The following is a 56,218-nucleotide window of genomic DNA, read 5'->3' on the forward strand; positions in this document are numbered from 1 at the left end:
ATGTACCGTCTGGGCGCCAATGCCCTGCAACTGCCGATCAATGCTCCACGGGTCACCGTCAACAACGGCAACCAGGATGGTGCGATGAACTTTGGCAAGACCAGCACGGGCGTGAACTACCAGCCAAGCCGCCTGATGCCGCGGGAAGAGCCGCAAAGTGCGCGTTACAGCCAGATGCCCCTGGCCGGCAGCACCCAGCAGGCGAAAATCCAGCGCGAGCAGAACTTCAAGCAGGCGGGCGACTTGTATCGGTCCTACAGCAAGAAAGAGCGCCAGGACTTGATCGAAAACTTCGGTGGCTCCCTGGCAACCACGGATGACGTCAGCAAGCACATCATCCTGTCGTTCCTCTACAAGGCCGACCCGGAGTACGGCACGGGCGTGGCCAAAGTGGCCAAGGGCGATCTGGCGCGGGTCAAGGCACTGGCTGAAAAGCTGACCGACTAATCCACCCACCTGTAGGAGCGAGCTTGTCGCCGCCAGTTCAAGCTCGCTCCTACGGGACCTGCAGAGGATGTTGATGATGCGTAGCTTTATAGGGGCGCTACTGGCCTGCTGGTCCTTGAGTGTGTTCGCCGACCCGCTGGCCCTCAAGGCGCAGTTACAGGATTACTACTTCGACGCTGCCCGACGTGGCGACGTGGAAATGCTCAAGACTTTTATCGAATCCGGCTATTCCCTGAATACCGTCGATGACAAGGGCTACACCGCGCTGATCCTCAGCGCCTATCACGGGCACGAACCGGCCGTGGAGCAACTGCTGGCAGCCGGTGCCGATGCCTGTGTGCAGGATAAACGCGGCAATACGGCGCTGATGGGCGCGATCTTCAAGGGCGAGTTGAGCATTGCCCGGCGTTTGCTGGGCACCGCCTGCAACCCCGACCAACGCAACGGCGCCGGACAGACGGCGGCCATGTACGCCGGGCTGTTCAAGCGTATCGAACTGCTCGATGCACTCAAGGCCCAGGGCGCCGACCTGAATGCCGAAGACCCGCTGGGCAACAGCGCTACACGATTGGCCAACGGTGAAATCCGTACCGCAGCGCCACGCTGAGCTATCATCGCGGTTTTTCGGTTGGAGGTTCTCAGATGGCAAAGGCCAAGCGCATGTACGGCTGCACAGAGTGCGGCGCGACCTTTCCCAAATGGGCGGGCCAGTGTGGCGAGTGTGGGGCGTGGAATACCCTCACGGAAACCATGATTGAAAGCGGTGGCGCCGCAGCTCCCAGCGGGCGCTCCGGCTGGACCGGGCAACAAGCCCAGATCAAGACCCTGGCGGAAGTCAGCGTCGAGGAAATCCCGCGCTTTTCCACAGCGTCCGGCGAGCTCGACCGGGTACTCGGTGGCGGCCTGGTGGACGGCTCGGTGGTGCTGATCGGTGGCGATCCGGGCATCGGCAAGTCGACCATCCTCTTGCAGACCCTGTGCAGCATCGCCAGCCGCATGCCAGCCCTGTACGTCACCGGCGAAGAATCCCAGCAACAGGTGGCCATGCGCGCCCGCCGCCTGGGCTTGCCCCAGGACCAATTGCGGGTCATGACCGAGACCTGTATCGAAAGCATTATCGCCACCGCCCGCGTGGAAAAACCCAAGGTGATGGTGATCGACTCGATCCAGACGATCTTCACCGAGCAACTGCAATCGGCGCCGGGAGGGGTGTCCCAGGTGCGGGAAAGTGCGGCGTTGCTGGTGCGCTACGCGAAACAGAGCGGCACGGCGATTTTCCTGGTGGGCCATGTCACCAAGGAGGGCGCACTGGCCGGCCCGCGCGTGCTGGAGCATATGGTGGATACGGTGCTGTATTTCGAGGGCGAGTCCGATGGGCGCCTGCGCCTGTTGCGGGCAGTGAAGAACCGTTTCGGCGCGGTCAACGAGCTGGGTGTGTTTGCCATGACGGACCGGGGGCTGAAAGAAGTCTCCAACCCTTCGGCGATCTTTCTGACCCGCGCCCAGGAAGAAGTACCGGGCAGCGTGGTAATGGCTACGTGGGAGGGCACCCGGCCAATGCTGGTGGAAGTCCAGGCCCTGGTGGACGACAGCCACCTGGCCAACCCGCGCCGCGTGACCCTGGGCCTGGATCAGAACCGCCTGGCGATGTTGCTGGCGGTATTGCATCGCCATGGCGGGATTCCGACCCATGACCAGGACGTGTTCCTCAACGTGGTCGGCGGCGTCAAGGTGCTGGAAACCGCGTCGGACCTGGCCTTGATGGCGGCGGTCATGTCGAGCCTGCGCAATCGGCCGCTGCCCCATGACCTGTTGGTATTTGGTGAAGTGGGCCTGTCGGGCGAGGTACGCCCGGTGCCCAGCGGCCAGGAGCGCCTCAAGGAAGCCGCCAAGCATGGTTTCAAGCGTGCCATCGTGCCCAAGGGCAACGCGCCGAAGGAGGCGCCGCCTGGGTTGCAGGTGATTGCGGTGACGCGGCTGGAACAGGCACTGGATGCCTTGTTCGAATAACCCGCACCACCACCGACCCCTGTGGGAGCAGGCAAGCTACACACATTGATGTGTGCACATCGTCAGATGTTCAGCAGCTCGCCCAGCTCCCGATGCAGCTCCTCCTCATCCCCCAGGTTCAGCTCGATCAGCCTGCGCAAATGGCTGATCGAGTCCAGGTCGATATATTCGCAGACGAACCCCAGTTGCCCCTTGTCGTCATGGCTCAGCCGCACTTGCATGCTCACGTCGGTGTCGGCGTCCAGGTGAATGTCCACATCAAAGGGCTCGCCACCCTTGCCCAGCCATGGCGCAGGCTTTTGCACCAGCAACCCTTTGAGCGATAAATCCACCAGTTGCACCGGCCATTGCTGGCCGTTTTGCTTAAGTTCGGTCTTGGCATTGAAGGCAATCCGCCGAAAACGGCGTCGATCTGACGGCTGGTCGCTCATGGTGAAACCCTCTGTTGGTCCAGGGATTGTAGCCTTGCGCCATTATCGGGCGTTTATTTCTGTTTTTTTCGCCCCGGCAAGGCTCTAGACCAACGTAGGGGGCTGGTCTTTAGGGCACAGCGCGCTAAACTCGGACTGGCTGTCTTTCTGTCCACCCTGGCTGGAATATAAAAATGAAAAATAATAATAGCCTGCTCCGCCATCTACCCTGGCTGTTGCTGGCAATCGTAGGAGCGTGCGCCCTGGGCGTAGTGGCTTTGCGGCGCGGCGAGGCAATCAACGCCTTGTGGATTGTAGTCGCGGCAGTCGCCATTTATCTGGTGGCTTATCGTTACTACAGCCTGTTCATCGCAAATAACGTGATGCAACTCGATCCACGGCGGGCCACCCCCGCAGTGATCAACAACGACGGTCTGGACTATGTGCCGACCAACAAACATATTCTCTTCGGTCACCACTTTGCCGCCATTGCCGGCGCGGGGCCTCTGGTCGGCCCGGTACTGGCTGCACAGATGGGCTACCTGCCCGGTACCCTGTGGCTGATTGCCGGCGTGGTGCTGGCGGGTGCGGTGCAGGACTTCATGATCCTGTTCCTGTCCACCCGTCGCAACGGCCGCTCCCTGGGGGACATGGTTCGCGAAGAAATGGGCCGCATTCCCGGGACTATCGCGCTGTTTGGCTGCTTCCTGATCATGATCATCATCCTCGCGGTGCTGTCGCTGATCGTGGTCAAGGCCCTGGCCGAAAGCCCGTGGGGCATCTTCACGGTGATGGCGACCATCCCGATCGCGATGTTCATGGGCGTGTACATGCGCTACATCCGTCCGGGCCGCATCGGCGAAATTTCGATCATTGGCGTGCTGTTGCTGCTGGGTTCGATCTGGCTCGGCGGGCAGATTGCCGCTGATCCGGTATGGGCCAAGGCCTTCACCTTCACCGGGATCCAGATCACCTGGATGCTGGTTGGCTACGGATTCGTGGCCGCGGTACTGCCGGTGTGGCTGATCCTGGCCCCGCGCGACTACCTGTCTACCTTCCTGAAAATCGGCACCATCATCGCCCTGGCGATTGGCATCCTGGTCACCATGCCTGACCTGAAAATGCCGGCGCTGACCCAGTTTATCGACGGCACTGGCCCGGTGTGGAAGGGCGGCCTGTTCCCGTTCCTGTTCATCACCATCGCCTGTGGCGCGGTATCGGGTTTCCACGCGCTGATTTCCTCGGGCACCACGCCCAAGCTGTTGGCCAATGAAGCCCACTCGCGCTACATCGGTTATGGCGGCATGTTGATGGAGTCGTTCGTCGCCATCATGGCCATGGTTGCCGCTTCGGTGATCGAGCCAGGCGTGTACTTCGCCATGAACAGCCCTGCGGCGATTGTCGGCACTGATGTGGTGACAGTTGCGCAAACCGTCAGCAGTTGGGGCTTTGCGATTACCCCGGAAGCGCTGCAAGCGGTGGCCAATGACATCGGTGAAACCACCATCCTGGCCCGTGCCGGCGGTGCGCCGACCCTGGCGGTCGGCATCGCGCAAATCCTGCACAGTGTGTTGCCGGGTGAAAACACCATGGCGTTCTGGTACCACTTTGCAATCCTGTTCGAAGCGCTGTTCATCCTGACCGCTGTGGACGCCGGTACCCGTGCCGGGCGCTTCATGCTCCAGGATCTGCTCGGTTCCTTCGTGCCGGCGCTCAAGCGTACCGAGTCCTGGACGGCCAACCTGATCGCCACTGCAGGCTGTGTGGCGATGTGGGGCTACTTGCTGTACCAGGGCGTGATTGACCCGCTGGGTGGTATCAACACGTTGTGGCCGCTGTTCGGCATCTCCAACCAGATGCTGGCCGGTATCGCGCTGATGCTCGCCACCGTTGTGCTGATCAAAATGAAGCGCCAGCGCTACATCTGGGTGACCCTGCTGCCGGCTGTCTGGCTGCTGATCTGCACCACCACCGCAGGCTTCATCAAGCTGTTCGACGCCAACCCGGCGATCGGCTTCCTGTCGCTGGCCAAGAAGTACAGCGATGCGCTGGCCAATGGGCAGATCCTGGCCCCGGCCAAGAGTATCGACCAGATGCAGCACGTGATCTGGAACGCCTACACCAACGCGACGTTGACGGTGTTGTTCCTGTTCGTGGTCTTCAGCATCCTGTTCTATGCCATCAAGGTCGGCGTGGCCGCCTGGGGCACCAAGGAACGTACGGATAAAGAAGCACCATTCCAAGCCATGCCGGACGCGTGATAGAGGGTTGCAGACATGTTCAATGACATCGGTCGCCTCGGTAAATACCTCGGTCAGGCTGCACGCCTGATGGTCGGCATGCCCGACTACGACACCTACGTCGAGCATATGCAAACCAAGCACCCGGACAAGCCGTTGATGGACTACAAGGCGTTCTTCCGGGAGCGCCAGGAAGCCCGTTACGGCGGCAAGGGCGGGCCCAAGTGCTGTTGATCCAATAGGGTTGGGCCTATGTGATCCCCTGTGGGGGCGGGCTTGTGTGGGAGCGGGCTTGCTCGCGATAGCATCACCTCGGTATACCAGATAGACCGAGTTGCCTGCATCGCGAGCAAGCCCGTTCCCACACAAGCCCGCTCCCACATTTGTTTTGTGTTTCCTCAAGGAGAATATTTTGTCCTCTCCCATCCCCGTCACCGTCCTCAGCGGCTTCCTCGGCGCTGGCAAGACCACCTTGTTGCGCCATCTGCTCAAGGCCGAGCACGGCTTGAAAATCGCCGTGATCGAAAACGAATTCAGTGACGCCGGCATCGACACCCAGCTATTGGGCGATGAGCCGGTCCAGGTCATGACCCTGTCCAACGGTTGCGTGTGCTGCACCATCCACACCGACCTGACCAAAGCCCTGTACCTGCTGCTCGAACGCCTGGACAGCGGCGAGATCGCCTTCGACCGCCTGGTGATCGAGTGCACCGGTCTGGCTGACCCGGCGCCGGTGGCCCAGACCTTTTTTATCGACGAGGAATTGCGCGAGCGCTATCTCCTCGACGGCATCATCACCCTGGTGGACGCGGCCCACGCCGAGCACCACCTGACCCAGACCATCGCCCAGGCCCAGATCGGCTTTGCCGACCGCCTGCTGATAAGCAAGCGCGACCTGGTGGACGACGCCAGCTTCGAGGCGCTCAGTCAACGCCTGACCCGCATCAACCGTCGTGCGCCGATTCGTGTGGTGGAACATGGCAAGATCGACCTGGCTGAGCTGCTGGACGTGCGCGGCTTTAACCTCAACGCCGGCATGACCCTGCGCCCGGTCAGCCAGGCGCCGTCCATCGACCGTATCTCCAGCCTGGTGCTGCGCACCGACCAGCCGCTGGATATCGACCGGCTCAGTGAGTTCATGAACGAACTGTTGGAAGAACACGGCAAACAACTGCTGCGTTACAAGGGCGTGCTGAACATCGCCGGGGAAGATCGGCGCATGGTGTTCCAGGGCGTGCTCAAGCTCTACGGGTTCGATTGGGACACCGAATGGGCCGAGGGTGAGGCGCGGGAGAGTGTGATTGTGTTTATTGCCGATGAGTTGCCGGAAGACAAGATCCGCGAAGGCTTCCAGCGGGTCTACCAACCCTGACTTGAAACGCGGTCAACAGGCATAAAAAAGCCCGGCTCAAGAGCCGGGCTTCTTATTCAAGCAACTGCAATCAAGCGCCGTATACCGGCAGCTTCTTGCAGATGGCCTTGACCTTCTCACGTACCGCGTCAATCACGGCTTCGTTGGAAAGGTCAGCCAGGATGTCGCAGATCCAGCCAGCCAGTTCCTTGCACTCTGCTTCCTTGAAGCCACGAGTGGTCACGGCCGGGGTGCCGAAGCGCAGGCCCGAGGTGACGAACGGCGAACGTGGGTCGTTCGGTACCGAGTTCTTGTTCACGGTGATGAAGGCTTTGCCCAGGGCAGCGTCAGCATCTTTACCGGAGATATCCTGCTTGATCAGCGACAGCAGGAACAGGTGGTTTTCAGTACCGCCGGACACCACGTCAAAACCGCGCTCGATGAACACAGTGGCCATGGCCTGGGCGTTTTTCACCACTTGTTGCTGGTAAGTCTTGAACTCAGGCTGCAAGGCTTCCTTGAAGCAGATCGCTTTAGCGGCGATCACGTGCTCCAGCGGGCCACCTTGGGCGCCTGGGAATACGGCGGAGTTCAGCTTTTTCTCGATATCGGCGTTGGCGCGCGCCAGGATCAGGCCGCCACGTGGACCGCGCAGGGTCTTGTGGGTCGTGGTGGTCACGACGTCAGCGTAAGGCACTGGGTTCGGGTAGACGCCAGCGGCGACCAGACCGGCCACGTGGGCCATGTCGACGAACAGGTAGGCGCCCACTTTGTCAGCGATTTCACGGAAGCGTGGGAAGTCGAGGATCTGCGAGTAGGCAGAGAAACCGGCCACGATCATTTTTGGCTTGTGCTCGACGGCCAGGCGCTCGACTTCGTCGTAGTCGATCAGACCGTTGCCGTCGATGCCGTACTGGACAGCGTTGTACAGCTTGCCGGAGGAGGAAACGCTGGCGCCGTGGGTCAGGTGACCGCCGTGGGCCAGGCTCATGCCCAGGATGGTGTCGCCGCCTTGCAGCAGGGCCAGGTACACGGCCGCGTTGGCTTGGGAGCCGGCGTGTGGCTGGACGTTGGCGTAATCGGCGCCGAACAGTTCCTTGGCGCGGTCGATAGCCAGTTGCTCGACGATATCGACGAATTCGCAACCGCCGTAGTAACGCTTGCCCGGATAACCTTCGGCGTACTTGTTGGTCAGAACCGAACCTTGAGCCTCCATCACGGCAGGGCTGGTGTAGTTTTCCGAAGCGATCAGCTCAATGTGCTCTTCCTGGCGCTGAGCTTCTTGCTCCATGGCGGCAAAGAGATCGGCGTCGTACTTGGCAATAGTCAAATCACGGCTGAACATGGCGGTCCTCAAGGATCGGGGGCAGAAAAGAGGGGCATTCTAACCCAATGGGTTTTAGATGGCATATGAAAGGACATCATGTCGCGGACAAGTGGCGTTCATCCAGAGATGGATGGCGTATTTGATGGCCCCTTCGCGAGCAAGCCCGCTCCCACATTCAACTGTGGGAGCGGGATTGCCCGCGATGAGGCCATCAGCCCCACCGCAAAACCTCAGTCAAACATGAAAAGGGCGTCGTTACTGAACTGCGCCTCAAACCGATTGGCCGGCATCGGCCGCCCGAACAGGTAGCCCTGCACCTCGTCGCAGCCATGCTCGCGCAGGAAGTCCAGTTGCTCATGGGTTTCCACGCCTTCGGCGATCACCGCCAGGTTCAGGCTGTGGGCCATGGCGATGATTGCCCGGGCGATCTGCGCATCCTGTTCGCCGGACGGCAGGCCGTCGACGAAAGTGCGGTCGATCTTCAGCACGTCGATGGGGAATTGCTTGAGGTAATTGAGCGATGAGTAGCCGGTGCCGAAGTCGTCCACAGCGATGCTCAGGCCGAGGTTTTTCAGGCTGGCAAGGATCTGCAGGGCCTCGTTGACCTCGCGCATCAGGATGCTTTCGGTCAATTCCAGCTCCAGGCACGCCGGCGGCAGGCCGGTTTCCTTGAGGATGGTGGCGATCCGCGTGCCCAACTGCCCGTCGGAGAACTGCCGCGCCGAAATATTCACCGAGACCTTGGGCACTCGCACCTTGTTCTGGTGCCAGGTCTTGAGTTGGCGGCACGCCTCGTCGATCACCCAGTCGCCCACGTCCACCACCAGGCCCAGCTCTTCCAGGACCGGGATGAAATCCCCCGGTGGCACCAGGCCACGGCGTGGGTGACGCCAGCGCAGCAGGGCTTCGGCGCCAGTCAAACGTTTGCCATCGCCACTGAACTGCGGCTGGTAATAGAGCACGAATTCGTTCTGGTCCAGGGCATGGCGCAGGTCGCTTTCCAGTTCCAGGCGCTCCAGGGCGCTGGCGTTCATGTCGGCCTGGTAGAACTGGAAGTTGTTCTTGCCGCGTTCCTTGGCGTGGTACATCGCCGTGTCGGCGTTTTTCATCAACTGGCTCAGTTCGTTGCCGTCCTGAGGGCTCAGGGCGATACCGATACTGGCGGTGACAAAAAACTCGCGGCCTTCCAGCACAAACGGCTTCACCAGGCTGGCGAGAATCTGTTCGGCCACATGAATCGCCCGGTTCAGTGCCATTTCGCGGCTGACCCGGGGTTGCAGGAGCAAAGTGAACTCGTCACCGCCCATGCGCGCCACCGTGTCGTCCTCGGCCACACAACCGAGCAGGCGGGTCGCCATTTCCTTGAGCATGCGATCGCCGGCGGCGTGGCCCAGGGAGTCGTTGATCGGTTTGAAGCGGTCGAGGTCGAGGAACATCAGCACCACCCACGACTTTTGTCGTTCGGCCGACTGCAACGCGGTGTGCAGGCGGTCCTGGAACAGCGTGCGGTTGGGCAGGTGGGTCAGGGCGTCGTAGTAGGCCAGGCGGTGGATGCGTTGTTCGCTGGCCTTGCGCTCGCTGATGTCGCTGAAGAAGCACACATAGCTGGCCAGGTCGCCCTCGTCATCGAGCACAGCGGTAATGCCGACCCAGGCCGGGTAGTGCTCGCCGCTGCGGCGCTTGAGCCACACTTCGCCTTCCCAGGTGCTGTGCTGGTGCAGTTGCTTGAGCACATAGCGCAGGTGGGCTTCCTGCTGTTCGTCGACGGTGAGCATGTTCGGCAGTTGGTCGAGCACATCGGCCACGGCATAACCGCTGACCCGGCTGAAGGCTTCGTTGGCCTGCACGATATAGCCGGCCGGGTCGGTGATCAGGATCGCCGAGGTGGAGTGCTCGAATACCGTGGCCGCCATGCGCAGGTCTTTCTCGGCGCGGCGTTGCTGGCTGATATCGCGGCCCACGCCGAGAATGCCTTCGAACGCACCGTGCTCGTCCCACACCAGTACCAGGCGCAGTTCGATCGGCACCTTGCGCCCGTCGGCCCGCAGGCAATCGAACAGGAACAACTGGGTCTGCACATCGTCGCGCAACAGGGCCAGGGCTTCGGGCTGGTCGAGGGCGCGGCTGACCCGCTCCACCAGGGTGTAGATGCCGGTCAGTTGCTGCGGGTTGGCGATGGTCGATTGCCAGCCGTTCTTGAAGATCCAGTCGACTTCATAGCCCAGCACCGCATTTACCGACGGGCTGACGTAGTTGAGGGCCAGCTTGCTGTCGGTGGAAAAAATCACGTCGCTGATGCTTTCGGCCAGCATGCGGTAGCGCTGCTCGCTGTCGCGCAGGGATTCGCTGGCCTCGATCTGGTCGGTAATGTCCTTGGCCACCCCGATAATCCGCGTGACCTGGTCGGTCTTGTCCCGTGCCAGGGCCTGTTCGCGGATCTCGAAGCGCCGCCATTGGTTGTTGCGGTGGCGAAAGCGCAACTGGCATTGCAACTGCGCCAGGTACCCGGCGGCGCGTTGTTGCTGGCGCAGGTCGTGATAGCTCTCGGCGTCTTCGGGGTGCAGCAGGATCTCCCAGAAGTACTCGCCCATTTGCTGCAGTTCGTGTTTGTTATAGCCCAGGGTGTGGCCCAGGTGGTGGTTGCTGAAAATCATGCGCTGGCTGATTACATCCTGCACATACAGGTGGTCCGGCACGGTGCGCACCACGTCCGACCAGAACGCTTCGCGCTCCACCAGCGACAGTTCCACCAGTTTGCGGCTGGTGATATCACTGATACTGAGGATCACCGCCTTATAGTCGTGCTGTTCTTCCGGCAGGCGCATGACCAGCCACAGGTACTGGTCGTTGCCCTCGATGTCGCTGAGTTGAATCTCCAGCTCCAGCTGTTTGTGCTGGGTCAGCACCGCTTCAAGCACTGCGTAGCCGATGGCGCTGGTGTTCAGCGGGCAACCGTCGATCAAGCGTTCCCAGGCCTGTTCGCAGGACGCCACGTTCAGCAGGCGCACGGCGACCTGGTTGACCTCGGTGATGCGCAGTTCCTTGAGCAGTTGCTGGCGTTGCTCGGGGCTGTTGTGCAGCCACTCCTGCAATTGCTCGCGGGTGTGCAACTGGGCCTTGTCGAAGAAACCGCGCAGGCCCGACAGGTCGAGCACGCACAAGGCCACACCGGTGCCGTCGAAAATATCCTGATAGCGGCGCCGGCCTTCATTGACCTGGCGCTGGCGCCGCCGCATGTTCAGCAGCACCAGCACCGGGATCAGCGAAAAGGCCAGGCCCAGCAGGCACTTGCCGATAAACGCCGGCAACAGTTGCTCCAGCACCGCGGCGCGATCAAACAGTCCGCGCAGTTGCCAGTCGCTTTTGCTCAAAGGGGTGACCAGTACGGTTTTATTCAGCTCTTCCGGGGTCAGCCCGCCCGCCCACTGGCTGGGCATGCCGCTGTCACGGCTGACAACCCGGTGGTTCACCTGGTTTTCAATGGCCCACATCGGGCGTGAGCCCTGGCCGTCCTGGCGCGTCAGGTTGGCCAGGTAATTGGGGGCCAGGCGCAACGCCCAGTACATCTTGGCGCCGCCGCTGGGCTGGTGCAGCAGCAGGTAGATGATGGAGCCGTCGCCGTTATTGCTCAAATAATAGGACTGCGCATGGCTGCGCTTGACCAGTTCTTCGAGCCAGGCACTGTCCTGGCTGTTATCGGCGGTGTCACTGAGGATCGCGCCGCTGGGGGCGAGCAGGGCAACGCTGCGCAGTTCCGGCAACGAGCGTTGCAAGCTGCGCATCAGGGCCTGGTGTTGTTCTTCATTGCGTGGCGGTTCGACGATCGGCAGCAGGTTGAGGGCGATTTGCGCGCTCAGGGCCATGTTCAGGCTGATCTGTTCGGCCAGGTCGGCGCTGTAGTTGATGGTGTATTGCTGTTGGTCTTTCTGGTTCTGCTGCAATTGATCCAGCAGTTGCCAGAACAATAGTGCGAGCAGCAACAGGACCAGCGTCGCCAATGCGCCCTTGAGGGGGCCGTGCAGGGGGGCGCCCGGCGCAATATGGGCTGCGCGCAACGGGCTCGGCTTTGTTACGTTGGTCAAGCTGTGATCCTGCGGTTTGGCTGGATTGGCGCGCGACGTGCACTATAAGCCGGACGCCCGAAGGGCGGCTAGCATGCCTTGAGTTGTGGCAAAGTGCCAGCCCCGCCTGGCAGGACTACAGCGCCGGGCCAGTACTGATCAAGCCATCCGCCAGTTTGAATAGAATGGCCAGTGCAAAGCAACTAATAACCACAGAAGCGGTGCGGTTTATGTTCTGCGGCGTCAGCCAGGCATGCCCGCTGCGTTTGATGCGTGCGCCGAACAGCACCCAGGCGCAGCCCACTGGGATCACCACTGCGGTGAATTGCATGACGAACTGCCCATATAAGGCCAGATCGGCAAAGGTCTGCACCGGCACGATGAACGAAACCACCAGCAAACCCTTAGGGTTGATCAGCGTCAGTAAAAAGAAGTGCCACCTCGACACCCGCGCTCCGGGCAGCAGGGACAGGTCGACGGCGGGCTCGCGCCACAGGCCGTACGAGGTCTTGACCAGGTAACAAATAGAGACGAACTGCATCACCTTCAGGCACCAGGGCGCATTGACGCCAATATGGCTGAGGGCGTAGCCCCAAAAAGAGATCTGCAGCAGGTAGGCCAGGCACTCCAGCAGGCTCAGGGTCCAGGCCCGCCTGAAACCCGAGAGCACGCCCGAGCGCAATAGCAGGGTATTGGTCGGCCCCGGCATCAAGAGCAATAGCCCAAGTGCAGACATGACGTTAAGCATCGAAGCTGTCTCCCGGGCCAGTCAGGGGGTAAGGCGTGGTCCAGAATGCAGGTGGCATGTGTCTTCTTCATCAGGGGGATGTTGCCGGGTATTGTGTTCCATCTGGCCCACAGCAGGAAAAAGCGCGGCTCAAAAGCGCCTGTCAATCTGCCCGCCGTCGCTGACTTAGGTTAACCTTGATCATTCGATGTGCTACGTACAGCGCCATGACGCTACGCAGGCCCTGTTCTCATCTTTTTACGAGGTCCACATTTTGGCTCAATACGTTTTCACCATGCATCGGTTGGGCAAAGTTGTTCCACCGAAGCGGGAAATCCTGAAAAACATTTCGCTGTCCTTCTTCCCGGGCGCCAAGATCGGCGTACTCGGCCTCAACGGTTCGGGTAAGTCCACGCTGCTGAAAATCATGGCCGGCGTCGACACCGAGTTTGAAGGCGAAGCCCGCCCAATGCCCGAACTGAACATCGGTTACCTGCCGCAAGAGCCGATCCTGGACCCGTCCAAGACCGTGCGTGAAGTGGTCGAGGAAGCCGTCAGCGTGATCAAGGACGCCCAGGCCCGCCTGGACGAAGTCTACGCGGCCTACGCCGAGCCGGATGCCGACTTCGACAAACTGGCCGCCGAACAGGCCAAGCTCGAAGCCATCCTGCAGGCTGGCGACGGTCACAACCTGGAGCGCCAACTGGAAGTCGCCGCCGATGCGCTGCGCCTGCCGGCCTGGGACGCCAAGGTCGAGCACCTGTCCGGTGGTGAAAAGCGCCGCGTGGCGCTGTGCCGCCTGCTGCTGTCGGCCCCCGACATGCTGCTGCTCGACGAACCAACCAACCACCTGGACGCTGACTCCGTGGCCTGGCTGGAACACTTCCTCCATGACTTCCCGGGCACCGTGGTCGCGATCACGCACGACCGGTACTTCCTGGACAACGTCGCGGGCTGGATCCTGGAACTCGACCGCGGCGCCGGTATCCCTTACGAGGGTAACTACTCCGGCTGGCTGGAAGCCAAGTCCGACCGTCTGGCGGCCGAATCCAAGCAGCAGTCGGCCCATGAAAAGGCCATGAAGGACGAACTGGAGTGGGTGCGCAAAGGTGCCAAGGCTCGTCAGTCGAAATCCAAGGCCCGTCTGCAACGCTTCGAGGAAATGCAGTCCCAGGAGTTCCAGAAGCGCAGCGAGACCAACGAAATCTACATCCCGGCCGGTCCGCGCCTGGGTGACAAGGTCATCGAGTTCAAGAACGTCTGCAAAGGCTATGGCGATCGCGTGCTGATCGACAACCTGTCGTTCTCCATGCCTAAAGGCGCCATCGTCGGCGTGATCGGGGGTAACGGTGCGGGTAAATCCACGCTGTTCCGCATGCTGATGGGCAAGGAACAACCGGATTCGGGCACCATTGAAGTCGGCGAAACCGTGCAGTTGGCCTGCGTGGACCAGAGCCGTGAAGACCTCGACGGCAGCAAAACGGTGTTCCAGCAGATTTCCGACGGTTCCGACCAGATCCGTATCGGCAACTATGAAATCCCGTCGCGCACCTACGTTGGCCGTTTCAACTTCAAGGGTGGCGACCAGCAGAAGTTCGTCAAGGACCTGTCCGGTGGTGAGCGCGGGCGCTTGCACCTGGCCCTGACCCTGAAGGAGGGCGGCAACGTCCTGCTGCTCGACGAACCGTCCAACGACCTCGACGTTGAAACCCTGCGTTCCCTGGAAGAAGCCCTGCTGGACTTCCCGGGCGCCGCGATTGTGATCTCTCACGATCGGTGGTTCCTGGACCGCGTGGCAACGCACATCCTGGCGTACGAAGACGACTCGCAAGCGGTGTTCTTCGAAGGCAACTACACCGAGTACGAAGCCGATCGCAAGAAGCGCCTGGGCGAAGCGGCTGCCCAGCCGCATCGTGTACGGCACAAAAAACTGGCCTGATTCGGGTTGGTTTGAACAAAACGGAGCCTTCGGGCTCCGTTTTTTTTGGCGCAATTGAGGTGGCCCGAGGTGCCTGCATTAGCGGTTTAACTATTGGTGCATAGCTCTTGTTGAAATCCCTGTTAAGGGGCAGAAAATCAGGGTTATTTATATCCATTGCACCATTTAAATTCACAAAGGCGACATTTTGCCCTGTCACGGTGCGGCGCGAATTGATAAAGTCCTGGGCAAATCGCCATTAATGACAATAAATCTGCCGAGACTTTTCATGATCGAATCCGTCGAATCCTTCCTTGCCCGCCTCAAAAAACGCGACCCGGACCAGCCGGAATTCCACCAGGCTGTGGAAGAAGTCCTACGCAGCCTGTGGCCGTTTCTTGAGGCCAATCCCCACTACCTGACTTCGGGCATCCTGGAGCGCATCTGCGAGCCGGAACGCGCGATTACCTTCCGGGTCTCGTGGGTTGATGACCAGGGCAAGGTCCAGGTCAATCGCGGCTTCCGTATCCAGATGAACAGCGCCATCGGCCCTTACAAAGGCGGCCTGCGCTTCCACCCCTCGGTCAACCTGGGGGTGCTGAAATTCCTCGCCTTCGAGCAGACCTTCAAGAACTCCCTGACCTCGCTGCCCATGGGCGGCGGCAAGGGCGGCTCGGACTTTGACCCCAAGGGCAAGAGCGACGCCGAAGTCATGCGGTTCTGCCAGTCGTTCATGAGTGAGCTGTACCGTCATATCGGTGCAGACGTGGACGTCCCGGCCGGTGATATCGGCGTGGGCGCTCGGGAAATCGGTTTTCTGTTTGGCCAGTACAAGCGCCTGAGCAACCAATTCACCTCGGTATTCACCGGCAAGGGCATGAGCTACGGCGGCAGCCTGATCCGCCCGGAAGCCACCGGCTTTGGTTGCGTGTACTTCGCCGAAGAGATGCTCAAGCGCCAGGGTCAGCGGGTTGAAGGCAAGCGCGTGGCAGTCTCTGGCTCCGGCAACGTGGCGCAATACGCGGCACGCAAAGTCATGGACCTGGGCGGCAAGGTGATCTCCCTGTCCGACTCCGAAGGCACCCTGTACTGCGAGACTGGTTTGACCGAGGAACAATGGTCGGCGCTGCTGGAGCTGAAAAACGTGCAGCGCGGGCGCATCAGCGAGTTGGCCTCGCGTTTTGGCCTGGAATTCCGCGCCGGCAAGACCCCATGGGAACTGGCATGCGACATCGCCCTGCCCTGTGCGACCCAGAACGAACTGGACGCCGAAGCCGCCAGCGCTCTGCTGCGTAACGGCTGCATCTGCGTGGCCGAAGGCGCCAATATGCCAACGACCCTGGAGGCTGTGGATATCTTTATCGACGCCGGTATCCTGTTTGCGCCGGGCAAGGCATCGAATGCCGGCGGCGTGGCAGTGAGTGGCCTGGAAATGTCCCAAAATGCCATGCGCCTGCTGTGGACCGCCGGTGAAGTGGACAGCAAGCTGCATAACATCATGCAGTCGATCCACCATGCCTGTGTGCACTACGGCGAAGAAAACGGCCGGATCAACTACGTGAAAGGCGCGAACATCGCCGGTTTTGTGAAAGTGGCGGATGCAATGCTGGCGCAGGGCATCGTCTAGGCTGCGACCTGAGCGCCACCGAGAATCAATTGTGGGGGCTTGCAGCTCCCACATTCGTTCTGGGTGGTGTCACTGGCTGCGATACGCCCGTGCGGCGTCGCGGTCCTTCTCCTGCTGCCAGGCGCGCTCGCGCTCGTCCCAATGGCGTTCCCTATACTCATCGCGGTCTTCGCTCTCACGCATGGCCTTGCACTGGCGAAAGCCATCTTCCCAACCTTCGGCGTAGGCGCGGTCTTTCAAATAGCGCGGGACGTCCTTGCGAAACGTCCCGGTGATCACCCCGGCCGCCTGGCGCCCACTGCTACAGCCATCGTCAAACCCGTCGGCGAAGGGCGGTGGATAACCCTTGGCCAGCAACTCATCGCGGGTGGACTGGCAGCCTGAAAGCGCCATCACCACCCCCAGCATTACGGCGAACCGCCACATCTCATACTCCCAGGCCGTTAAGCGGCTGATAAGGGAAGTCTAGAAGGGGATTCGTCGGGGAGATGTGAAAAGCGGGTGAGTAATGTGTTTGGGCGGCTCACTCCCTGTGGCGAGCGGGCTTGCCCCGCGTTGGGCAGCGGAGCTGCCCCCAAACCAGGCGCCAGGGAGTGTCAGGTGAACCGTATGCTTCTGTGCTGGGGCTGCTGCGCAGCCCAACGCGGGGCAAGCCCGCTCGCCACAGGGGGGGCTCAGGTCATCTTATCGTTAGTCGTAGTACCCTACCGTTTTCTTCAGATGGTCCGAGTATTCGTAAATCTCATCAATGGATGAAATTGCGTGTCGGGTTTCGTTCTTTTCCTCATCAAAAATACCGATGTACTTCTGGCTGCGGTTAAAGTGAAGTCGGCAAATGGGCTTGCGATTATTATCGTCGAGCAAAATCCCGAAGTAGCTTTGTGTATCTCGTTGAACGATCCGCTTGGCATCGACCACCGAGCGCACGACAGCTCTTACGATGTGATATCCCTCTAGTTCTTCAAGTGTCGTTAGAACTTTTTCCTCTGACTCGTCACGTTCAGTCGTGACTGTATTGGCACTGGCAGAGACGGGTAGAGAGGTGATGGTCGGCTGGATAGCGCCACTCATGGCTGATTTGAGTCGATCATTGATTTGGTCGTTGAGAAACTGGCTCAAGGCTTTGCGGGTCAGCTCATAGAACTGCTCACGGATTTTTTGTGTAATGACGCCTTCGTACACCCGAGATGCGAAAACTTTGACGAAGTCATCCTCGGGTTTAGTGAGCTGTGATGCGATGACTTTTTTGATTTGACTGACGTATTTCAGCTCACCAGCTGCATTGATGATTGAGTCGACGTCAAAGGCAGATTTCGTCAGTTTGGTCAGTTCTGGAACCGAGTATTCATCAATATCCAGAAGGTCTAGTTCAAGAAACGGCTTTTCATCCATTTTGTTAGGCGCATCCAGATCCGTAAAAAACTTATAGACCTGACCGTTGGTGAGAATCGAGATTCTTGCACTCGTAACGTGGAAGTAGCGAAACAACTGCGATGCATGGTTGAGGTTCAGTGGCTCACCGATTTTTTTGCACTCTATGAGAATTTGAACCTCGCCGTCCTTCATGATTGCGTAATCAATTTTTTCCCCCTTTTTTGTTCCGATATCGCAGACAAATTCGGGAGTCACTTCCTGGGGGTCGAACACGTCGTAACCCAATACCGTGTTGATAAATGGCATTACAAACGCATTTTTTGTGGCTTCTTCTGTTTGAATGGCAGGACCTTGCAAGCGAATTTTTGCTGCCAGACTGGTGAGCTTTTCGAAAAATTCCATATAAGCCTCTTACCTATTCAGATCCGTGTATAGACATGGTGGCAATTTGATTGCTGTCCGATACTAGACACAAAACTCGATAAAGAGAATTGAGCAAGAGCAACTTTGTGGTAACTAAGGAAAAGCTAAAATTCCCCTGGAATTTTTCTCTCAGTTATCAATGAGTTGGGGAAGGACGAAAAGTATGATTGTGTTTGCAGCGAGAACCGTTCGCGGGAGGGAGGAGTTTGTTCGACAATTAGCCCGAAAGACATGGGGGAGGTTGTGGCGAGTGGGCTCGCCACAGGGGCTTATGTCGTGGGTTGCGCGAGAGCGGCGTGTTCGGCCAGTTCCTGCTGGATGAATGCGGCAATCATCGCGCGGTACACCTGCTCCGTGACGTCGGGGTTGGCGCCCAGGGTTTGCGCTAAATCGCGAACCTTGCTGATGACCTGTTCGACGCGCTGAGGGGCCTTGACCCCATCGCTGTCTTTTTTGAAACCGGCGGCCTGGGACACGAAGCTGCCGCGTTCGGCCAGCAGGGCGACGATCTGTCGATCAAGACGGTCGATGTTTTCCCGGACTTGTTCAAGGGTGGTGCAGGTAACGGCCATGTCGTAAAAACTCCTTAAGGTGCGGGATAAACGCGGGCCCAATGTGGGAGCGGGCTTGCCCGCGATGGCGGTGGATCAGTCATATCCACAGCGACTGACACACCCCTATCGCGGGCAAGCCCGCTCCCACATTGGATCTTCAATAGGCGTTGGGGCCGGTCAGTAGTGATACCACTTCACTTCAAGCATCACTTCGTTCACCGGCGTTGCCAAGTGGCTGAACTCCCGTTGTGCACTCAGGCGCACACCCAGGTTGCGTGATACTTCCCACTGCTGATTCAGGCTGATACTACGCCTTACCTCGCCATTGGTGAAAAAGTCGCCCTTGGCCTCCAGGCTCAGGTTGCCCAGTGGGTTTTTCCACAGCAGGCCGGTATTAAAGCCGGCCGCAGGGGAGATGAATTCGCTGAAGTCGTTGTTATGTTCCACACGTACCGTGCCGAGGGCGAAGCCGAGCATGTCGTCGTGCAGTTGCCAGGTGCCGCCAGCGCCGCCGTTGACATGGCTGACCAGGGTTTCGTCGTCATGTTTGCCCGGTACCCGTTCCAGGCCGCCGGTGACCTGCCAGGACAACGGCTGCAGCAGCTCATTGCGCGGAGTCAGGGAACGGATGGTCGCCAGGTCCAATTGCTGCAATTGCCAGTTGTTGCCTTCGTACTGGCGCAGTTTCATTTGCAGGATCTCGATCTGCGCGCCCAGGGGGAAGCCTTCGGCGTTGTCGTTGAGGTCGTGGTAGGCCATGCGCAGGCCGTACTCAGCGAAGGCCTTGTCGCCACGGGTGCCGATACCGGCCTGCCAGGTACGTGACTCATGGCCGTTCTCCGGCAGGCCGGGGCGCTCGATCTGCAGGTCGGGCGCCGGGTTCTGGTTGATCGCCCGCAACAACTCGAAGCTGCGCTGGGAGCGTTCGCTGTCGCGTTCCAGGCCGTTGGCGCGGTAGCGGCCCAGGCGGTAGGCGGCGTCGATGATCAGGGCCTGGCGGTCTTTGCCGAGGGCTTTGAATGTCGGGTCTTGCAGCTGCTTCTGGTCATCGCTGATCTTTAGCACCCATTGCTGCTCGTCACTGTCCAGGGGCTTGGCGCGCTCCAGCAATTCGCGTTCGCGGGACGGACGGTAGTCGATCTTTTCCACCAGGCCCGCGTCCTTCACCGCTTTCACGGTGTCGGTGGGGATGGCGGTCAGCGGGAACTGTTCGGTCAGGCGCAGGCCGGGGCGGGCCACTTGCAGCAATTCCAGCAGGCGGTACGAGCAGTTTTCATCGAAGAAGAAGTAGTCGAACTGGATCTGCTTGAGTTCCCACACATGCTCGACCATGCGCTCGGTCTCGACCTGGGTCAGGTTCAGGCGGTATTCCCACAGGTCGCGGTTCTCCAGGCTACGGTATTCCGAGAGTTTTTCCTGGTAGGGCACCAGGGCGAACAGGCCGGGATAACCACCCATCAGGCCTTTCCAGGCGTAGAGGATGCTGTTGTCCGAACCTTCAATGTAGGCGCCGAAGTTGATCGCGTAGCTGAGCAATGCGGTCTTGTTGCTTTGCACGTCAGCCTGGTCGATACGCAGCAAGGTATGGCCGAACATCGACGACGGGCTGTTGAGGTAGGCCGCGGGGAAGATCATCACCGCGCTGTGGGGCGCGACATCCTTGAACCATTGCTTGAATTCGACGCAGTCCACGGCGGGCAGGTCGGTCAGGTGCAACTGGTCCTTGAGCCAGCGGGTGCGGGCCGGGTACACGCATTGAGCATGTTTTTCGCCGAGGCTGGCCGGTGCGTAGAGCGCGTCGACGGTGGCCTTGAGTTCGGCGTCCGGGTGGTGCGCGCCGTCTTTGGCGAGGAAGAATTTCGCGTCGCTGACATAGCTGCGCCAGCCTTTGAGCTTGCCGGCTTCGTAGTGCCCCAGCGAGAGCCAGAACGGATCATTGGCCAGGTGCTGCAAACGTTGATCATCAAGGTGCGGCGCCGCATATAGCGGGGCGCAGGCGAAGAGTGCCAGGCTGGCAAGGCGTTTGAGCATAGGGGCAACTTAAGTCGGAATAAATAAAGACCCAAGAAAGGGGCAGGTCCAAAAAATAAAACCCGCGCCGGGTAAGGGCGCGGGCAGGTCGAGCTTAAGCCTGGGTGGCGTATTTCGCCAGGCGGGCGTCGCCTTTGAGGATTGCCAGGGTGTTGGAATGCACGTCTTCTGCGGTCACGTCAGCCTTGCTGAAGATCTGCTGGAAGTGCTCGTGAGTCACAGCGGCGAAGTGATCACGATCTTCTGGAGCAACGCCCAGGACCACGGCATAGGTGGTCAGAGCTTCGCCATTGCCTTTGGCCATGTCTTCGGACAGCTCGTTCATCATGCCATTCATGGCAATCCACGATTTGCCGCCGTAAGTCAGCGCGCTGTTGGTGCTGCAACCGTTGGTGCCCGAGGTCATGCCGAAGGTGGCGTTACCGGAGGTGCCGTTGGTGGTGGAAGCGAGGAAGTGAGCCGGCGTGCCGCGCTGGCCTTCGAACAACATGTTGCCCCAACCACAGTTCGGGCCACCTGGCGCTTCGGCCATTGCATTGAGGGAGACAACGGTGAAGAGAGTACCGAGAAGGATCCGTTTCATAGCTTTGTTCTCTTAGTGTGCAAACCAATGGACAAGGGTTCAGGCGCCGCAAAGCACCCTAGGGGCCAGTTATTAGTCCAACCCGCGCAGTTTGGAGTTTAGGCATGTTCCAAGGGTTCCGTGGTTTTTTGTAAAACAATCAATGCAGACTGGTTTTTTTGCAGGCGGCATCCCGTGTCTATGCTTTACCTCAGTCGTGCCTTGCCAGCCGGCTACGCACGGCGCCAGAATGCCGCCATTGCCCCGCCTGATGTAAGGAAGCCCGATGCCTGATCCTGTTGCTGCCAGCTTGCGTCTAGCGCCCGAAGCGCTGACCCGTCCTTTCTCCGCTGAACAGTTCAGCTTCTCGACCACCAATGATTTGGAGCCCTTTCGCGGTGTGCTTGGCCAGGAACGCGCGGTTGAAGCCTTGCAGTTCGGTGTGGCCATGCCGCGCCCCGGTTACAACGTATTTGTCATGGGCGAGCCCGGTACCGGCCGTTTCTCGTTCGTCAAACGCTACCTCAAGGCCGAAGGCAAGCGCCTGCAGACCCCGGCAGACTGGGTCTACGTCAATAACTTCGACGAGCCCCGCGAGCCCCGCGCCCTGGAGTTGCCTGCGGGCGGTGCGGCGCCCTTTATCGCCGATATCAGTGGCCTGATCGACAACCTCGTCGCCACCTTTCCGGCAGTGTTCGAGCACCCAACGTATCAACAGCGCAAAAGTGCCATCGACCGTGCCTTCAACCAGCGCTACGACCGTGCCCTGGATGTGATCGAGCGCCTGGCCCTGGAAAAGGACGTGGCGCTGTACCGTGACAGCACCAACATCGCGTTTACCCCGATGCTCGATGGCAAGGCCCTGGACGAGGCCGAGTTCTCGCAGTTGCCGGAAGCCGACCGCGAGCGTTTCCACACGGATATTTCCGCGTTGGAAGAGCGCCTCAACGAAGAACTCGCCAGCTTGCCGCAGTGGAAGCGCGAGTCCAACAACCAGATGCGCCATTTCAACGAAGAGACCATCACCCTGGCCTTGCAGCCGTTGCTGGCGCCGTTGTCGGAAAAGTACGCCGAGAACGCCGGGGTGTGCGGCTACCTGCAAGCCATGCAGGTCTATCTGCTCAAGACCGTGGTCGAGCTGCTGGTGGATGACGCGAAAACCGACGCCCAGGCGCGCAAGTTGCTCGAAGAGCAGTACTGCCCGAGCCTGGTGGTAGGCCATCCGCTCAATGGTGGGGCGCCGGTGGTGTTCGAACCGCACCCGACCTACGACAACCTGTTTGGCCGTATCGAATACAGCACTGACCAGGGCGCGCTTTACACCACCTATCGCCAGCTGCGCCCGGGGGCGTTGCACCGCGCCAACGGTGGTTTCCTGATCCTCGAAGCCGAGAAGATGCTCAGCGAGCCATTTGTCTGGGATGCGCTCAAGCGAGCCCTGCAATCGCGCAAGCTGAAGATGGAGTCGCCCCTGGGCGAGTTGGGCCGCCTGGCCACTGTGACCCTCAACCCACAAGTGATCCCGTTGCAGGTCAAGGTCATCATCATCGGCGCCCGTTCGCTGTACTACACCCTGCAAGACCTGGATCCGGACTTCCAGGAGATGTTCCGGGTGCTGGTGGATTTCGATGAAGATATCCCGATGGTTGATGAGAGCCTGGAGCAATTCGCCCAGTTGCTCAAAACCCGCACCTCGGAAGAAGGCATGGCGCCGCTGACCTCGGATGCCGTGGCGCGGCTGGCGACCTACAGCGCCCGCCTGGCGGAGCACCAGGCGCGCTTGTCGGCGCGGATCGGCGACCTGTTCCAACTGGTCAGCGAGGCGGACTTCATCCGCCACCTGGCGGGCGACGAACGCACCGACGCCGGGCATATCGAGCGTGCACTGAAAGCCAAGGCCACGCGCACCGGGCGGGTCTCGGCGCGGATTCTCGACGACATGCTCGCCGGGGTAATCCTCATCGACACGGCGGGTGCCGCAGTGGGCAAATGCAACGGGCTGACCGTGCTGGAGGTCGGTGATTCGGCGTTCGGTGTGCCTGCGCGGATTTCCGCCACGGTGTACCCCGGCGGCAGCGGCATCGTCGATATCGAGCGCGAGGTCAACCTCGGCCAGCCGATCCACTCCAAGGGCGTGATGATCCTCACCGGTTACCTGGGCAGCCGTTATGCCCAGGAATTCCCCCTGGCGATCTCCGCAAGTATCGCCCTGGAGCAATCCTACGGTTATGTCGATGGCGACAGCGCTTCGTTGGGCGAGGCCTGCACGTTGATTTCGGCACTGTCGAAGACGCCGCTCAAGCAGTGCTTTGCCATCACCGGCTCGATCAACCAGTTCGGCGAAGTGCAGGCGGTGGGTGGGGTCAACGAGAAGATCGAAGGTTTCTTCCGCCTGTGCGAGGCCCGTGGTTTGACCGGGGAGCAGGGTGCGATCATTCCCCAGGCCAACGTCGCGACGTTGATGCTCGACGAGAAGGTCTTGCAGGCGGTAAGGCAAGGGCAGTTCCACGTGTATGCCGTGCGCCAGGCCGACGAAGCCTTGAGCCTGTTGGTGGGCGAGCCAGCCGGTGAGCCGGATGCCGAAGGGCAATTCCCCGAGGGCAGCGTCAATGCCCGCGTGGTTGAGCGTCTGCGGGCCATTGCCGAGATGATCAGCGAAGAAGACCTCAAGGAGGCGGAAAAGGAGCTGGCGCAGCAGGCGTTGGCCGCAGCCAAGCCAAGCTGAGGTTTCCACTGTAGGTGCGCGAGCTTGCTCGCCCCTACAGACAGCGTGTCATGATTTTGACTGGGTTTTTCGGGACCAACCGCCGTTGGTCCCTACGGCCTTGGTTTGTACCGGTTTTCTTCTATTCTCAGCTCTAGGGATAGCTACAGGGGTCATGGGATAGAGACAGCCTTGTGTCTGGAGGCTGAACACCGGATCTACCGAGGGTCGCCGCCATGCCGCGCAGCCTTTGCCTCACTCGCCAGTGCCTGGGCCTGGTCACCCGAATTGAATGTTCCATTCGCCCTCTTGCGGGGGATACCGGGATGTGGACATTGTTATTTGCCGCCGGAATGACCGGCGAGCAGCCCTCGACCATCAAGTCCCAGGGGCCCTTCCCTGGGCCGTTCGTCGCAGAAAATATGCTGGAATCCATCGTGCAAAGCCTGACCCTGCACGGCTATGAACTGGCCGACGATCCGCAGATATGGTGTCTGCACCTGCAGGCACACCTGCGCCAGCTCAATGGCGGGCGGGTTCATGCGGTTCACCTCTAGCCCACGGCTTATTTGGTCTCGGGCTTGTCCAGCTTGACCTCAAAGCCGTATTGCAGCGTGTTCAGCGCAGTGCGCTGGTAGGTTTCAAGCACGGTCGGCTGGCCATAAAAGTAATGCACGTCAAACAGTGCGGTGCCGTATTCCTCGGCGCGGTGGCTGACGCCTAGGATTTCCTTCAGGTAGTTGCCGCTGGCGTCCTTGGCAAAGAACCGCCAGCTGTCGGAAGGGAACAGCGCCTGGTCGACGATCAGGGCGTTATCTTTCAGCAACAGGCCCTTGGGCAAGTGCGTGGTGTCGAGGGTGTTTTTTTCGATCGTGGCCAGGAACAGCGGGATGGATCCCACCGCATAGGCCGGGGTTTCCGGGAATAAATTGAGATCGTAGGTGATGGCGCCGCGCCATGGGTCGACTTCAAAGGCTTCGGTGGGCAACTCGATGGGTTCCCCGCGGTTGCCTTCATCATCTGCGGTAAAGAACGTCAGCGGGGCGTCGCTGCTGGTGCGTGTCGAGCCGACCAGGTCGTCATTGAAGGTGAAAGGGTGGTCGAAGGTGATGTGGGCGGCGCTGGCGTCCTCTACTGACTGGCTGATGGTGATGCTGCTTTTGAGCTGGTCTTCGGAGAGCGTGGCACTTTTGAGCCAGTCCGCAGCTTGGTCGTCATACACGGTGACCGGCATGGGCAGGCCCTGGACGGTCTTTTCCAGGCTGTTCTTGTCGAAGCGCCGTACAGGCAGCTCCAGATCCTTATGGGTGACTGTCGCGTCGGAGAAATCCAGCACGTTGACCTGCAGCGTATCGATCACCCCATTGAAGTAGACCTTGGCATAGTGGCTGGCCTGCTTTTGCTCAAAGGCTTTTTGCGCGTCTTCCAACTGTTTTTCAAAGGCCTCGGACCAGGTGTTCTGCTTGCGCATCTGTGCCAGTTGCTGCTCGTAGAAGGCGACCTGGGCGGCACTTTCGTTGATCGAACCGGAGCGGGAAAGAAACTGCCCCGTGGTGTCCCGGGCCTGGACCAGCAGCGGGTTGGGTGATTCATCTGCCACTTGTGGCGCCAGGGGGCTGGTGTTGCTCAGCTCGATCTCTGCGTAGTTGTTTTCCAGGGCCAGCAGGGTCAGCGTGATGTTTTCCTGAGTGCGTTTCTGGCCCACGTCCTGGCGGGTCAGGTCGAAGGCCAGGACTTTACTCGGGGCAATCACCTCGACCTGGCCTTTGAGCATGACAGGCTGCGGCTGGCTCTTGTTGTCCGTCTCGATACCTTCGATAAACGGATAGGTCACGGTCAGGTCGTCCGGGTTGGTCAGGTTGGAGCTGCTGGGGCTCAACTGAATGCCGGGGTCGGTTTCCGACCATTCCGGCTGGAACGGGATGATCTTGTTGTTGCTCAGGGTCACCGACTGCCATTCCAGGCCATGGGGAAAGGGGAATTGGTCCGGCATATTGAAACTGAACGGGAACACCGGTTGCAGATCGGTCAGGTAGTCCGAGTGCGAGTTCTTGCGCAGGACAAACAGCCCGTTGATGTAGGTATCTACCAGGGCTTGCGGGGTAGGGTAGTGGGCAAGCACGGCCAGGGCGTTTTCCCCGTACTCGGTCTCGACAGGCCTGGTGTCGAGCTTGATGCGCGCCCGCTCCAGTAGCAGCAGCGAGCCGCCCAGTTCGCCTACGGCCTCTTTGAGGCGGGGATCCTGGATGGTGTCCAGGGACTGTTCGAACTGGGCGGTTTTTTCTTCGAGAGTGGCTTGCTTGTGCTCGTCGCTGGGGGAGCAGCCGCTGGCCGCCAGCAATGCCACACACAGGCCAAGACTGGCCAAGGGAGATCGCACATCCATTATTTGAGATTCCTGTCCGGCAGCATCGAGCCACGTTGATGGGGCCGACACTAGCAGAAAAATTGTCTTACAGAAGCGCTACAGGTCAGTTTCCGGGTGGTTATGGCGCGATGCGCGCGGCTGATATACTCGCCGCCATTTCTAGCCAAGCTGTGTGAGATTCCATGGAACGCTTTATCGAAAATGCAATGTACGCCTCCCGCTGGCTGCTGGCGCCGATCTATTTCGGCTTGTCCCTCGGGCTGCTGGCGTTGGCGCTGAAATTCTTCCAGGAAGTGATCCATCTGCTGCCCAATGTCTTTGCGATGGCCGAGTCGGAGCTGATCCTGGTGCTGCTGTCGTTGATCGACATGGCCCTGGTGGGTGGCTTGCTGGTGATGGTGATGATCTCCGGCTACGAGAATTTCGTCTCGCAACTGGATATCGACGACAACAAGGAAAAGCTCAACTGGCTGGGCACCATGGACTCTTCGTCGCTGAAGATGAAAGTGGCGGCCTCCATCGTGGCGATTTCCTCGATCCACCTGCTGCGTATCTTCATGGATGCCAAGAATGTCGATCCACAGCATCTGATGTGGTACGTGATCATTCACATGACCTTCGTGATCTCGGCGTTTGCCATGGGCTACCTGGATAAACTCACCAAGCATTGATCCGCGCCGAACGCCTGTTTGCCTGGGATTTTGGGCTGATCAAGCGTAGGGCGAGTGTGCTAGTCTGCTCGCCCTTTTAGTTTGGATGACACGCAAGAAACTGCGCTTTTGCAGGATCTTGGGTTTGTCCTACAGCGGAGCCTTTCCATGTCCGAAGTCAATCTGTCCACCGACGAAACCCGCGTCAGCTACGGCATTGGCCGTCAGTTGGGTGACCAACTGCGCGACAACCCGCCACCGGGCGTCAGCCTGGACGCGATCCTGGCCGGTCTGACCGACGCGTTCGGCGGCAAGCCAAGCCGTGTTGACCAGGAACAAATGGCTGCCAGCTTCAAAGTGATCCGCGACATCATGCAAGCCGAAGCAGCCGCCAAGGCTGAAGCGGCCGCGGGTGCTGGCCTGGCTTTCCTGGCTGAAAACGCCAAGCGTGACGGCATCACCACCCTGGCTTCCGGCCTGCAATTTGAAGTGCTGACCGCTGGCGACGGCGCCAAGCCGACCCGTGAAGACCAGGTGCGTACCCACTACCATGGCACCCTGATCGACGGCACTGTGTTCGACAGCTCCTACGAGCGTGGCCAGCCGGCAGAATTCCCGGTCGGCGGCGTGATCGCTGGCTGGACCGAAGCCCTGCAACTGATGAATGCCGGCAGCAAATGGCGCCTGTACGTGCCGAGCGAACTGGCTTACGGCGCACAAGGCGTTGGCAGCATCCCGCCGCACAGCGTTCTGGTATTTGACGTCGAGCTGCTCGACGTTCTGTAAGACCCGCTGCAGGTTACGCCTGGCTCTCTATAGGGCCGGGCTTGTGTGGGGGCTGGCTTGCCTGCATCGCGAGCAAGCCAGTTTCCACATAAAGCGGGTAGTGGCTCATGGGTGAAACTTGCCATTGAGCTCCGTCACCGGGCGCAACGCTCGGGCATAGCAGAACAGAAACAGATTCCTCACCACCTCCTTCAGCACTCCAGGCTCACTGGAACTCAGGCCGTTGACGTCCAGATCGCCCTGGTCCTGCAGTTCATTCAGCGCTTCTTCTTCCAGCACCGCACACACTTCGCCGGTTTCCCGATGAAGGATCCGCAGGTAAGGGTGCGGACGGTCCAGCCAGGCATCAATCAAATAAGTCATGGGTCGCATCTCCTTGAAAGGTTTCAATGAGAATAATTCTTATTCGTAGAATAGCAAGTGCCTATTGGCAATTTCCTGGTTTTTCGGAGTGGGCATTGTGCAAGGTCAGCAGGGCTGGCCTTTTGCTACTGGGGAGGTCATGGGGGGAGGGTGAAACGCCATCCCGCGTCAGGCGCGGGATGGGGGGCAGGCCGGTCAGACCTTGCGGACGAACTCGGACTTGAGCTTCATCGGGCCGATACCGTCGATCTTGCAGTCGATATCGTGGTCGCCATCGCACAGGCGGATGTTCTTGACCTTGGTGCCGACCTTGACCACCAGCGAGGTGCCCTTGACCTTGAGGTCCTTGATCACGGTGATGGTGTCGCCGTCTTGCAGGACGTTACCAACAGAGTCTTTTTTTACGGTTTCATCGCTGGTTGTTTCGGCTTCACCACCGGCGGACCACTCATGGGCGCATTCCGGGCAGATCAGCTGGGCGCCGTCTTCGTAGGTGTATTCGGAATTGCATTTTGGGCAGGGTGGCAACGTGCTCACTAAAGCTCCTTGAAAGTCAGGATGGCTAAAAGTCGCACATTATATAGGGTTTTGTCGGGGGGAGGGGCGATGCGGTCTAAATGTGGAAGCTGGCTTGCCTGCGATGCAGGCACCTCGGTCTATCAGCTGTAGCGAGGTGATGCTATCGCAGACAAGCCTGCTTCCACAGAGCGTTAGTGAGTACGGGCTACCGCAAACTCACTCAACTCCACCAGGGCATCCCGGTATTCGCTGGCTGGAAGGGCTTCCAGGCATTTGATGGCGCGGGCCACGTAGTCACGGGCCAGTTGTGCGGTGTAGTCGAGCGAGCCCGAGGCTTCCACGGCGGCGCGGATGCTTTCCAGGTCTTCGATGCCGCCTTTCTGGATCGCCTTGCGCACCAGTGCCGCTTGTTCCGGGGTGCCTTCGCGCATGGTGTAGATCAGCGGCAGGGTCGGCTTGCCTTCGGCCAGGTCGTCACCGACGTTCTTGCCCAGGGTTTCGGCGTCGCCGCGATAATCGAGCAGGTCATCCACCAACTGGAAGGCCACGCCCAGGTGATCGCCAAAGGTGCGCAGGGCTTCGGCCTGTTCGGCGGTCGCCTCGCACAGGGCGGCGGCGCTGTGGGTCGAGGCTTCGAAGAGCATCGCGGTCTTGCCGCGAATCACTTCCATGTAGGTTTCTTCGGTGGTGCTGGCGTCGCGTACCTTGGACAGTTGCAGCACTTCGCCTTCGGCGATGATGCGCGTGGCCTGGGACAGGATCTTCATCACCGGCATCGAGCCCAGCTCGACCATCATTTCGAACGAGCGCGAATACAGGAAGTCACCCACCAGCACGCTGGGCGCGTTGCCCCACATGGCATTGGCGGTCTCGCGACCCCGGCGCATGCCAGACATGTCGACCACGTCGTCGTGCAGCAGGGTGGCGGTGTGCAGGAACTCGATAGTGGCGGCCAGCAGGCGCAGGTCATCGCCTTCGCGGCCCAGGGCCTTGCCACACAGCAGCACTAATAAAGGACGCAGGCGTTTACCGCCGGCCGAAGTAATGTAGTCGCCAATTTTGGAGACCAGCGGCACTTTAGAAGTCAGCTGCTTCTTGATGATGCCGTCGACGGCGCTAAAATCGTCCGCCACCGCGCGGTAGAAAGCTTGGGGTTGCATCAGCGACAGTCGCTCCAGAAGGGTTGCGCGGCATGCTAGGACCCGCGCCCCTGGGTGTCAAGGCGCGATAGACGGCTACTTGCAAGCCTTCCACAGCTTGCGTACAATCGCGCACCCTGAACTTCCTGGGCAGCACCTGCCTTACGCAATTGCATTCGGGACGTCCATCCCATGCAGCCATGCCAGCCAATACCTCTTCTTATAAAGCGCTGGGTGAGCAGGATTATCGGAGAAATACCATGTCGTACGCAGTAATTGTTACTGGTGGCAAGCAATACAAGGTCGCCCCAGGTGAATACCTGAAGATCGAAAAACTGGAAATCGCTACCGGCGAATCCGTTACTTTTGATCGCGTTCTGTTGGTCGCCAATGGCGATGACGTGAACATCGGCGCTCCAGTTGTTGCTGGCGCTACCGTTGTGGCTGAAGTGATCTCCCAAGGTCGTCACGATAAAGTCCGCATCATCAAGTTCCGTCGTCGTAAGCACCACATGAAGCGTATGGGCCACCGCCAGTGGTACACCGAGATCAAAATCACCGGTATTCAGGCTTAATTTCAGCCTAATTCCTCACTAGGAGAATTGACTCATGGCACACAAAAAAGCTGGTGGTAGTACCCGTAACGGTCGCGACTCAGAAGCCAAACGCCTTGGCGTTAAGATGTATGGCGGCCAGAAAATCATTCCGGGCAACATCATCGTGCGTCAGCGCGGCACCCAATTCCACGCCGGTTACGGTGTAGGCATGGGTAAAGATCACACCCTCTTCGCGAAAATCGAAGGCGTGATCAAGTTTGAAGTAAAAGGCGCGTTCAACCGCCGTTACGTGAGCGTTGTCTCGGCTTAATTGCGAGCTCGCTGGAAAAGCCCTGTCTTGCGACGGGGCTTTTTCGTTTGTGGGGTGAGTCTCTTGCAAAGCTGTTTGTGGTGGGCGAAGGCAGCGGGATTTGCGGACGCTGATTGAGGTTGCTGCGCTCATTTTTGCAAGAGTCTTATGTCTTGGTTTCTTAAGCTCGTCCGTGCGGCGAGAGGCGTTTTGTTATGAAGTTCGTTGATGAAGTTTCGATCCGAGTAAAAGCTGGCGACGGCGGCAATGGTTGCATGAGTTTCCGTCGCGAAAAGTTCATCGAAAACGGTGGCCCGAACGGCGGCGACGGTGGTGATGGCGGTTCCATCTACATGATGGCCGACGAAAACCTCAATACCCTGGTGGACTACCGTTACACCCGGCACTTCGATGCCGAGCGCGGCTCCAACGGCGGCAGCACTGACTGCACCGGTAAAAAGGGTGAGGATCTGGTGCTGCGTGTGCCGGTCGGCACCACGATCATCGACTCTGCCACCCAGGAAGTGATTGGCGACCTGACCAAGGCCGGCCAGAAACTGATGGTTGTGCAGGGTGGTTGGCACGGTCTGGGTAACACCCGATTCAAGTCCAGTACCAACCGTGCGCCGCGCCAGACCACGCCGGGCAAGCCGGGCGAGCAGCGTGACCTGAAGCTGGAAATGAAAGTGCTGGCGGATGTGGGCCTGCTGGGTCTGCCAAACGCGGGCAAAAGTACCTTCATTCGCTCGGTGTCGGCCGCTAAGCCGAAAGTTGCGGATTACCCGTTCACCACTCTGGTGCCAAACCTGGGTGTGGTCAGCGTCGATCGCTGGAAGAGCTTCGTGATCGCGGATATTCCGGGCCTGATCGAAGGTGCTTCCGATGGCGCGGGTCTGGGGATTCGCTTCCTCAAGCACTTGTCCCGTACCCGTCTGTTGCTGCACCTCGTCGACATGGCGCCGCTGGATGAAACCAGTGCGCCGGACGCGGCTGAAGTGATCGTCAACGAATTGACCAAGTTCAGTCCGTCCCTGGCTGAGCGTGATCGTTGGCTGGTGCTGAACAAGTGCGACCAGATCCTCGAGGAAGAGCACGAAGAGCGGGTCAAGGAAATCGTTGACCGCCTGCAGTGGGAAGGTCCGGTCTACGTGATCTCCGCCATTGCCAAAGAAGGCACTGAGCGTTTGACCCGCGACATCATGCGTTACCTGGAAGATCGTGCTGATCGCCTGGCTGCCGACCCGGCCTACAAGGCTGAATTGGCTGACCTCGACCAGCGTATCGAAGACGAGGCGCGTGCCCAGTTGCAGGCGCTGGATGATCAGCGTGCCCTGCGTCGCAGTGGCGTCAAGTCGGTCCATGACATCGGTGACGATGATTGGGACGAGGAAGATGTGGATGATGAAGATGGTCCAGAAATCATTTACGTGCGTGACTGATCTGTTGCGATAAACTTAAGCGCCGCTCAATCGAGCGGCGTTTTAGTATCTGGAAATCGGTAGTCACGAATAACGTTATGGGCGGCGCTGGGTCGCGTGGCCCTCAATCTAAGGTTGAAGATGATGCGGAGCAAAGTGACGGGTGCGCAACGCTGGGTCGTAAAGATCGGGAGTGCGCTGCTGACGGCGGATGGCAAGGGGCTGGATCGTGCAGCCATGAGCGTCTGGGTTGAACAGATGGTGGCCTTGCATGAGGCAGGTGTCGAGTTGGTGCTGGTGTCGTCCGGGGCGGTTGCCGCCGGGATGAGCCGCCTTGGCTGGACCGCGCGACCCAGCGCGATGCATGAGTTGCAGGCCGCTGCTGCGATTGGTCAGATGGGGTTGGTGCAGGCCTGGGAATCCAGTTTTGCCGAGCACGGCCGCCATACCGCGCAGATTCTGCTGACCCATGACGATCTGTCCGACCGCAAGCGCTACCTCAATGCCCGTAGCACCTTGCGTGCCCTGGTCGAGCTCAAGGTGATCCCGGTGATCAACGAGAACGACACCGTGGTGACCGACGAAATCCGCTTTGGCGATAACGACACCCTGGCGGCCCTGGTGGCCAACCTGGTGGAGGCTGACCTGCTGGTGATACTCACGGATCGCGATGGCATGTTTGACGCCGATCCGCGCAACAATCCTGACGCTCAGCTGATTTACGAAGCGCGGGCCGATGATCCGGCGCTCGATGCGGTGGCGGGCAGTGTCGGTGGTGCATTGGGGCGTGGTGGCATGCAGACCAAGCTACGCGCGGCGCGCCTGGCGGCCCGTTCGGGTGCCCATACCATCATCGTCGGCGGGCGCCTGGAGCGCGTGCTGGATCGCCTCAAGGCAGGCGAGCGCATCGGCACATTGCTGTCGCCCGAGCGTGGCATGCTGGCGGCGCGTAAGCAGTGGCTGGCTGGCCATCTGCAGACCCGTGGCACCCTGGTGCTGGATGCGGGTGCGGTGTCGGCGCTGTCCCAGGGCAACAAGAGCTTGTTGCCGGTAGGCGTCAAGCTGGTTCAGGGTAGCTTCCGGCGCGGTGAAATGGTGGTGTGTGTCGCGCCGGACGGTCGTGAGATTGCCCGTGGGCTGGCCAACTACAGTGCCCTTGAGGCGCAGAAAATCATTGGGCAGTCGTCTGAGTCGATTGTCGGTCTGTTGGGTTACATGGCTGAGCCGGAACTGGTTCACCGCGATAACCTGATTCTGGTCTAAAGGGAAAATTGCGATGCGCGTAATGAAGGGGTTGCTGGGGCTGCTGATGGCGATGCCGCTGCTGGCTTCGGCCGAAGAGATTGGCCAGGTGTCGACCGTGTTCAAGTTTGTCGGCCCCAATGATCGGATCGTGGTCGAGGCTTTTGATGATCCCAAGGTAGAGGGCGTGACTTGCTACCTGTCTCGCGCCAAGACGGGTGGGGTGAAGGGTGGTCTGGGCTTGGCCGAGGATCGTGCCGAGGCATCCATTGCCTGTCGTCAGGTGGGGCCGATTCGCTTCAAGGGCGAGCTCAAGGATGGTGATGAGGTGTTCAAGGAGCGCACCTCGCTGGTGTTCAAGACCATGCAGGTGGTGCGTTTCCTCGACAAGAAGCGCAATACCCTGGTGTACCTGGTCTACAGCGACCGTCTGATCGAAGGCAGCCCGCAGAATGCGGTGACGGCGATTCCAATCCTGCCGTGGCCTGGCGCGCAATAAGCCTGGCAGCTCCGCTCTGCTTTATGTGGGGGCTGGCTTGCCTGCGATAGCGGTTTAACAGTCGACATCAATGTTGAGTGTTATGTATCCGTCGCGGGCAAGCCAGCTCCCACATTTGTTTTGGGGGAGGGCATAAATCGTAGGCAATAAAAAACCGACCCTGGGGTCGGTTTTTTAACAAGCTTATCGCTTAGGCTGCAGCAGCAAGGTTCAGAGCCTTGATGTGGCCATTCAGACGACCTTTATGGCGAGCAGCTTTGTTCTTGTGGATGATGCCTTTATCGGCCATACGGTCGATAACTGGCACGGCCAGAACGTAAGCAGCTTGAGCTTTTTCAGCGTCTTTTGCGTCAATGGCCTTAACTACATTCTTGATGTAGGTACGAACCATGGAACGCAGGCTGGCGTTGTGGCTGCGACGCTTCTCAGCCTGTTTTGCACGTTTTTTGGCGGAAGGTGTGTTGGCCACCGTCGAGCTCCTCGAAAGACTTTTTAGGAAATAGCAAACAAAATAGGCCGCGAATCATGCCGATGAGTTGAAGTCTTGTCAAGGGCGGCTGATGCGAACTGCTGAGTGGTCGATCTGAAGAGGCGGGTGATTTATTTCCGGCGCTTGACCTGTAAACTCGCGAGCTTTGGCTCTGTGCTGTTGCAGGCGCGCAGTATCGCATAAGTAGGCGCTTTGTTCGCCTGCTCTTTATCTATAGGCAAAAACTCTTTCAATGAATCTGCTCAAGTCGTTGGCCGCCGTCAGCTCGATCACCATGATTTCCCGGGTTCTGGGGTTTGTGCGTGACACCCTCATCGCACGTATTTTTGGCGCGAGCATGGCCACGGATGCCTTCTTTATCGCGTTCAAACTGCCCAACCTGCTGCGGCGGATCTTCGCCGAGGGCGCGTTTTCCCAGGCGTTCGTGCCGATCCTGGCGGAATACAAGACCCAGCAGGGCGAGGAGGCCACCCGCACCTTTATCGCCTATGTCTCGGGCCTGCTGACCCTGGTGCTGATGCTGGTGACCGTCGCCGGGATGCTCGCTGCGCCCTGGATTATCTGGGCCACGGCGCCCGGGTTTGCCAACACTCCGGAAAAATTCGCCCTGACCAGTGATCTGTTGCGGGTGACCTTTCCTTATATATTGCTGATTTCCCTGTCTTCCCTGGCGGGCGCGATCCTCAATACCTGGAACCGGTTCTCGGTGCCGGCGTTTGTGCCGACCCTGCTTAACGTCAGCATGATCATCTTTGCCCTGTTCCTCACGCCGTACTTCGATCCGCCGGTGATGGCGCTCGGCTGGGCGGTGCTGGCCGGTGGCCTGGCGCAACTGTTGTATCAACTGCCGCACCTGAAAAAGATTGGCATGCTTGTGCTGCCGCGCCTGAACCTCAAGGACACGGGTGTGTGGCGGGTGATGAAAAACATGCTGCCGGCGATTCTCGGGGTATCGGTCAGCCAGATTTCCCTGATTATCAACACCGCATTCGCTTCGTTGCTGGTCTCCGGTTCCGTGTCGTGGATGTATTACGCCGATCGCCTGATGGAGTTGCCCTCCGGTGTGCTGGGCGTGGCGCTGGGTACCATTTTGCTGCCGACCCTGGCTCGCACCTATGCCAGCAAGGACCGCCACGAATACTCGCGTATTCTCGATTGGGGCCTGCGCCTGTGCTTTGTGCTGGTGCTGCCATGCTCCCTGGCCCTGGGGATCCTGGCCGAGCCGCTGACCGTTTCGCTGTTCCAGTACGGCCAGTTCAGCGCGTTCGACGCCTTGATGACCCAGCGTGCATTGGTCGCCTATTCGGTGGGGTTGCTGGGGATTATCGTGATCAAGGTCCTCGCGCCGGGCTTTTACGCCCAGCAAAACATCCGGACCCCGGTGAAAATTGCGATTTTCACCCTGGTGGTCACCCAGCTGTTCAACCTGATCTTCATCGGGCCGCTGGCTCACGCGGGCCTGGCCCTGGCGATCAGTGCCGGGGCGTGCATCAATGCCGGCCTGTTGTTCTATCAATTGCGCAAACAAAAAATGTACCAGCCGCAGCCAGGCTGGGGCATGTTCGCCCTCAAATTGCTGGTAGCGGTGGCGGTGATGTCAGCGGTATTGCTGGGGTTGATGCACTGGATGCCGGCGTGGGGCGAGGGGCAGATGCTTGAGCGATTCCTGCGCCTGGGCCTGCTGGTGGTGGCCGGGGTGATCGCCTACTTTGGCATGTTGCTGCTGCTGGGCTTCCGCCTGCGGGATTTCAATCGCAAGGCGCTGAATTGATCGCAATCAACAATAAGCCGGCTGTTTTTTCGATTCGAATCATTTGGCCTGTGCTGTTGCCTGTCGTCCGGGGCCGGGTGTGGTTATAATCGACCACTTTATGAGCAAGAAGCGCGTTATGCAGCTGGTTCGAGGTCTCCACAACCTGCGCCCCGAGCATCGGGGCTGCGTCGCCACTATTGGCAACTTTGACGGTGTTCACCGTGGCCACCAGGCGATCCTGGCGCGGCTGCGCGAGCGCGCAGTCGAGTTGGGCGTGCCCAGCTGCGTGGTGATTTTCGAGCCGCAGCCCCGTGAGTTCTTCACTCCCGAGACGGCTCCAGCCCGTTTGGCCCGCTTGCGGGACAAGCTGCAACTGCTGGCCGAAGAGGGCGTGGACCGGGTTCTGTGCCTGGCCTTCAACCAGCGTTTGCGCAGTCTCAGCGCCACCGAGTTCGTCGACCGTATCCTCGTCGATGGCTTGGGCGTGCAGCATCTGGAGGTCGGCGACGACTTCCGCTTCGGTTGCGACCGGGTAGGGGATTTCGATTTCCTGCAGCAGGCCGGCGTGACCCAGGGGTTTACTGTCGAAGCCGCGCAAACCGTCGAACTGGACGGCCTGCGCGTGAGTAGCACCCAGGTGCGAAATGCCTTGGCCGCTGCCGACTTCGCCTTGGCCGAGCGTTTGCTCGGTCGCCCGTTCCGGATTGCCGGGCGGGTCCTGCACGGCCAGAAGCTGGCGCGCCAACTGGGCACGCCAACCGCCAACGTGCAACTCAAGCGCCGTCGCGTGCCACTGACCGGGGTGTACCTGGTGAGTGTCGATATTGACGGTAAACCCTGGCCCGGAGTCGCCAATATAGGCGTCAGGCCAACGGTTGCAGGTGATGGCAAGGCCCACCTGGAAGTTCACCTTTTGGATTTTGCCGGGGATTTGTATGACCGGCGTTTGACGGTGGTTTTCCACCAAAAGCTGCGTGAAGAGCAGCGATTCGCCTCCCTGGAGGCGCTGAAAACGGCGATCAATGCGGATGTCGCCGCCGCCCGTGCACTAGCCGCACCTAGCGCCCATCGCTAATGAAGAGCCTTAAATGACCGACTATAAAGCCACGCTAAACCTTCCGGACACCGCCTTCCCAATGAAGGCCGGCCTGCCACAGCGCGAACCGCAGATCCTGCAGCGCTGGGACAGTATTGGCCTGTACGGAAAGTTGCGCGAGATTGGCAAGGATCGTCCGAAATTCGTCCTGCACGACGGCCCTCCTTATGCCAACGGCACGATTCACATCGGTCATGCGCTGAACAAGATTCTCAAGGACATGATCATCCGCTCGAAAACCCTTTCGGGCTTCGACGCGCCTTATGTCCCGGGTTGGGACTGCCATGGCCTGCCGATTGAACACAAAGTCGAAGTGACCCACGGCAAGAACCTGGGCGCCGACAAGACCCGCGAGCTGTGCCGCGCCTACGCCACCGAGCAGATCGAAGGGCAGAAGTCCGAATTCATCCGCCTGGGTGTGCTGGGTGACTGGGACAACCCGTACAAGACCATGAACTTCAAGAACGAGGCCGGGGAAATCCGTGCCTTGGCCGAGATCGTCAAGGGCGGCTTCGTGTTCAAGGGCCTCAAGCCCGTGAACTGGTGCTTTGACTGCGGCTCGGCCCTGGCCGAAGCGGAAGTCGAGTACGAAGACAAGAAGTCCTCGACCATCGACGTCGCGTTCCCGATCGCCGACGACGCCAAGCTGGCCGAGGCCTTTGGCCTGGCAAGCCTGGCCAAGCCCGCCGCCATCGTGATCTGGACCACCACCCCGTGGACCATCCCGGCCAACCAGGCGCTGAACGTGCACCCGGAATTCACCTACGCCCTGGTGGACGTCGGTGACCGCCTGCTGGTGCTGGCCGAGGAAATGGTCGAGGCCTGCCTGACTCGCTACGAGTTGCAAGGCTCGGTGATCGCCACGACCACGGGCTCCGCGCTGGAGCTGATCAACTTCCGTCACCCGTTCTACGACCGTCTGTCGCCGGTGTACCTGGCTGACTACGTCGAACTGGGCTCGGGTACTGGGGTGGTTCACTCCGCGCCGGCCTACGGTGTGGACGACTTCGTGACCTGCAAAGCCTATGGCATGGTCAACGATGACATCCTCAACCCGGTGCAGAGCAATGGCGTATACGTGCCGTCGCTGGAGTTCTTCGGTGGCCAGTTCATCTTCAAGGCCAACCAGCCGATCATCGACAAACTGTCGGAAGTCGGTGCGCTGCTGCACACCGAAACCATCAAGCACAGTTACATGCACTGCTGGCGCCACAAGACCCCGCTGATCTACCGCGCCACCGCGCAGTGGTTCATCGGCATGGACAAAGAGCCTGTCGCCGGCGAAACCCTGCGCAAGCGTGCGATCAAAGCCATCGAAGACACCAAGTTCGTACCGGCCTGGGGCCAGGCACGCCTGCACTCGATGATTGCCAACCGTCCCGACTGGTGCATCTCCCGCCAGCGTAACTGGGGCGTGCCGATCCCGTTCTTCCTGAACAAGGAAAGCGGCGAACTGCACCCACGCACCGTCGAACTGATGGAAGTGGTGGCCCAGCGTGTGGAGCAGGAAGGTATCGAAGCCTGGTTCAAGCTGGACGCTGCCGAGCTGCTTGGTGACGAAGCGCCGCTGTACGACAAGATCAGCGACACCCTCGACGTGTGGTTCGACTCGGGTACCACCCACTGGCACGTGCTGCGCGGCTCGCACCTGATGGGTCACGAGACCGGCCCGCGCGCCGACCTGTATCTGGAAGGCTCGGACCAACACCGTGGCTGGTTCCACTCGTCCCTGCTGACCGGTTGCGCCATCGACGATCACGCCCCGTACCGCGAGCTGCTGACCCACGGGTTCACCGTCGACGAGAACGGTCGCAAGATGTCCAAGTCCCTGGGCAACGTGATTGCGCCGCAGAAGGTCAACGACACCCTGGGCGCCGACATCATGCGTCTGTGGGTGGCTTCCACCGACTATTCCGGTGAAATGGCCGTTTCGGAGCAGATCCTGCAACGCAGCGCCGATGCCTACCGCCGTATCCGCAATACCGCACGCTTCATGTTGTCGAACCTGACCGGCTTCAACCCGGCCACCGACATCCTGCCGGCCGAGGAAATGCTCGCCCTGGACCGTTGGGCTGTGGACCGTACCCTGTTGCTGCAACGTGAGTTGCAGGAGCACTACGGCGAATACCGCTTCTGGAACGTCTACTCGAAGATCCACAACTTCTGCGTGCAGGAGCTGGGTGGTTTCTACCTCGACATCATCAAGGACCGCCAGTACACCACCGGCGCCAACAGCAAGGCCCGCCGCTCGGCGCAGACCGCGCTGTACCACATCTCCGAAGCGCTGGTGCGCTGGATCGCGCCGATCCTGGCCTTCACTGCCGACGAGCTGTGGGAATACCTGCCGGGCGAGCGTAACGAGTCCGTAATGCTCAACACCTGGTACGAAGGCCTGACCGAATTGCCGGCCGACTTCGAACTGGGCCGCGAGTATTGGGAAGGTGTGATGGCCGTCAAGGTTGCGGTGAACAAGGAACTGGAAGTCCAGCGTGCGGCCAAGGCCGTCGGTGGCAACCTGCAGGCTGAAGTCACCCTGTTTGCCGAGGAAGGCCTGACCGCCGACCTGGGCAAATTGAGCAACGAACTGCGCTTCGTGCTGATTACCTCCACGGCTAGCCTGGCACCCTTCGCCCAGGCCCCGGCTGATGCGGTCGCGACCGAAGTCCCGGGCCTCAAGCTCAAGGTCGTCAAGTCCGCCTTCGCCAAGTGCGCCCGTTGCTGGCACTGCCGTGAAGACGTTGGCGTGAACCCGGAGCATCCGGAAATCTGCGGTCGTTGCGTCGACAACATCAGCGGTGCCGGTGAGGTTCGCCACTATGCCTAAATCCAGCCGTTTCGGACGTCTGGGTTGGCTCGTACTGAGCTTGCTGGTCCTGGTCATCGACCAGGTCAGCAAGGCTCACTTCGAGGGCACCCTGGAAATGTTCCAGCAGATCGTGGTGATTCCTGACTACTTCAGCTGGACCCTGGCCTATAACACCGGTGCCGCTTTCAGCTTCCTCGCTGACGGTGGTGGCTGGCAGCGTTGGCTGTTCGCCCTGATCGCTGTGGTGGTCAGTGCGGTGCTGGTGGTCTGGCTCAAGCGCCTTGGCCGCAATGACACCTGGCTGGCTATCGCCTTGGCACTGGTGCTGGGCGGTGCGCTGGGCAATCTGTACGACCGCATCGCCTTGGGCCATGTGATCGACTTCATTCTGGTGCATTGGCAGAACCGCCATTACTTCCCGGCGTTCAACTTTGCCGACAGCGCCATCTGCGTTGGCGCAATCATGCTGGCGCTGGATATGTTCAAGGGCAACAAGCCCGGAGAAGCCGTAAATGACTGAACAAGTATTGGCCGAACAACGCATTGGCCAGAACACGGAAGTCACCTTGCATTTCGCACTGCGCCTGGAGAATGGCGACACGGTCGACAGCACGTTCGATAAAGCCCCGGCGACCTTCAAGGTCGGCGATGGCAACCTGCTGCCGGGTTTTGAGACGGCGCTGTTCGGCTTCAAGGCCGGTGACAAGCGCAACCTGCAGATCCCGCCGGAAAACGCCTTTGGCCAGCCCAACCCGCAGAACGTACAAATCATCCCGCGTTCGCAGTTCCAGGACATGGAGCTGTCGGAAGGCTTGCTGGTGATCTTCAACGATGCGGCGAATACCGAACTGCCCGGAGTGGTCAAAACCTTCGATGACACTCAGGTGACCATCGACTTCAATCACCCGTTGGCCGGCAAGACCTTGACCTTTGATGTTGAAATCATCGACGTTAAAGCGCTCTAACTGACGAAACCGGTTCCTGTAGGCGCTGGCTGGCCTGCGATAGCAACGCCTCGGTGTACCAGTTGCACCGAGCGCAGGCAGACCAGCTCCCACAAAGACACGAGGCCCAGCATGCAAATCAAACTCGCCAACCCCCGTGGCTTCTGCGCCGGGGTGGACCGGGCGATCGAAATCGTCAATCGCGCCCTGGAAGTCTTCGGCCCGCCGATCTACGTGCGCCATGAAGTGGTCCATAACAAGTTCGTGGTCGAAGACCTGCGCGCCCGTGGCGCCATTTTTGTCGAAGAACTGGATCAGGTGCCGGACGACGTCATCGTTATCTTCAGCGCCCATGGCGTTTCCCAGGCAGTGCGCACCGAAGCCGCAGGCCGTGGCCTGAAAGTCTTCGATGCGACCTGCCCGCTGGTGACCAAGGTGCATATCGAAGTGGCGCGCTATAGCCGCGACGGCCGTGAGTGCATCCTGATCGGCCACGCCGGTCACCCCGAAGTCGAAGGCACCATGGGTCAGTACGACGCCCGCAATGGCGGCGCGATCTACCTGGTGGAAGACGAAAAAGACGTCGCCGAGTTGCAAGTGCATAACCCTGAGAAGTTGGCATTCGTGACCCAGACCACCTTGTCGATGGATGACACCAGCCGGGTCATCGACGCCCTGCGTACCCGTTTCCCTGCCATCGGTGGGCCGCGCAAGGACGACATCTGCTATGCCACGCAAAACCGCCAGGACGCCGTCAAGCAACTGGCCGACGAGTGTGACGTGGTGCTGGTCGTCGGTAGCCCTAACAGCTCCAACTCCAATCGTCTGCGTGAACTGGCCGAACGCATGGCTACCCCGGCGTACCTGATTGACGGTGCCGAAGACCTGCAGCGCAGTTGGTTCGACGGTGTCGAGCGCATTGGCATCACTGCGGGCGCCTCGGCGCCGGAAGTCCTGGTACGTGGCGTGATCCAGCAGTTGCAGGCGTGGGGCGCGACAGGTGCCGACGAGTTGTCAGGGCGCGAAGAGAACATCACTTTCTCCATGCCCAAGGAGCTGCGGGTTCGTTCGCTGCTCTGAGCCCCAGATCATCGTAGCCCCGGCACAATGCCTGCTCGGCCTTGTCGCTGCGCAGGCTGATGCGGCCGGTGGGCGCCAGCACCACTTGATGCAGGCTCAGCGGCTGGTCCGTTGAGCACACATGCACGGTGCCGGCGCGAAACCCACCCGCAGACAGCAGGGGTTCGCCCAAACCGCTGAAGCGAATCTGCGTGCGCACCGGGGTATTGCCCACAATGGGGATCCGCCCATTGTCCTGGCGTTCCAGCAGTACGGGGTTGTCGTCGTCCAGATGACCGCGGCCATTCATGTCCACCACCACCCTCCAGCCCCGACTCCAGTCATCATCCAGCGCGTGGATGATCACCGTTCGATTGCGCGCAATAGCCTGGGTGCGGGCGTAGCGCAAGCCTGACGCCAGTGTCTGCGCGGCGCTCAGTCGCGTTTGTGAGTCCAGCAGGCTCTTGAAGCCGGGTACCGCCAATTGCGCCAGGATGCCGCTGACGATCAAGCCGAGCAGCAATTCGATCAATGTGAAACCGCGTTGTTTCATACCTCGTCCCTCCGTGGACCGTGTGCCTGAACTAGTTATAGCGGCACTGCGTGGGGGGGCAGTGATGGCCTTCCTGTCCAAAGTATTTCCCTTTATTCCGAGGGGCAGCGCGACGACAACAGCGGCGCTAGTCTTGGGCAACGCACGGCTATCTCGGCCGTCTGGATGACCCTCGACAAGGATGACGATGGCTATGCGAGCTTGCCTGGTAACGTCTTGTACACCCCCGACCGACACACAACAGATCGGTATGAGCCTGATCGAAGTGCTGGTTTCGCTGTTGATTCTCGGCGTTGGCCTGTTGGGGGCCGGGCTGATCCAGCTGAATGCGCTCAAGTACACCGACAGTTCCAGGATGATCAGCCAGGCGAGCTTCGTTGCCTACGACATGCTTGACCGGATTCGCGCCAATGCCGCCGCCGACTATTCCTGGGGAGGCGAGGATATCTCGCTCGCCAACACCTTGGCCGCGAGTGTCCGGGACCTGGACTTGCACGACTTCGAGGCCAATATCCGCCACTTGGCCGGCGATACCGCCAAAGGTTCGATTGCGATCAGCCAGCGCGAAGTCACCATCAGCATCAGTTGGGACGACTCACGCGCAGCCCATGCCGGCGGCGCCCGGGAAACATTCACCCTGACCAGTCGCGTCGCGGTCGATCCGAGGCCTGCGCGATGAGGCGCTCCAGTACGGGTTTTGGCCTGGTCGAGGCATTGCTGGCGGCGACCCTGGGGTTGGTGGTGGTCCTGGCGGCCGTCCAGGTAACGCTGGCCGCCCGAAGCACCGCAGCCAGCCAGCATGCCTCGGCGTTGTTGCAGGATGATGGGCGATTTGTCCTGGGCAAGATGATTCAGGAGATTCGCCTGGCGGGGATGTTCGGTTGCCTGTCCCTTCCCGCGATTGTTCAGGCGCCGGCTGACTTTTCCACGCCGATCAGTGTGGCGGTCAGCGGTGCCTCAACCAGCCTGACCCTGGTCACTGGCGATGTCGGCGGTCAGGGCAGTCGGCCCGACTGGACCGTGCTCAGTAATTGTGTCGACAGCGCCCAGGCCTACTCGGGGGTACCGCCCAAGCCTGGTCCTGGGCAGATTGCTTTCCCGGTTCGCAAACTGACCTACACCTTTGAGTCAGGGCAGTTGAAGCTCAGCACACCGACAGCGCCGGCCAGGGCGGTGCTGGTGGATAACGTGGGGGCGTTTGAGTTGAGTTTCGGGGTGGCCAGCCGGCCAGGGTCCAGTGTCGTGAGCCGCTATGACAGCCATCCCGGCGACGAGTCGCTGATCCGCAGTGTGCGGGTGATGTTGACGCTGCGCGATCCGCTTGGTCGCGTGCGGGACCAGGTCTACAGCGTCGTCGCTGCCGTGCGTAATCGTCTTGAATAGCGAGTGCCGGGTACCGGCCCCTGGGCAGCGCGGCATGGTGCTGTTGATCAGCCTGGTATTGCTGCTGTTGTTGACGGTTGTCGGCCTGGCTTCGATGCAGGGCGCGACGTCGCAGGAACAGCTCGCCGGCAGCCTCAGGCATCGCAACCAATCGTTCCAGGCGGCCGAAAGCGGGCTCAGGCGCGGTGAGTCGGCTGTACAGGCGCGCGGGTTCGGTTTGCCGGCCTGTCAGTCGCTGGTGACCTGTGCCCCGCCGAACGAGGCGTATGCCATCAGCCAGCCAGGCGTCGACCCAGTCTCGGCTATCACCTGGGTCGGCATGAAAGCGGGTGTGTACGGTATTCAGAACCTCGGCCCCGCTAGCGGGTTGGCACATTTGCCGCCCGACACCCCAGCGACGTTGTATCGGGTTACGGCAGTGGGGATCAGTGGCCAATCGCGCACCGTTCTGGAAAGCGTCTATGCGCGGGTAGCCGCGGATGCTGATGCCAGTGAGCGATTCCGGCGAATTCTATGGCGACAACTCCAGTAGGTAATCATGACGATGAGCGGCAATTGCAAGGGGTTCACTTTGATCGAGTTATTGATCGCGCTGGCGATCATTGCCACCTTGGCGGCGGTGATTTATCCGGGGTACGCCGCCCACGTAAAAAAGGCTTACCGCACAGAAATTGTCGGGCTGCTCGCGGAGCAAGCCCAGCATCTGGAGCGCTATTACGTGAGAAATGGCACTTTTATTGATGCCAGCGGCGTCAGCACCGGCAATGATCGCTATAGAATCACGGTGATGCTGAACCCCCAGGATTTCACCCTGACCGCGACGCCTTTTGCTGACGCGATGCTGGGTGATCCTTGTGGTGAGTTCAGTTTGACCAGCACTGGCGCGCGGGCCAATCCCGGCGCCGCACCCGGCACCACGCGTCAGGAGTGCTGGGGGCGATGACGCTGGTGGGCGACGGTGTGCCTGGAGCACTCCTTTCTTTTTATGAGCTGGATCGAACAATGACCAAGCAACAGCAAGTCGTGGTTGTGGGTGGTGGTGTTATCGGGCTGTTGACGGCGTTCAACCTGGCAACCCAAGGGCTGGCGGTGGTGGTGCTTGACCGTTCGTCGGTTGGGCAGGAGTCTTCCTGGGCCGGTGGCGGGATTGTTTCGCCGTTATACCCCTGGCGCTACAGCCCGGCCGTCACGGCGCTGGCCCATTGGTCCCAGGATTTTTACCCGCAATTGGCCCAGCGCCTGTTTGCGGCCACCGGCGTGGATCCCGAGGTTCATACCACGGGCCTGTATTGGCTGGACCTCGATGACGAGGCCGACGCCCTGGCCTGGGCTGCGCGGGAAGGTCGGCCCTTGAGCAAGGTGGATGTGTCGGCCGCCCGTGACGCGGTGCCGGTATTGGGGGCGGGGTTCGCCGAGGCTATCTATATGGCGAACGTGGCCAATGTACGCAATCCACGCTTGATCAAGTCCCTGAAGGCGGCGTTGCTGGCATTGCCGGGTGTGACCCTGCATGAGCAGTGCGCGGTACAGGGCTTTATCCAGGAGGGCGGCAGCATTGTCGGGGTCAATACTGCGCAGGGCGAGGTGCGAGGCGACCAGGTAGTGCTCGCGGCCGGTGCCTGGAGTGGTGAGCTGCTCGCCAGCCTGGGGCTGACGCTGCCGGTGGAGCCGGTCAAGGGCCAGATGATTTTGTACAAGTGTGCTTCGGACTTTCTGTCCTGCATGGTCCTGGCGAAGGGGCGCTATGCGATTCCCCGCCGGGACGGACATATCCTGATTGGCAGCACGCTGGAGCATGAAGGTTTCGACAAGACACCGACCGAATCGGCTCTGGACAGCCTCAAAGCCTCGGCGGTGGAACTGATTCCGGCCCTGGCGGATGCCGAGGTGGTGGGGCATTGGGCCGGTTTGCGGCCTGGTTCGCCGGAGGGCATTCCCTATATCGGCAAGGTGCCAGGGTATGAAGGGCTGTGGCTCAACTGCGGGCATTACCGCAATGGCCTGGTATTGGCGCCTGCGTCTTGCCAGTTGTTTGCTGACTTGCTGCTGGGGCATGAGCCGGTGATCGACCCGGCCCCTTATGCGCCCACTGGTCGGATATAAACCGGGGGGCCTACCGTTCCAGAGGACTCAGCGCTCGATAGACTTCGGACCCTGCTCCAGATGCGCCTGGGTGCAATACCAGTCCTGGCGCTGGCTCAGTGCCCGGTCCTGCGGCAGATGCACGCCACAGTGTGCACAGCGAACCATCGGCGCGGCGCCTTGTTCGCCGGGCTGTTGCTGCGTCGAAGCGGGGCGCTTGAACTTGCGCCAGAACCATACCGCAGCAGCAATCAGGGCAATCCAGAACAGTAAACGAACCATGGCAGGCAGCTTCTCAACAGGGAATCCGGCAGTTTAGCCAAGGATGTTAGCGGCGCACAGGGTAATAAAGTCGCGCCATGAAAAAAGGAGCCCCGAGGGGCTCCTTCTTGCGCTGCCAAGACGGGTTTCAGTCAAAGACACCGAACGTCATGTAGCTGAACCACGAGCGATCCTGGTTGTTGCCCAGGGCTTCTGGTGCTTCTTCCTCGATCACGTCGCCGTTCTCGTCATGGGGCTTGAGCTCCGACGGAATGGCGTCCTTGGCATCCTGGTACTGCTTGAGGATGTCCTGGTTGGCGCGGGTTTCGCCCGGCGGCAGCGGTGGACGGGACTCGATCATGCCCAGGGTGTACTTGCTCAACCACGAGCGGTTGTCCGCTTCGGCAACCTGCGGCACAAACTGGCCGTCTTGCAGGCTAGGGTGGTCCGGGTAGTTGAGTTTCAGGGTCTCCAGGCTGGTAGCGGCCAGGGTATCGAGGTGCAGGCGCTGGTAAGCCTCGGTCATCACTGCCAGGCCGTCACCCACGGAAGGGGTTTCCTGGAAGTTCTCCACCACATAGCGACCACGGTTGGCGGCGGCGACATAGGCCTGGCGCGTCAAGTAGTAGTGGGCTACGTGGATTTCGTAGGAAGCCAGCAGGTTGCGCAGGTAGATCATGCGCTGCTTGGCGTCCGGCGCGTAGCGGCTGTTGGGGAAGCGGCTGGTCAACTGGGCGAACTCGTTATAGGAGTCGCGCGCGGCACCTGGGTCACGCTTGGTCATGTCCAGCGGCAGGAAGCGCGCCAGCAGGCCAACGTCCTGGTCAAACGAGGTCAGGCCCTTGAGGTAGTAGGCGTAGTCCACGTTCGGATGCTGCGGGTGCAGGCGGATAAAACGCTCGGCAGCGGACTTGGCAGCTTCCGGCTCGGCGTTCTTGTAGTTCGCATAGATCAGTTCGAGCTGGGCCTGGTCGGCATAGCGGCCAAACGGATAACGCGACTCCAGGGCCTTGAGTTTGGCCGTGGCGCTTGTGTAGCTATTGTTGTCCAGGTCGGCCTGAGCCTGCTGGTACAGCTCGACTTCACTGAGGTTTTCGTCGACGACGTCCTTTGTTGACGAGCAAGCAGCAGTCATGGCGAGGATGGCGATCAGCAGCAGGTGTTTCACTTGCATGGCGGCTTGCGTCCCTATGACGGCCGCTGTCTTGGGCGGGGCCGTCCTGTTATGATGAGCGCCCCGATGAAAGCCTCGGGGCAAAAGACGCCGTATTTAACCACAAGCGCGCAGCCGAAACCAAAGGCTGTGCCACGCCTAGTCTGAGCATGTCCGATAAAATTGAACTTCGCGCAGAGGTGCCGTCCGAATTGGGCGGCCAACGCCTCGATCAAGTCGCCGCACAACTATTCGCTGAGCACTCGCGCTCGCGCCTTTCCGCCTGGATCAAAGACGGCCGCCTGACTGTGGATGGAGCGGTTATCCGCCCGCGAGACATAGTGCATGGCGGTTCGGTTCTTGAGCTGACTGCCGAGCAGGAAGCCCAGGGAGAATGGATCGCCCAGGACATCGAGCTGGATATCGTCTATGAAGACGACGACATCCTGGTGATCAACAAACCCGCAGGCCTGGTGGTTCACCCGGCGGCCGGGCACGCTGATGGCACCTTGCTCAATGCCTTGTTGCACCATGTGCCGGACATCATCAATGTCCCGCGCTGCGGCATCGTCCACCGCCTGGACAAGGACACCACTGGTCTGATGGTCGTGGCCAAGACCATTCAGGCGCAGACGCAGTTGGTCACACAATTGCAGAGCCGCAGTGTCAGCCGCATCTATGAGTGCATCGTGATTGGTGTGGTCGTGGCCGGTGGCAAGATCAACGCGCCTATCGGTCGTCACGGCCAGCAGCGCCAGCGCATGGCGGTGATGGAGGGCGGCAAGCAGGCCGTCAGCCACTACCGCGTGCTGGAGCGTTTCCGTTCCCACACCCATGTGCGGGTCAAGCTGGAAACCGGCCGTACCCACCAGATCCGGGTACATATGGCGCATATCAACTTCCCGTTGGTCGGCGATCCGGCCTACGGTGGTCGCTTCCGTATTCCGCCGGCCGCCAGTGTGACCATGGTCGAGTCGCTGAAGTCGTTCCCGCGCCAGGCGCTGCATGCACGCTTCCTGGAACTGGATCATCCGACGAGCGGTGAGCGGATGAGCTGGGAATCGCCTCTGCCCGACGATTTTGTCTGGTTGCTGTCGTTGCTCAAGCAGGACCGCGAGGCCTTTGTCGGATGAATGACTGGCTGATTCCTGACTGGCCTGCGCCGGCCGGGGTCAAAGCCTGCGTCACCACCCGTGCGGGCGGCGTCAGTCTGGCGCCGTTCGACAGCCTCAACTTAGGCGATCATGTCGAGGACAGCCCCGAAGCTGTGCTTGAGAATCGCCGTCGTCTCACCGCCGCATTTGCTATCCAGCCCGCCTGGTTGCGCCAGGTGCATGGTGTGGTCGTGGTCGAGGCCGATCCGGGACGGATTGCCGAGGCCGACGGCAGTTGGACCGGTACGCCCGGCATCGCCTGCACGGCGATGACCGCCGATTGCCTGCCGGCCTTGTTTTGCAATAAGTCCGGAACTCGTGTTGCTGCCGCCCATGCCGGTTGGCGTGGCCTGGCGGCGGGTGTGCTGGAAGCGGCCGCCGACAGCCTGGATGCTGCGCCTGCCGACGTACTGGTGTGGTTGGGCCCGGCGATTGGCCCAAAGGCCTTTGAAGTCGGCCCGGAAGTGCGTGAAGCCTTTATGCAGCAACACCCGCAAACCGCGCAGGCTTTCGTTCCCAGCCACAACCCTGGCAAGTTCCTGGCTGATATCTACCAGCTGGCGCGCCTGCGCCTGGCTGCGCGTGGTATCACCGCTGTCTACGGTGGCGGTTTGTGCACCGTGACTGACCCGCGCTTCTTTTCTTACCGGCGCAGCCCGCGTACCGGTCGATTTGCCTCCCTGATCTGGCTCGAACGCTAGACTCTCCTGATCCATATCAAGCATTGCCGGCTTGAATGTTCCAGAATCCCCCCCCATCTATAGGGGTATCTGGCAGGTTTCTTCATTCAGGATGCGTTTCTCGCGAGCAAGCTCGCTCGCACATAGCTCCGGCCTGCTCAAAAGGAAGGTGACTAATGCGTATTGATCGTTTAACCAGCAAATTACAATTGGCGTTATCGGATTCCCAATCCCTGGCCGTTGGCCTCGACCATCCGGCCATCGAGCCCGCGCACTTGATGCAGGCACTCCTCGAACAGCAGGGTGGTTCTATCAAGCCCCTGTTGATGCAGGTGGGCTTCGATGTCAACAGCCTGCGCAAGGAGTTGAGCAAAGAGCTCGACCAACTGCCGAAAATCCAGAATCCGACGGGTGACGTGAATATGTCCCAGGATCTGGCGCGCCTGCTTAACCAGGCCGATCGCCTGGCCCAGCAGAAAGGCGACCAGTTCATCTCCAGCGAACTGGTGCTGCTCGCCGCCATGGATGAAAACAGCAAGCTCGGCAAGTTGTTGCTGGGCCAGGGCGTGAGCAAAAAGGCCCTGGAAAATGCCATCAACAACCTGCGCGGCGGCGACGCGGTGAATGACCCCAATCATGAGGAGTCGCGCCAGGCCCTGGACAAGTACACCGTCGACCTGACCAAGCGCGCCGAAGACGGCAAGCTGGACCCGGTAATCGGGCGTGACGACGAGATTCGTCGCACCATCCAGGTCCTGCAGCGCCGCACCAAGAACAACCCGGTGTTGATCGGTGAGCCTGGGGTGGGTAAAACCGCCATCGCCGAGGGCCTGGCCCAGCGCATCATTAATGGTGAAGTGCCGGACGGCCTCAAGGGCAAGCGCTTGCTGTCCCTGGACATGGGGGCCTTGATTGCCGGTGCCAAGTTCCGTGGTGAGTTTGAAGAGCGCCTGAAATCCCTGCTTAACGAGCTGTCGAAGCAGGAAGGGCAGATCATTCTGTTTATCGACGAACTGCACACCATGGTCGGCGCCGGTAAAGGTGAAGGCTCGATGGACGCAGGCAACATGCTCAAGCCTGCACTGGCTCGGGGTGAGTTGCATTGCGTGGGGGCTACCACGCTCAACGAGTACCGCCAGTACATTGAAAAGGACGCGGCCCTTGAACGTCGTTTCCAGAAAGTCCTGGTGGAAGAACCGAGCGAAGAAGACACCATCGCGATCCTGCGTGGCCTGAAAGAGCGTTATGAGGTCCACCACCGCGTGGCAATCACTGATGGCGCGATCATTGCGGCGGCCAAATTGAGCCATCGCTATATCACTGATCGTCAGTTGCCGGACAAGGCCATCGACTTGATTGACGAAGCGGCCAGCCGGATTCGCATGGAGATCGACTCCAAGCCTGAAGTACTGGATCGCCTGGAGCGTCGCCTGATTCAACTGAAAGTCGAATCCCAGGCGCTGAAAAAAGAAGACGATGACGCGGCGAAGAAACGCCTGGAAAAACTCCAGGAGGAAATCGGCCGTCTGGAGCGTGAGTATTCGGACCTGGAAGAAATCTGGACCTCGGAAAAAGCCGAAGTACAGGGTTCCGCACAGATCCAGCAGAAGATCGAGCAGTCGCGCCAGGAACTGGAAGCTGCCCGCCGTAAAGGCGACCTGAACCGCATGGCCGAGTTGCAGTACGGGGTGATCCCGGATCTGGAACGCAGCCTGCAAATGGTCGACCAGCATGGCCACAGCGAAAACCAGTTGCTGCGCAGCAAGGTGACCGAGGAAGAAATTGCCGAGGTTGTGTCCAAGTGGACCGGCATTCCTGTGTCGAAAATGCTGGAAGGCGAGCGTGACAAACTGTTGCGTATGGAAAGCCTGTTGCACCAACGCGTGATTGGCCAGGAAGAGGCCGTGGTAGCAGTGTCCAACGCGGTGCGGCGTTCCCGCGCCGGTTTGTCCGACCCGAACCGTCCGAGCGGCTCGTTCATGTTCCTCGGCCCGACCGGTGTGGGTAAGACCGAGCTGTGCAAAGCCCTGGCCGAGTTCCTCTTTGATACAGAAGAGGCGATGGTGCGCATTGATATGTCCGAGTTCATGGAGAAACATTCCGTGGCTCGTTTGATCGGGGCGCCACCAGGCTATGTGGGCTACGAGGAAGGCGGCTACCTGACCGAAGCGGTACGGCGCAAGCCTTACTCGGTAATCCTCCTGGATGAGGTCGAGAAGGCCCACCCGGATGTGTTCAACGTGTTGCTGCAGGTGTTGGAAGATGGCCGGCTGACGGACAGTCACGGACGTACCGTGGACTTCCGTAATACGGTGATCGTGATGACCTCCAACCTGGGCTCGGTACAGATCCAGGAGATGGTCGGTGATCGTGAAGGCCAGCGTGCTGCGGTAATGGATGCGCTGACCAGCCACTTCCGCCCGGAATTTATCAACCGGGTTGATGAGGTAGTGATCTTCGAGCCTTTGGCGCGGGATCAGATCGCCGGTATCACCGAGATCCAACTGGGCCGCCTGCGCAGCCGTCTGGCGGAGCGCGAGCTGATGCTGGAACTGAGCAGCGAGGCCTTGGACAAGTTGATCGCTGTCGGCTACGACCCGGTGTATGGCGCGCGGCCGTTGAAGCGTGCGATTCAGCGCTGGATCGAGAACCCGTTGGCCCAACTGATCCTGTCGGGCAGCTTTATCCCGGGGACCAGCGTCAAGGCCACCGTGGAAAACGACGAAATCGTCTTCCACTAAGCCCGAATTGGGTGGTTATGAGCAGAGGCCCCGCATTGCGGGGCCTTTTTTTTCGATAGGGCGTTGAACTGTAAGGCAAAGGCTTGTAAAGTGCGCCCCGCAGCAACGTCAGCCCACGGGTTTCTTCTCCCCAAGGAGAAATCAGAAAGAAGCGCAAATCATTGTCTTAAAAGCAATTTAAAGGGTTGACAGGGGTTTTTAAGATTGTAGAATAGCGCGCCTCAGAGACACGAACGTAGCGATACGGACAAGTCGAAGAGAAGGTAACAAGAAGCACCGTAGTACTTTGAAATATGTAGTTCCGTGATAGCTCAGTCGGTAGAGCAAATGACTGTTAATCATTGGGTCCCAGGTTCGAGTCCTGGTCACGGAGCCAATTTCAAACCGGGGTATAGCGCAGTCCGGTAGCGCGCCTGCTTTGGGAGCAGGATGTCAGGAGTTCGAATCCCCTTACCCCGACCATATTTGGGTCGTTAGCTCAGTTGGTAGAGCAGTTGGCTTTTAACCAATTGGTCGTAGGTTCGAATCCCACACGACCCACCATTTTTGAGACCAGTTAACGCTGGAATCGAATCTTAAGATCAGAGGCCAAAAGCCCTGATCGAAGAAGGCGACTTGAAAAGGTCGCCTTTTTTTTACCGGGGTATAGCGCAGTCCGGTAGCGCGCCTGCTTTGGGAGCAGGATGTCAGGAGTTCGAATCCCCTTACCCCGACCATATTAAAAATCCTCGTATCGAAAGATACGGGGATTTTTTTTGCCTGCGCAAAACCTGAAGGTGCATGGTGATCAAAGGTGGGAGCTGTCTCGCCCTGCGAGGCTGCGATGGCGGCGTCACTGCCATGTCGCCTGGCACACCGCTATCGCAGCCTCGCAGGGCGAGACAGCTCCCACAGGGGAGGGCAGGGCGCGCATGCTTATAAAATCGCCTCGCTTGCGCCCCGTCCGGAACCGTATTGTCAGTGAAGTTTGAGCCGCGGCTCGGTGCCCCGTCCGATTTTGCTGCCCAGCATCAACATCATCGTGCGGAAGAACCCGTACAACGCCATCTGGTGCATGCGGTACAGCGACACATAGAACATCCGCGCCAGCCAGCCTTCGAGCATCACACTGCCGGTCAGGTTGCCCATCAAGTTACCCACAGCCGAAAAACGCGACAGCGAGATCAGGGAGCCGTAATCGGTGTACTTGTAGCTGGGCAGCGCCTTGCCGTCGATGCGCAACTTCAGCGATTTAGCCAGCAGCGACGCCTGCTGGTGCGCTGCTTGCGCCCGTGGCGGAACGTTGCGGTCGGTGCCCGGTTGCGGGCAGGCCGCGCAGTCACCGAAGGCGAAGATATTCTCGTCACGGGTAGTCTGCAGGGTTGGCAGCACCTGCAGCTGGTTGATGCGATTGGTCTCCAGGCCGTCGATGTCCTTGAGGAAACCTGGCGCGCGAATCCCCGCCGCCCAGACCTTGAGGCTGGCAGGGATCACCTGGCCACTGCTGGTAATCAGGCTGTCGGCGGTGACTTCACTCACAGCCGAGTTAGTCATCACCGTCACCCCGAGCTTTTCCAGGGTTTTATGCACAGGCCCGCTGATTCGCTCTGGCAGGGCCGGCAATACCCGGGGCCCGGCTTCGATCAGGGTGATGTACATGTTTTCCGGCTTGATCCGGTCCAGGCCATAGGCCGCCAGTTCGTGGGCCGCATTGTGCAGCTCGGCGGCCAGTTCGACGCCGGTGGCGCCAGCGCCAACGATTGCCACGCTGATCTGTTCCACCACATCGGTTTGCCCGGCATGGGCGCGCAGGTAGTGGTTGAGCAATTGCTGGTGGAAACGTTCGGCCTGCTTGCGGGTATCGAGGAACAGGCAGTGCTGCGCCGCGCCTTCGGTACCGAAGTCATTGGTGGTGCTGCCGACGGCAATCACCAGGGTGTCGTAACCCAGCACGCGCGCAGGCACCAGTTCCCGGCCTTCTTCATCGAGGGTCGCGGCCAGCTGGATTTTCTTCTGTTCACGATCGAGCCCGCTCATGCGCCCCAGCTGGAACTCGAAGTGGTTCCATTTTGCCTGGGCAACATAATTGAGTTCGTCTTCAGAGGAGTTCAGCGAGCCGGCGGCCACCTCGTGCAGCAGGGGCTTCCAGATATGGGTCAGGTTGGTATCCACCAGCGTGACACTGGCGGTACCGCGCTTGCCCAGAGTCTTACCCAGGCGGGTAGCCAACTCCAGGCCGCCGGCGCCGCCGCCGACGATAATAATACGATGGGTCATGGGGGTATCTCGCAAGGCTAAAAGAAATCGGTGCAGTTACCCGAGCGAGCGCCAGGCAGCTCATAGCGTCAGGTAACTCAAAAGGCGGCTCAGGACGCCCAGGCCAATCACCACAACCAGTACCACCCCAAGGAGCAGCCACGGCCGGAAAGGCTTGCGCTCAACCTGGTGCTGGGACAGTTGCAGGTACTCTTCGACATGTTGTTGGTCGTCAGGGTTCAGGCGGCTGGTCATAAAGGCCTCGTCAGGGAGACGTTGCAAAAGGGCATCACGTTACAGGCTGATACCCACATCGAACACTATGCTGCGCCCCAGGTTGTTGCGCAAGAAATCCGGTGCGTCGGGATGGGCGAACAGCACCCGCGCAAAGGTCGGGCCGACCAACGACAGCGAGCGCCAGCCCTGGCGCAGGTATTCGGTGGGCGGCGGGAAATGGCTGTTGAGGTCCAGCACTTCGCGCTTGAGGCTGGCGAAGGCGATGATATCCAGCTCCCCGAGGTCCATGCCGCGTTCTTTGTAGTTATGGGCTTTCTTGCGCAGGGTCGGGGCCAGGCGCAGCAGGAACTCATGGGCGGGAATGCGCCTGGGCTTGGCCTCGCGCCGCACCAGTTGGCTCAGGGAAAAAGCGCTGCGCCGACGCACCAGTTCGTCGCGCCACTCGTCATTCAGGCGCCGGCCTTCATCGAGGACAAAAAACACTTCGAAGCTGGCATCGCGAAACAGTACGTCCGGCGGCTCCTGACCGGCGGCATGAAACTCTTCGGCGCGGTAGGGCACATTCAGGCCTTGTAGCAGGCGCTGGCAGACCCAACGCTCACGCTCCCATTTGCGGGCATTGGACAGGAACGCGTTGGCTTGTTCGGCCGCTATGGTGAGCAGGCGCAAATAATCTGAGTCATCCATGCTTGCAGCTTAGCGTTCAAATGATGACTGCAGGAAGTCCCGTGTGAAAAGGCTCGGTGTAGACTGGCGGTTCTGTCGACGGTTTTGCACAAGGAGTTCGCGGTGAAGTTTTTGCTTACGGTGTTGCTCAGCCTTTTGCCCCTGTGGGCCCAGGCGGTTGAACTCGGGGAGCGGCTGGCGCCGTGGACCCTGCTCGATCAATTCGACCAGGCCTATACCCTGGATAACCAGGCGCAGGTCTTGCTGGTGGCGCGCAGCATGGATGCCGCCAAGTTGGTGGATGCGGCCTTGCAGGGCCAGCCCAAGGGGTATCTGGAGGCGCGCCATGTGGTGTTTGTCGCCGATATCCAGCGTATGCCGAGGCTGATCGCCAAGCTCTTTGCCGTCCCGGCGATGCAAGCCTACAACTACCGGGTGATGCTTGACCGTGATGCGCGGATCGCTCCGCGTTATCCGGCGCCTGTGGATAAAGTGCTGTGGTTGCAACTCGAAGACGGCAAGCTGGTTGCGCGCCATGAATACGCGACTGCCGCCGAGCTGCGTCAGGCCCTGGAGCAGGTGCAGCCGTGATCAGTGCCGCCGTGCTGGCGCCGCAAACCCTGTGGTTGGGCTGGCTGCTGTATGCGCCGGTAATTGTCTGGGCGATCCTGCGCTCGTCCTGGGTCGAACTGTTTGCCGACCGGCGCCGCCAGCACCTGTTGTTTGGCACGGTGTTCGCGCTGTTCATGCTGTGGCTGGTGCGTCGGGACTTCGATACCGGGGTGTCCTACCACTTTATCGGCATGACCGCCGTGACCCTGCTGCTCGACTGGCCCTTGGCGATTGTCGGTGGGCTGGCGGCACAGTTGGGCCTGGTGCTGCTCGGGCGCCAGGACTTGGCGGCGGTCGGGGTCAATGGCGCGCTGCTGGTCCTGCTACCGGTGTTGGTGACAGAGACGTGCGCGCTGCTGGTGGAGCGGGCGCAGCCGCGCAATCCTTTTGTGTATATCTTTTGTTCGGGTTTTTTTGCCGCTGCTCTGTCGGCGTTGTTGTGCCTATTGGCGGGCCTGGGCCTGCTGTGGCTGGACGGCCGCTTCGCCATGCCGGAGTGGATCGAGGATTTTATCGGTTACCTGTGGCTGATCATCTTTCCCGAAGCCTTTATCAACGGCACCGTGATCAGTGCGCTGGTGGTGTTTTGCCCGGAGTGGCTTGAGACGTTCAACCGCACGCGCTACCTCTCGGCGCCCTGGAAAGACGACAATTCGCGCCCTTGATCCAAATCAAGGGTGCCACGCAAAAGTGGTCGCATGCTCTGCGAAACTTCCA

Annotated in this window: 53 protein-coding genes and 4 tRNA genes (1 of these 57 only partly in view); 37 read left to right on the forward strand and 20 right to left on the reverse strand. The window is 60.1% G+C overall.

Features of this window, described 5'->3' with window-relative positions; genetic code table 11:
• The 3 genes from JFT44_RS00815 to radA all read left to right on the forward strand — a co-directional run.
• On the forward strand, nt 1-447 hold the 3' end of the coding sequence (locus JFT44_RS00815; RefSeq protein ID WP_120734177.1) for a catalase. It extends 1,095 nt beyond the left edge of the window; the window shows 447 of its 1,542 coding nt (coding positions 1,096-1,542); its start codon lies beyond the left edge, outside the window; its stop codon occupies nt 445-447.
• 76 nt (nt 448-523) lie between these two features.
• Entirely contained in the window at nt 524-1,054 is a 531-nt protein-coding gene (locus JFT44_RS00820) for an ankyrin repeat domain-containing protein (RefSeq protein WP_057958432.1), read from the forward strand.
• A gap of 35 nt (nt 1,055-1,089) precedes the next feature.
• A complete protein-coding gene (gene radA, locus JFT44_RS00825; protein ID WP_057441136.1) occupies nt 1,090-2,457 on the forward strand; it encodes a DNA repair protein RadA in 1,368 nt (455 codons plus the stop codon).
• 62 nt (nt 2,458-2,519) lie between these two features.
• Here radA and JFT44_RS00830 read toward each other — a convergent pair whose 3' ends face one another.
• On the reverse strand, nt 2,520-2,888 hold the full coding sequence (locus tag JFT44_RS00830; protein WP_198830285.1) for a PilZ domain-containing protein: 369 nt from the start codon (nt 2,886-2,888) through the stop codon (nt 2,520-2,522).
• A gap of 173 nt (nt 2,889-3,061) precedes the next feature.
• Between JFT44_RS00830 and JFT44_RS00835 the strand changes: the two genes are divergently transcribed.
• From JFT44_RS00835 to yjiA, 3 genes are all read left to right on the forward strand, one after another.
• Complete coding sequence (locus JFT44_RS00835; protein ID WP_115129043.1) at nt 3,062-5,128, forward strand: carbon starvation CstA family protein; 2,067 nt, start codon at nt 3,062-3,064, stop codon at nt 5,126-5,128.
• A gap of 15 nt (nt 5,129-5,143) precedes the next feature.
• Nucleotides 5,144-5,341, forward strand: a complete 198-nt coding sequence (locus JFT44_RS00840) for a YbdD/YjiX family protein (RefSeq protein WP_057441132.1) — start codon at nt 5,144-5,146, stop codon at nt 5,339-5,341.
• A 178-nt stretch (nt 5,342-5,519) separates the two neighbouring features.
• Complete coding sequence (gene yjiA, locus JFT44_RS00845; RefSeq protein WP_169990509.1) at nt 5,520-6,479, forward strand: GTPase; 960 nt, start codon at nt 5,520-5,522, stop codon at nt 6,477-6,479.
• 70 nt (nt 6,480-6,549) lie between these two features.
• Here yjiA and glyA read toward each other — a convergent pair whose 3' ends face one another.
• From glyA to JFT44_RS00860, 3 genes are all read right to left on the reverse strand, one after another.
• Nucleotides 6,550-7,803, reverse strand: coding sequence for a serine hydroxymethyltransferase (gene glyA, locus JFT44_RS00850; protein ID WP_057441128.1), 1,254 nt, complete (start codon nt 7,801-7,803; stop codon nt 6,550-6,552).
• Between the two features lie 212 nt (nt 7,804-8,015).
• Nucleotides 8,016-11,867 (reverse strand): bifunctional diguanylate cyclase/phosphodiesterase, encoded by a 3,852-nt coding sequence (locus JFT44_RS00855; RefSeq protein ID WP_198830286.1) that lies wholly within the window; start codon nt 11,865-11,867, stop codon nt 8,016-8,018.
• Between the two features lie 115 nt (nt 11,868-11,982).
• Nucleotides 11,983-12,594, reverse strand: coding sequence for a LysE family translocator (locus JFT44_RS00860; RefSeq protein ID WP_057958382.1), 612 nt, complete (start codon nt 12,592-12,594; stop codon nt 11,983-11,985).
• A gap of 253 nt (nt 12,595-12,847) precedes the next feature.
• Between JFT44_RS00860 and ettA the strand changes: the two genes are divergently transcribed.
• Together ettA and gdhA are read left to right on the forward strand one after the other, a co-directional pair.
• Nucleotides 12,848-14,512 carry an energy-dependent translational throttle protein EttA gene (gene ettA, locus JFT44_RS00865; protein ID WP_029292090.1) on the forward strand — a complete coding sequence of 555 codons (1,665 nt, stop codon included), beginning with the start codon at nt 12,848-12,850 and terminating at the stop codon, nt 14,510-14,512.
• Nucleotides 14,513-14,780: 268 nt separating this feature from the next.
• Nucleotides 14,781-16,118, forward strand: coding sequence for an NADP-specific glutamate dehydrogenase (gdhA, locus tag JFT44_RS00870; RefSeq protein WP_057441126.1), 1,338 nt, complete (start codon nt 14,781-14,783; stop codon nt 16,116-16,118).
• A 69-nt stretch (nt 16,119-16,187) separates the two neighbouring features.
• On the opposite strand, the gene JFT44_RS00875 is transcribed toward gdhA, so the two are convergent.
• From JFT44_RS00875 to JFT44_RS00895, 5 genes are all read right to left on the reverse strand, one after another.
• Nucleotides 16,188-16,544 carry a hypothetical protein gene (locus tag JFT44_RS00875; RefSeq protein WP_057441124.1) on the reverse strand — a complete coding sequence of 119 codons (357 nt, stop codon included), beginning with the start codon at nt 16,542-16,544 and terminating at the stop codon, nt 16,188-16,190.
• A 264-nt stretch (nt 16,545-16,808) separates the two neighbouring features.
• A complete protein-coding gene (locus JFT44_RS00880) occupies nt 16,809-17,894 on the reverse strand; it encodes a type I restriction endonuclease (RefSeq protein ID WP_057958383.1) in 1,086 nt (361 codons plus the stop codon).
• A 290-nt stretch (nt 17,895-18,184) separates the two neighbouring features.
• Nucleotides 18,185-18,487, reverse strand: coding sequence for a chorismate mutase (locus JFT44_RS00885; RefSeq protein ID WP_057958384.1), 303 nt, complete (start codon nt 18,485-18,487; stop codon nt 18,185-18,187).
• A 159-nt stretch (nt 18,488-18,646) separates the two neighbouring features.
• Nucleotides 18,647-20,500 (reverse strand): DUF4105 domain-containing protein, encoded by a 1,854-nt coding sequence (locus JFT44_RS00890; RefSeq protein ID WP_169959792.1) that lies wholly within the window; start codon nt 20,498-20,500, stop codon nt 18,647-18,649.
• Between the two features lie 94 nt (nt 20,501-20,594).
• Nucleotides 20,595-21,083, reverse strand: coding sequence for a DUF3015 domain-containing protein (locus JFT44_RS00895; RefSeq protein ID WP_057441118.1), 489 nt, complete (start codon nt 21,081-21,083; stop codon nt 20,595-20,597).
• Between the two features lie 265 nt (nt 21,084-21,348).
• On the opposite strand from JFT44_RS00895, the gene JFT44_RS00900 reads away from it, so the two are divergent.
• Both JFT44_RS00900 and JFT44_RS00905 read left to right on the forward strand, forming a co-directional pair.
• On the forward strand, nt 21,349-23,787 hold the full coding sequence (locus tag JFT44_RS00900) for a Lon protease family protein (RefSeq protein WP_115129040.1): 2,439 nt from the start codon (nt 21,349-21,351) through the stop codon (nt 23,785-23,787).
• A 215-nt stretch (nt 23,788-24,002) separates the two neighbouring features.
• Nucleotides 24,003-24,323, forward strand: coding sequence for a hypothetical protein (locus JFT44_RS00905; RefSeq protein WP_057958387.1), 321 nt, complete (start codon nt 24,003-24,005; stop codon nt 24,321-24,323).
• An 8-nt stretch (nt 24,324-24,331) separates the two neighbouring features.
• Here JFT44_RS00905 and JFT44_RS00910 read toward each other — a convergent pair whose 3' ends face one another.
• Complete coding sequence (locus JFT44_RS00910) at nt 24,332-26,152, reverse strand: hypothetical protein (RefSeq protein ID WP_120734173.1); 1,821 nt, start codon at nt 26,150-26,152, stop codon at nt 24,332-24,334.
• A gap of 164 nt (nt 26,153-26,316) precedes the next feature.
• On the opposite strand from JFT44_RS00910, the gene JFT44_RS00915 reads away from it, so the two are divergent.
• Complete coding sequence (locus JFT44_RS00915; protein WP_057441112.1) at nt 26,317-26,805, forward strand: TIGR00645 family protein; 489 nt, start codon at nt 26,317-26,319, stop codon at nt 26,803-26,805.
• Nucleotides 26,806-26,952: 147 nt separating this feature from the next.
• A complete protein-coding gene (locus tag JFT44_RS00920; RefSeq protein ID WP_038443496.1) occupies nt 26,953-27,570 on the forward strand; it encodes an FKBP-type peptidyl-prolyl cis-trans isomerase in 618 nt (205 codons plus the stop codon).
• Between the two features lie 105 nt (nt 27,571-27,675).
• On the opposite strand, the gene JFT44_RS00925 is transcribed toward JFT44_RS00920, so the two are convergent.
• The 3 genes from JFT44_RS00925 to JFT44_RS00935 all read right to left on the reverse strand — a co-directional run bounded on the left by JFT44_RS00925 (nt 27,676) and on the right by JFT44_RS00935 (nt 29,612).
• Nucleotides 27,676-27,933, reverse strand: coding sequence for a hypothetical protein (locus JFT44_RS00925; protein ID WP_038443494.1), 258 nt, complete (start codon nt 27,931-27,933; stop codon nt 27,676-27,678).
• A 195-nt stretch (nt 27,934-28,128) separates the two neighbouring features.
• Nucleotides 28,129-28,470, reverse strand: coding sequence for a zinc ribbon domain-containing protein YjdM (locus JFT44_RS00930; RefSeq protein WP_115129038.1), 342 nt, complete (start codon nt 28,468-28,470; stop codon nt 28,129-28,131).
• A 173-nt stretch (nt 28,471-28,643) separates the two neighbouring features.
• Complete coding sequence (locus JFT44_RS00935) at nt 28,644-29,612, reverse strand: polyprenyl synthetase family protein (RefSeq protein WP_032861875.1); 969 nt, start codon at nt 29,610-29,612, stop codon at nt 28,644-28,646.
• A 239-nt stretch (nt 29,613-29,851) separates the two neighbouring features.
• On the opposite strand from JFT44_RS00935, the gene rplU reads away from it, so the two are divergent.
• From rplU to JFT44_RS00960, 5 genes are all read left to right on the forward strand, one after another.
• Complete coding sequence (rplU, locus tag JFT44_RS00940; protein WP_003176051.1) at nt 29,852-30,166, forward strand: 50S ribosomal protein L21; 315 nt, start codon at nt 29,852-29,854, stop codon at nt 30,164-30,166.
• 34 nt (nt 30,167-30,200) lie between these two features.
• Complete coding sequence (rpmA, locus tag JFT44_RS00945; protein ID WP_029292052.1) at nt 30,201-30,458, forward strand: 50S ribosomal protein L27; 258 nt, start codon at nt 30,201-30,203, stop codon at nt 30,456-30,458.
• A gap of 194 nt (nt 30,459-30,652) precedes the next feature.
• Complete coding sequence (gene cgtA, locus JFT44_RS00950; RefSeq protein WP_057441108.1) at nt 30,653-31,876, forward strand: Obg family GTPase CgtA; 1,224 nt, start codon at nt 30,653-30,655, stop codon at nt 31,874-31,876.
• A gap of 123 nt (nt 31,877-31,999) precedes the next feature.
• On the forward strand, nt 32,000-33,118 hold the full coding sequence (gene proB, locus JFT44_RS00955) for a glutamate 5-kinase (RefSeq protein WP_057441105.1): 1,119 nt from the start codon (nt 32,000-32,002) through the stop codon (nt 33,116-33,118).
• A 13-nt stretch (nt 33,119-33,131) separates the two neighbouring features.
• Complete coding sequence (locus JFT44_RS00960; protein ID WP_057441103.1) at nt 33,132-33,596, forward strand: CreA family protein; 465 nt, start codon at nt 33,132-33,134, stop codon at nt 33,594-33,596.
• A gap of 190 nt (nt 33,597-33,786) precedes the next feature.
• On the opposite strand, the gene rpsT is transcribed toward JFT44_RS00960, so the two are convergent.
• Nucleotides 33,787-34,065 (reverse strand): 30S ribosomal protein S20, encoded by a 279-nt coding sequence (gene rpsT, locus JFT44_RS00965; RefSeq protein ID WP_003215870.1) that lies wholly within the window; start codon nt 34,063-34,065, stop codon nt 33,787-33,789.
• 253 nt (nt 34,066-34,318) lie between these two features.
• On the opposite strand from rpsT, the gene murJ reads away from it, so the two are divergent.
• The 6 genes from murJ (at nt 34,319) to ispH (ending at nt 41,765) form a co-directional block, all read left to right on the forward strand.
• Nucleotides 34,319-35,857 carry a murein biosynthesis integral membrane protein MurJ gene (murJ, locus tag JFT44_RS00970; RefSeq protein WP_115129037.1) on the forward strand — a complete coding sequence of 513 codons (1,539 nt, stop codon included), beginning with the start codon at nt 34,319-34,321 and terminating at the stop codon, nt 35,855-35,857.
• 118 nt (nt 35,858-35,975) lie between these two features.
• On the forward strand, nt 35,976-36,914 hold the full coding sequence (gene ribF / locus JFT44_RS00975; protein ID WP_169989537.1) for a bifunctional riboflavin kinase/FAD synthetase: 939 nt from the start codon (nt 35,976-35,978) through the stop codon (nt 36,912-36,914).
• Nucleotides 36,915-36,927: 13 nt separating this feature from the next.
• Nucleotides 36,928-39,759, forward strand: a complete 2,832-nt coding sequence (gene ileS, locus JFT44_RS00980) for an isoleucine--tRNA ligase (protein ID WP_057441098.1) — start codon at nt 36,928-36,930, stop codon at nt 39,757-39,759.
• Complete coding sequence (lspA, locus tag JFT44_RS00985) at nt 39,752-40,261, forward strand: signal peptidase II (RefSeq protein WP_057958393.1); 510 nt, start codon at nt 39,752-39,754, stop codon at nt 40,259-40,261. The genes ileS and lspA overlap by 8 nt, the downstream gene beginning before the upstream one ends.
• Nucleotides 40,262-40,268: 7 nt before the next feature.
• Entirely contained in the window at nt 40,269-40,706 is a 438-nt protein-coding gene (fkpB, locus tag JFT44_RS00990; protein WP_169959852.1) for an FKBP-type peptidyl-prolyl cis-trans isomerase, read from the forward strand.
• A gap of 111 nt (nt 40,707-40,817) precedes the next feature.
• A complete protein-coding gene (gene ispH, locus JFT44_RS00995) occupies nt 40,818-41,765 on the forward strand; it encodes a 4-hydroxy-3-methylbut-2-enyl diphosphate reductase (RefSeq protein WP_057441092.1) in 948 nt (315 codons plus the stop codon).
• Here ispH and JFT44_RS01000 read toward each other — a convergent pair.
• Nucleotides 41,719-42,297, reverse strand: coding sequence for a GspH/FimT family pseudopilin (locus JFT44_RS01000; RefSeq protein ID WP_057444403.1), 579 nt, complete (start codon nt 42,295-42,297; stop codon nt 41,719-41,721). The genes ispH and JFT44_RS01000 overlap by 47 nt on opposite strands.
• 193 nt (nt 42,298-42,490) lie before the next feature.
• On the opposite strand from JFT44_RS01000, the gene pilV reads away from it, so the two are divergent.
• The 5 genes from pilV to thiO are packed head-to-tail and all read left to right on the forward strand — an operon-like array spanning nt 42,491 to nt 45,783.
• Nucleotides 42,491-42,976 (forward strand): type IV pilus modification protein PilV, encoded by a 486-nt coding sequence (gene pilV / locus JFT44_RS01005; RefSeq protein WP_350338785.1) that lies wholly within the window; start codon nt 42,491-42,493, stop codon nt 42,974-42,976.
• The gene (locus tag JFT44_RS01010; RefSeq protein WP_198817577.1) at nt 42,973-43,680 is read left to right on the forward strand and encodes a PilW family protein; all 708 of its coding nucleotides are present in this window, start codon (nt 42,973-42,975) and stop codon (nt 43,678-43,680) included. The genes pilV and JFT44_RS01010 overlap by 4 nt, the downstream gene beginning before the upstream one ends.
• 34 nt (nt 43,681-43,714) lie before the next feature.
• Nucleotides 43,715-44,212, forward strand: coding sequence for a PilX N-terminal domain-containing pilus assembly protein (locus JFT44_RS01015; protein ID WP_169989543.1), 498 nt, complete (start codon nt 43,715-43,717; stop codon nt 44,210-44,212).
• Nucleotides 44,213-44,224: 12 nt separating this feature from the next.
• Nucleotides 44,225-44,623 (forward strand): type IV pilin protein, encoded by a 399-nt coding sequence (locus tag JFT44_RS01020; protein ID WP_057441193.1) that lies wholly within the window; start codon nt 44,225-44,227, stop codon nt 44,621-44,623.
• Nucleotides 44,624-44,682: 59 nt separating this feature from the next.
• Entirely contained in the window at nt 44,683-45,783 is a 1,101-nt protein-coding gene (thiO, locus tag JFT44_RS01025; protein ID WP_057441081.1) for a glycine oxidase ThiO, read from the forward strand.
• Nucleotides 45,784-45,810: 27 nt separating this feature from the next.
• Here thiO and JFT44_RS01030 read toward each other — a convergent pair whose 3' ends face one another.
• On the reverse strand, nt 45,811-46,044 hold the full coding sequence (locus JFT44_RS01030) for a PP0621 family protein (RefSeq protein WP_057441079.1): 234 nt from the start codon (nt 46,042-46,044) through the stop codon (nt 45,811-45,813).
• Nucleotides 46,045-46,171: 127 nt separating this feature from the next.
• Nucleotides 46,172-47,197: an outer membrane protein assembly factor BamD gene (locus JFT44_RS01035; RefSeq protein WP_057441077.1), complete on the reverse strand. Its 1,026-nt coding sequence runs from the start codon at nt 47,195-47,197 to the stop codon at nt 46,172-46,174.
• A gap of 149 nt (nt 47,198-47,346) precedes the next feature.
• On the opposite strand from JFT44_RS01035, the gene rluD reads away from it, so the two are divergent.
• The 7 genes from rluD (at nt 47,347) to JFT44_RS01070 (ending at nt 52,467) form a co-directional block, all read left to right on the forward strand.
• A complete protein-coding gene (rluD, locus tag JFT44_RS01040) occupies nt 47,347-48,309 on the forward strand; it encodes a 23S rRNA pseudouridine(1911/1915/1917) synthase RluD (RefSeq protein ID WP_029292014.1) in 963 nt (320 codons plus the stop codon).
• Nucleotides 48,306-49,031 (forward strand): peptidoglycan editing factor PgeF, encoded by a 726-nt coding sequence (pgeF, locus tag JFT44_RS01045; protein WP_128592789.1) that lies wholly within the window; start codon nt 48,306-48,308, stop codon nt 49,029-49,031. The genes rluD and pgeF overlap by 4 nt, the downstream gene beginning before the upstream one ends.
• Before the next feature lie 155 nt (nt 49,032-49,186).
• Nucleotides 49,187-51,751, forward strand: coding sequence for an ATP-dependent chaperone ClpB (clpB, locus tag JFT44_RS01050; protein ID WP_057441075.1), 2,565 nt, complete (start codon nt 49,187-49,189; stop codon nt 51,749-51,751).
• 300 nt (nt 51,752-52,051) lie between these two features.
• Nucleotides 52,052-52,127, forward strand: a tRNA-Asn gene (locus JFT44_RS01055).
• A gap of 9 nt (nt 52,128-52,136) precedes the next feature.
• Nucleotides 52,137-52,213: transfer RNA gene (locus JFT44_RS01060), tRNA-Pro, on the forward strand.
• Nucleotides 52,214-52,218: 5 nt separating this feature from the next.
• Nucleotides 52,219-52,294 (forward strand) — tRNA-Lys (locus JFT44_RS01065).
• A gap of 96 nt (nt 52,295-52,390) precedes the next feature.
• Nucleotides 52,391-52,467, forward strand: a tRNA-Pro gene (locus JFT44_RS01070).
• A 241-nt stretch (nt 52,468-52,708) separates the two neighbouring features.
• On the opposite strand, the gene JFT44_RS01075 is transcribed toward JFT44_RS01070, so the two are convergent.
• Genes JFT44_RS01075 through JFT44_RS01085 form a run of 3 tightly spaced genes read right to left on the reverse strand, consistent with a single transcriptional unit; the run spans nt 52,709 to nt 54,910 of the window.
• The gene (locus JFT44_RS01075) at nt 52,709-54,007 is read right to left on the reverse strand and encodes an NAD(P)/FAD-dependent oxidoreductase (protein ID WP_057441073.1); all 1,299 of its coding nucleotides are present in this window, start codon (nt 54,005-54,007) and stop codon (nt 52,709-52,711) included.
• Between the two features lie 60 nt (nt 54,008-54,067).
• Nucleotides 54,068-54,241, reverse strand: coding sequence for a DUF3094 family protein (locus JFT44_RS01080; RefSeq protein ID WP_057441071.1), 174 nt, complete (start codon nt 54,239-54,241; stop codon nt 54,068-54,070).
• A 39-nt stretch (nt 54,242-54,280) separates the two neighbouring features.
• Complete coding sequence (locus JFT44_RS01085; protein ID WP_057441069.1) at nt 54,281-54,910, reverse strand: DUF1780 domain-containing protein; 630 nt, start codon at nt 54,908-54,910, stop codon at nt 54,281-54,283.
• A gap of 102 nt (nt 54,911-55,012) precedes the next feature.
• Between JFT44_RS01085 and JFT44_RS01090 the strand changes: the two genes are divergently transcribed.
• Both JFT44_RS01090 and JFT44_RS01095 read left to right on the forward strand, forming a co-directional pair.
• The gene (locus JFT44_RS01090) at nt 55,013-55,480 is read left to right on the forward strand and encodes a hypothetical protein (RefSeq protein WP_057441067.1); all 468 of its coding nucleotides are present in this window, start codon (nt 55,013-55,015) and stop codon (nt 55,478-55,480) included.
• A complete protein-coding gene (locus JFT44_RS01095; RefSeq protein WP_057441064.1) occupies nt 55,477-56,166 on the forward strand; it encodes an energy-coupling factor ABC transporter permease in 690 nt (229 codons plus the stop codon). The genes JFT44_RS01090 and JFT44_RS01095 overlap by 4 nt, the downstream gene beginning before the upstream one ends.
• Nucleotides 56,167-56,218 lie beyond the last annotated feature (52 nt).

The sequence above is a fragment of the Pseudomonas sp. MF5691 genome, assembly GCF_016405645.1.
Taxonomy (GTDB): Bacteria; Pseudomonadota; Gammaproteobacteria; order Pseudomonadales; family Pseudomonadaceae; genus Aquipseudomonas; species Aquipseudomonas shahriarae.

Coding starts and splice junctions, on each gene's coding strand:
- pgeF (WP_128592789.1), top strand. CDS start 48,306: ATGAATGACTGGCTGATTCCTGACTGGCCTGCGCCGGCCGGGGTCAAA.
- rluD (WP_029292014.1), top strand. CDS start 47,347: ATGTCCGATAAAATTGAACTTCGCGCAGAGGTGCCGTCCGAATTGGGC.
- JFT44_RS01020 (WP_057441193.1), top strand. CDS start 44,225: ATGAGCGGCAATTGCAAGGGGTTCACTTTGATCGAGTTATTGATCGCG.
- clpB (WP_057441075.1), top strand. CDS start 49,187: ATGCGTATTGATCGTTTAACCAGCAAATTACAATTGGCGTTATCGGAT.
- JFT44_RS00820 (WP_057958432.1), top strand. CDS start 524: ATGCGTAGCTTTATAGGGGCGCTACTGGCCTGCTGGTCCTTGAGTGTG.
- rpmA (WP_029292052.1), top strand. CDS start 30,201: ATGGCACACAAAAAAGCTGGTGGTAGTACCCGTAACGGTCGCGACTCA.
- cgtA (WP_057441108.1), top strand. CDS start 30,653: ATGAAGTTCGTTGATGAAGTTTCGATCCGAGTAAAAGCTGGCGACGGC.
- JFT44_RS00900 (WP_115129040.1), top strand. CDS start 21,349: ATGCCTGATCCTGTTGCTGCCAGCTTGCGTCTAGCGCCCGAAGCGCTG.
- JFT44_RS00835 (WP_115129043.1), top strand. CDS start 3,062: ATGAAAAATAATAATAGCCTGCTCCGCCATCTACCCTGGCTGTTGCTG.
- ileS (WP_057441098.1), top strand. CDS start 36,928: ATGACCGACTATAAAGCCACGCTAAACCTTCCGGACACCGCCTTCCCA.
- radA (WP_057441136.1), top strand. CDS start 1,090: ATGGCAAAGGCCAAGCGCATGTACGGCTGCACAGAGTGCGGCGCGACC.
- JFT44_RS00925 (WP_038443494.1), bottom strand. CDS start 27,933: ATGACTTATTTGATTGATGCCTGGCTGGACCGTCCGCACCCTTACCTG.
- JFT44_RS00875 (WP_057441124.1), bottom strand. CDS start 16,544: ATGTGGCGGTTCGCCGTAATGCTGGGGGTGGTGATGGCGCTTTCAGGC.
- glyA (WP_057441128.1), bottom strand. CDS start 7,803: ATGTTCAGCCGTGATTTGACTATTGCCAAGTACGACGCCGATCTCTTT.
- ispH (WP_057441092.1), top strand. CDS start 40,818: ATGCAAATCAAACTCGCCAACCCCCGTGGCTTCTGCGCCGGGGTGGAC.
- JFT44_RS00935 (WP_032861875.1), bottom strand. CDS start 29,612: ATGCAACCCCAAGCTTTCTACCGCGCGGTGGCGGACGATTTTAGCGCC.
- rplU (WP_003176051.1), top strand. CDS start 29,852: ATGTCGTACGCAGTAATTGTTACTGGTGGCAAGCAATACAAGGTCGCC.
- JFT44_RS01085 (WP_057441069.1), bottom strand. CDS start 54,910: ATGGATGACTCAGATTATTTGCGCCTGCTCACCATAGCGGCCGAACAA.
- JFT44_RS00895 (WP_057441118.1), bottom strand. CDS start 21,083: ATGAAACGGATCCTTCTCGGTACTCTCTTCACCGTTGTCTCCCTCAAT.
- JFT44_RS00860 (WP_057958382.1), bottom strand. CDS start 12,594: ATGCTTAACGTCATGTCTGCACTTGGGCTATTGCTCTTGATGCCGGGG.
- thiO (WP_057441081.1), top strand. CDS start 44,683: ATGACCAAGCAACAGCAAGTCGTGGTTGTGGGTGGTGGTGTTATCGGG.
- JFT44_RS00840 (WP_057441132.1), top strand. CDS start 5,144: ATGTTCAATGACATCGGTCGCCTCGGTAAATACCTCGGTCAGGCTGCA.
- JFT44_RS00880 (WP_057958383.1), bottom strand. CDS start 17,894: ATGGAATTTTTCGAAAAGCTCACCAGTCTGGCAGCAAAAATTCGCTTG.
- JFT44_RS01075 (WP_057441073.1), bottom strand. CDS start 54,007: ATGACCCATCGTATTATTATCGTCGGCGGCGGCGCCGGCGGCCTGGAG.
- JFT44_RS01080 (WP_057441071.1), bottom strand. CDS start 54,241: ATGACCAGCCGCCTGAACCCTGACGACCAACAACATGTCGAAGAGTAC.
- JFT44_RS01030 (WP_057441079.1), bottom strand. CDS start 46,044: ATGGTTCGTTTACTGTTCTGGATTGCCCTGATTGCTGCTGCGGTATGG.
- ribF (WP_169989537.1), top strand. CDS start 35,976: ATGCAGCTGGTTCGAGGTCTCCACAACCTGCGCCCCGAGCATCGGGGC.
- lspA (WP_057958393.1), top strand. CDS start 39,752: ATGCCTAAATCCAGCCGTTTCGGACGTCTGGGTTGGCTCGTACTGAGC.
- JFT44_RS00920 (WP_038443496.1), top strand. CDS start 26,953: ATGTCCGAAGTCAATCTGTCCACCGACGAAACCCGCGTCAGCTACGGC.
- JFT44_RS00960 (WP_057441103.1), top strand. CDS start 33,132: ATGCGCGTAATGAAGGGGTTGCTGGGGCTGCTGATGGCGATGCCGCTG.
- JFT44_RS01010 (WP_198817577.1), top strand. CDS start 42,973: ATGAGGCGCTCCAGTACGGGTTTTGGCCTGGTCGAGGCATTGCTGGCG.
- proB (WP_057441105.1), top strand. CDS start 32,000: ATGCGGAGCAAAGTGACGGGTGCGCAACGCTGGGTCGTAAAGATCGGG.
- gdhA (WP_057441126.1), top strand. CDS start 14,781: ATGATCGAATCCGTCGAATCCTTCCTTGCCCGCCTCAAAAAACGCGAC.
- JFT44_RS01035 (WP_057441077.1), bottom strand. CDS start 47,197: ATGCAAGTGAAACACCTGCTGCTGATCGCCATCCTCGCCATGACTGCT.
- JFT44_RS00905 (WP_057958387.1), top strand. CDS start 24,003: ATGCCGCGCAGCCTTTGCCTCACTCGCCAGTGCCTGGGCCTGGTCACC.
- JFT44_RS00830 (WP_198830285.1), bottom strand. CDS start 2,888: ATGAGCGACCAGCCGTCAGATCGACGCCGTTTTCGGCGGATTGCCTTC.
- JFT44_RS01000 (WP_057444403.1), bottom strand. CDS start 42,297: ATGAAACAACGCGGTTTCACATTGATCGAATTGCTGCTCGGCTTGATC.
- murJ (WP_115129037.1), top strand. CDS start 34,319: ATGAATCTGCTCAAGTCGTTGGCCGCCGTCAGCTCGATCACCATGATT.
- JFT44_RS00890 (WP_169959792.1), bottom strand. CDS start 20,500: ATGCTCAAACGCCTTGCCAGCCTGGCACTCTTCGCCTGCGCCCCGCTA.
- JFT44_RS01015 (WP_169989543.1), top strand. CDS start 43,715: ATGGTGCTGTTGATCAGCCTGGTATTGCTGCTGTTGTTGACGGTTGTC.
- JFT44_RS00885 (WP_057958384.1), bottom strand. CDS start 18,487: ATGGCCGTTACCTGCACCACCCTTGAACAAGTCCGGGAAAACATCGAC.
- JFT44_RS00910 (WP_120734173.1), bottom strand. CDS start 26,152: ATGGATGTGCGATCTCCCTTGGCCAGTCTTGGCCTGTGTGTGGCATTG.
- pilV (WP_350338785.1), top strand. CDS start 42,491: ATGCGAGCTTGCCTGGTAACGTCTTGTACACCCCCGACCGACACACAA.
- JFT44_RS00915 (WP_057441112.1), top strand. CDS start 26,317: ATGGAACGCTTTATCGAAAATGCAATGTACGCCTCCCGCTGGCTGCTG.